Annotated in this window: 47 protein-coding genes and 1 other annotated feature (1 of these 48 running past the window's edge); of the genes, 19 read left to right on the top strand and 28 right to left on the bottom strand. The window is 59.9% G+C overall.

Features of this window, described 5'->3' with window-relative positions:
• From AACT07_RS10060 to apbC, 4 genes are all read right to left on the bottom strand, one after another.
• Positions 1-956, bottom strand: the 5' portion of a protein-coding gene (locus AACT07_RS10060) for an inorganic phosphate transporter (RefSeq protein ID WP_069527558.1). The gene continues 514 nt to the left of window position 1, outside the view; the window shows 956 of its 1,470 coding nt (coding positions 1-956); the start codon lies at positions 954-956; its stop codon lies beyond the left edge, outside the window.
• A 377-nt stretch (positions 957-1,333) separates the two neighbouring features.
• Positions 1,334-1,915 carry a dCTP deaminase gene (gene dcd / locus AACT07_RS10055; protein WP_005336719.1) on the bottom strand — a complete coding sequence of 194 codons (582 nt, stop codon included), beginning with the start codon at positions 1,913-1,915 and terminating at the stop codon, positions 1,334-1,336.
• A gap of 63 nt (positions 1,916-1,978) precedes the next feature.
• Entirely contained in the window at positions 1,979-2,623 is a 645-nt protein-coding gene (udk, locus tag AACT07_RS10050; protein WP_005345570.1) for a uridine kinase, read from the bottom strand.
• Between the two features lie 110 nt (positions 2,624-2,733).
• Positions 2,734-3,816, bottom strand: a complete 1,083-nt coding sequence (gene apbC / locus AACT07_RS10045) for an iron-sulfur cluster carrier protein ApbC (RefSeq protein ID WP_005345574.1) — start codon at positions 3,814-3,816, stop codon at positions 2,734-2,736.
• 186 nt (positions 3,817-4,002) lie between these two features.
• Between apbC and metG the strand changes: the two genes are divergently transcribed.
• Complete coding sequence (metG, locus tag AACT07_RS10040) at positions 4,003-6,036, top strand: methionine--tRNA ligase (protein WP_069527557.1); 2,034 nt, start codon at positions 4,003-4,005, stop codon at positions 6,034-6,036.
• Positions 6,037-6,172: 136 nt separating this feature from the next.
• On the opposite strand, the gene AACT07_RS10035 is transcribed toward metG, so the two are convergent.
• Both AACT07_RS10035 and AACT07_RS10030 read right to left on the bottom strand, forming a co-directional pair.
• Positions 6,173-7,039: a CHAD domain-containing protein gene (locus tag AACT07_RS10035; RefSeq protein WP_069527554.1), complete on the bottom strand. Its 867-nt coding sequence runs from the start codon at positions 7,037-7,039 to the stop codon at positions 6,173-6,175.
• A gap of 15 nt (positions 7,040-7,054) precedes the next feature.
• Positions 7,055-7,327, bottom strand: coding sequence for an acylphosphatase (locus AACT07_RS10030; protein WP_005345583.1), 273 nt, complete (start codon positions 7,325-7,327; stop codon positions 7,055-7,057).
• 82 nt (positions 7,328-7,409) lie between these two features.
• Between AACT07_RS10030 and AACT07_RS10025 the strand changes: the two genes are divergently transcribed.
• The 3 genes from AACT07_RS10025 to AACT07_RS10015 all read left to right on the top strand — a co-directional run bounded on the left by AACT07_RS10025 (position 7,410) and on the right by AACT07_RS10015 (position 11,680).
• On the top strand, positions 7,410-8,840 hold the full coding sequence (locus AACT07_RS10025; RefSeq protein ID WP_069527552.1) for a methyl-accepting chemotaxis protein: 1,431 nt from the start codon (positions 7,410-7,412) through the stop codon (positions 8,838-8,840).
• 114 nt (positions 8,841-8,954) lie between these two features.
• A complete protein-coding gene (locus tag AACT07_RS10020; RefSeq protein ID WP_005336736.1) occupies positions 8,955-10,148 on the top strand; it encodes a class I SAM-dependent methyltransferase in 1,194 nt (397 codons plus the stop codon).
• Between the two features lie 347 nt (positions 10,149-10,495).
• Positions 10,496-11,680, top strand: a complete 1,185-nt coding sequence (locus tag AACT07_RS10015; RefSeq protein ID WP_069527551.1) for an acyltransferase family protein — start codon at positions 10,496-10,498, stop codon at positions 11,678-11,680.
• Positions 11,681-11,714: 34 nt separating this feature from the next.
• On the opposite strand, the gene AACT07_RS10010 is transcribed toward AACT07_RS10015, so the two are convergent.
• On the bottom strand, positions 11,715-12,143 hold the full coding sequence (locus AACT07_RS10010) for a GNAT family N-acetyltransferase (RefSeq protein WP_069527549.1): 429 nt from the start codon (positions 12,141-12,143) through the stop codon (positions 11,715-11,717).
• A 405-nt stretch (positions 12,144-12,548) separates the two neighbouring features.
• Here AACT07_RS10010 and selD point away from each other — a divergent pair, with 405 nt between their 5' ends.
• From selD to AACT07_RS09995, 3 genes are read left to right on the top strand one after another with little or no spacing between them, the layout of a single operon-like run.
• Entirely contained in the window at positions 12,549-13,586 is a 1,038-nt protein-coding gene (gene selD / locus AACT07_RS10005) for a selenide, water dikinase SelD (RefSeq protein ID WP_069527548.1), read from the top strand.
• On the top strand, positions 13,583-14,698 hold the full coding sequence (gene mnmH, locus AACT07_RS10000) for a tRNA 2-selenouridine(34) synthase MnmH (RefSeq protein ID WP_069527546.1): 1,116 nt from the start codon (positions 13,583-13,585) through the stop codon (positions 14,696-14,698). Before selD ends, mnmH begins: the two co-directional genes overlap by 4 nt.
• A gap of 22 nt (positions 14,699-14,720) precedes the next feature.
• Positions 14,721-15,365, top strand: a complete 645-nt coding sequence (locus AACT07_RS09995) for an MBL fold metallo-hydrolase (RefSeq protein ID WP_069527544.1) — start codon at positions 14,721-14,723, stop codon at positions 15,363-15,365.
• Positions 15,366-15,554: 189 nt separating this feature from the next.
• Here AACT07_RS09995 and rnd read toward each other — a convergent pair whose 3' ends face one another.
• The 7 genes from rnd to AACT07_RS09960 form a co-directional block, all read right to left on the bottom strand.
• Positions 15,555-16,667, bottom strand: coding sequence for a ribonuclease D (gene rnd, locus AACT07_RS09990; RefSeq protein WP_058059758.1), 1,113 nt, complete (start codon positions 16,665-16,667; stop codon positions 15,555-15,557).
• 108 nt (positions 16,668-16,775) lie between these two features.
• Entirely contained in the window at positions 16,776-18,452 is a 1,677-nt protein-coding gene (fadD, locus tag AACT07_RS09985; protein WP_139123796.1) for a long-chain-fatty-acid--CoA ligase FadD, read from the bottom strand.
• Between the two features lie 198 nt (positions 18,453-18,650).
• A complete protein-coding gene (locus tag AACT07_RS09980; RefSeq protein ID WP_445206773.1) occupies positions 18,651-19,529 on the bottom strand; it encodes an alpha/beta fold hydrolase in 879 nt (292 codons plus the stop codon).
• A gap of 8 nt (positions 19,530-19,537) precedes the next feature.
• On the bottom strand, positions 19,538-20,053 hold the full coding sequence (locus AACT07_RS09975) for a Slp family lipoprotein (protein ID WP_069527598.1): 516 nt from the start codon (positions 20,051-20,053) through the stop codon (positions 19,538-19,540).
• A gap of 119 nt (positions 20,054-20,172) precedes the next feature.
• Entirely contained in the window at positions 20,173-20,874 is a 702-nt protein-coding gene (gene tsaB, locus AACT07_RS09970) for a tRNA (adenosine(37)-N6)-threonylcarbamoyltransferase complex dimerization subunit type 1 TsaB (protein WP_069527540.1), read from the bottom strand.
• Positions 20,875-20,964: 90 nt separating this feature from the next.
• Positions 20,965-22,875 (bottom strand): ATP-dependent DNA helicase, encoded by a 1,911-nt coding sequence (locus AACT07_RS09965; RefSeq protein WP_069527538.1) that lies wholly within the window; start codon positions 22,873-22,875, stop codon positions 20,965-20,967.
• Between the two features lie 67 nt (positions 22,876-22,942).
• Positions 22,943-23,188, bottom strand: a complete 246-nt coding sequence (locus AACT07_RS09960) for a hypothetical protein (RefSeq protein ID WP_005336755.1) — start codon at positions 23,186-23,188, stop codon at positions 22,943-22,945.
• A gap of 187 nt (positions 23,189-23,375) precedes the next feature.
• Positions 23,376-23,504, top strand: a sequence feature (His leader region).
• Between the two features lie 24 nt (positions 23,505-23,528).
• Between AACT07_RS09960 and hisG the strand changes: the two genes are divergently transcribed.
• The 8 genes from hisG to hisIE are packed head-to-tail and all read left to right on the top strand — an operon-like array spanning position 23,529 to position 30,774.
• Complete coding sequence (gene hisG / locus AACT07_RS09955) at positions 23,529-24,425, top strand: ATP phosphoribosyltransferase (protein WP_069527537.1); 897 nt, start codon at positions 23,529-23,531, stop codon at positions 24,423-24,425.
• A 12-nt stretch (positions 24,426-24,437) separates the two neighbouring features.
• On the top strand, positions 24,438-25,763 hold the full coding sequence (gene hisD / locus AACT07_RS09950; RefSeq protein WP_069527535.1) for a histidinol dehydrogenase: 1,326 nt from the start codon (positions 24,438-24,440) through the stop codon (positions 25,761-25,763).
• Positions 25,760-26,830, top strand: coding sequence for a histidinol-phosphate transaminase (gene hisC, locus AACT07_RS09945; protein ID WP_069527533.1), 1,071 nt, complete (start codon positions 25,760-25,762; stop codon positions 26,828-26,830). The genes hisD and hisC overlap by 4 nt, the downstream gene beginning before the upstream one ends.
• 15 nt (positions 26,831-26,845) lie before the next feature.
• Positions 26,846-27,955 (top strand): bifunctional histidinol-phosphatase/imidazoleglycerol-phosphate dehydratase HisB, encoded by a 1,110-nt coding sequence (gene hisB / locus AACT07_RS09940; RefSeq protein WP_069527531.1) that lies wholly within the window; start codon positions 26,846-26,848, stop codon positions 27,953-27,955.
• On the top strand, positions 27,955-28,596 hold the full coding sequence (hisH, locus tag AACT07_RS09935; RefSeq protein ID WP_069527530.1) for an imidazole glycerol phosphate synthase subunit HisH: 642 nt from the start codon (positions 27,955-27,957) through the stop codon (positions 28,594-28,596). The genes hisB and hisH overlap by 1 nt, the downstream gene beginning before the upstream one ends.
• Positions 28,597-29,358, top strand: a complete 762-nt coding sequence (gene hisA, locus AACT07_RS09930) for a 1-(5-phosphoribosyl)-5-[(5-phosphoribosylamino)methylideneamino]imidazole-4-carboxamide isomerase (protein WP_058056833.1) — start codon at positions 28,597-28,599, stop codon at positions 29,356-29,358.
• A complete protein-coding gene (gene hisF / locus AACT07_RS09925) occupies positions 29,358-30,131 on the top strand; it encodes an imidazole glycerol phosphate synthase subunit HisF (RefSeq protein WP_005345639.1) in 774 nt (257 codons plus the stop codon). Before hisA ends, hisF begins: the two co-directional genes overlap by 1 nt.
• Positions 30,124-30,774 carry a bifunctional phosphoribosyl-AMP cyclohydrolase/phosphoribosyl-ATP diphosphatase HisIE gene (gene hisIE / locus AACT07_RS09920; RefSeq protein WP_069527528.1) on the top strand — a complete coding sequence of 217 codons (651 nt, stop codon included), beginning with the start codon at positions 30,124-30,126 and terminating at the stop codon, positions 30,772-30,774. Before hisF ends, hisIE begins: the two co-directional genes overlap by 8 nt.
• Before the next feature lie 33 nt (positions 30,775-30,807).
• Here hisIE and AACT07_RS09915 read toward each other — a convergent pair whose 3' ends face one another.
• Positions 30,808-32,274, bottom strand: coding sequence for a KAP family P-loop NTPase fold protein (locus AACT07_RS09915; protein WP_083249954.1), 1,467 nt, complete (start codon positions 32,272-32,274; stop codon positions 30,808-30,810).
• Between the two features lie 363 nt (positions 32,275-32,637).
• On the opposite strand from AACT07_RS09915, the gene AACT07_RS09910 reads away from it, so the two are divergent.
• A complete protein-coding gene (locus AACT07_RS09910; RefSeq protein WP_005352201.1) occupies positions 32,638-33,927 on the top strand; it encodes a sensor domain-containing diguanylate cyclase in 1,290 nt (429 codons plus the stop codon).
• A gap of 86 nt (positions 33,928-34,013) precedes the next feature.
• Here AACT07_RS09910 and AACT07_RS09905 read toward each other — a convergent pair whose 3' ends face one another.
• Entirely contained in the window at positions 34,014-35,636 is a 1,623-nt protein-coding gene (locus tag AACT07_RS09905) for an acyl-CoA synthetase (RefSeq protein ID WP_069527526.1), read from the bottom strand.
• Between the two features lie 234 nt (positions 35,637-35,870).
• Complete coding sequence (locus AACT07_RS09900; protein WP_040069812.1) at positions 35,871-36,059, bottom strand: hypothetical protein; 189 nt, start codon at positions 36,057-36,059, stop codon at positions 35,871-35,873.
• Between the two features lie 501 nt (positions 36,060-36,560).
• Between AACT07_RS09900 and AACT07_RS09895 the strand changes: the two genes are divergently transcribed.
• Positions 36,561-37,100 carry a glycine zipper 2TM domain-containing protein gene (locus AACT07_RS09895; protein WP_069527596.1) on the top strand — a complete coding sequence of 180 codons (540 nt, stop codon included), beginning with the start codon at positions 36,561-36,563 and terminating at the stop codon, positions 37,098-37,100.
• Between the two features lie 104 nt (positions 37,101-37,204).
• Here the strand turns inward: AACT07_RS09895 and xdhC are convergent, their stop codons facing one another.
• From xdhC to mocA, 11 genes are all read right to left on the bottom strand, one after another.
• Positions 37,205-37,690 (bottom strand): xanthine dehydrogenase iron sulfur-binding subunit XdhC, encoded by a 486-nt coding sequence (gene xdhC, locus AACT07_RS09890; protein ID WP_069527525.1) that lies wholly within the window; start codon positions 37,688-37,690, stop codon positions 37,205-37,207.
• Entirely contained in the window at positions 37,687-38,565 is an 879-nt protein-coding gene (xdhB, locus tag AACT07_RS09885) for a xanthine dehydrogenase FAD-binding subunit XdhB (protein WP_069527523.1), read from the bottom strand. Before xdhB ends, xdhC begins: the two co-directional genes overlap by 4 nt.
• Positions 38,558-40,876 carry a xanthine dehydrogenase molybdenum-binding subunit XdhA gene (gene xdhA, locus AACT07_RS09880; protein ID WP_069527521.1) on the bottom strand — a complete coding sequence of 773 codons (2,319 nt, stop codon included), beginning with the start codon at positions 40,874-40,876 and terminating at the stop codon, positions 38,558-38,560. Before xdhA ends, xdhB begins: the two co-directional genes overlap by 8 nt.
• Positions 40,877-41,249: 373 nt before the next feature.
• Entirely contained in the window at positions 41,250-42,551 is a 1,302-nt protein-coding gene (locus AACT07_RS09875; protein WP_253182251.1) for an NCS2 family permease, read from the bottom strand.
• Between the two features lie 397 nt (positions 42,552-42,948).
• Positions 42,949-44,265: a guanine deaminase gene (guaD, locus tag AACT07_RS09870; protein ID WP_069527518.1), complete on the bottom strand. Its 1,317-nt coding sequence runs from the start codon at positions 44,263-44,265 to the stop codon at positions 42,949-42,951.
• Between the two features lie 52 nt (positions 44,266-44,317).
• Positions 44,318-45,841 carry a nucleobase:cation symporter-2 family protein gene (locus AACT07_RS09865; RefSeq protein WP_069527516.1) on the bottom strand — a complete coding sequence of 508 codons (1,524 nt, stop codon included), beginning with the start codon at positions 45,839-45,841 and terminating at the stop codon, positions 44,318-44,320.
• Between the two features lie 95 nt (positions 45,842-45,936).
• Complete coding sequence (locus AACT07_RS09860; RefSeq protein WP_216093288.1) at positions 45,937-48,834, bottom strand: molybdopterin-dependent oxidoreductase Mo/Fe-S-binding subunit; 2,898 nt, start codon at positions 48,832-48,834, stop codon at positions 45,937-45,939.
• The gene (gene ygfM, locus AACT07_RS09855) at positions 48,831-49,607 is read right to left on the bottom strand and encodes a molybdopterin-dependent oxidoreductase FAD-binding subunit (protein WP_069527514.1); all 777 of its coding nucleotides are present in this window, start codon (positions 49,605-49,607) and stop codon (positions 48,831-48,833) included. The genes AACT07_RS09860 and ygfM overlap by 4 nt, the downstream gene beginning before the upstream one ends.
• 80 nt (positions 49,608-49,687) lie before the next feature.
• Positions 49,688-51,016, bottom strand: coding sequence for a putative aminohydrolase SsnA (ssnA, locus tag AACT07_RS09850; protein ID WP_069527513.1), 1,329 nt, complete (start codon positions 51,014-51,016; stop codon positions 49,688-49,690).
• A 30-nt stretch (positions 51,017-51,046) separates the two neighbouring features.
• Entirely contained in the window at positions 51,047-54,157 is a 3,111-nt protein-coding gene (gene ygfK, locus AACT07_RS09845) for a putative selenate reductase subunit YgfK (RefSeq protein ID WP_069527512.1), read from the bottom strand.
• Between the two features lie 343 nt (positions 54,158-54,500).
• Complete coding sequence (mocA, locus tag AACT07_RS09840) at positions 54,501-55,136, bottom strand: molybdenum cofactor cytidylyltransferase (RefSeq protein WP_083249953.1); 636 nt, start codon at positions 55,134-55,136, stop codon at positions 54,501-54,503.
• Position 55,137: 1 nt separating this feature from the next.
• Here mocA and yqeC point away from each other — a divergent pair, with 1 nt between their 5' ends.
• Together yqeC and yqeB are read left to right on the top strand one after the other, a co-directional pair.
• Complete coding sequence (gene yqeC, locus AACT07_RS09835; RefSeq protein ID WP_069527510.1) at positions 55,138-55,986, top strand: selenium cofactor biosynthesis protein YqeC; 849 nt, start codon at positions 55,138-55,140, stop codon at positions 55,984-55,986.
• 27 nt (positions 55,987-56,013) lie between these two features.
• Positions 56,014-57,606, top strand: a complete 1,593-nt coding sequence (gene yqeB, locus AACT07_RS09830; RefSeq protein WP_069527509.1) for a selenium-dependent molybdenum cofactor biosynthesis protein YqeB — start codon at positions 56,014-56,016, stop codon at positions 57,604-57,606.
• The last annotated feature ends 65 nt before the right edge of the window (positions 57,607-57,671 follow it).

Here is a 57,671-nt window from a genome sequence, read left to right as displayed (position 1 = left end):
TAAGTACGCACGGCACCCAGACGGGCATCCAGGGTGGCCATCGCCTGCAGCACGCCATCTGCGGAGCAGTGGGTCATCAGCTCTTCCTGAGCCGTTGCCGGTGCAGAGAAGTTGATGACACTAGAGAGGGCGGACTGGTTGCGCTGGTAGATCTCCATGATGCGCTGGTTGGCATCCTGGGTCCGGTCCAGATCATAGGCGCGGCTGTTCATGTCCAGTGCGAAATAGGCAGGCGCCATACAGATCAGCACCAGCATCACCAGACCGATGCCCTTCTGGCCATCGTTGGAGCCGTGCACGAAGCTGACGCCCATGGCCGAGGCCACCAGGGTCAGACGCGCCCAGAACGGTGGGTGTTTCTTGCCATCCACCAGCTGGCGCTCTTCCGGCGTTTTGTGGATCTTGTTGCTGGTCCAGATGCGCTTCATCGCCAGCAGCAGCAGCGCCGCGATGATGAAGCCGATGGTGGGAGAGATGATGAGGGAAAGCATGATGTCGATCGCTTTGCCCACGTTAATCCCTTCTGTCACCGGTTTATGGGTGATCCAGGCATAGGCGCCGCCTACCCCCAGAATGGAACCGATCAAGGTATGTGAACTGGAGGCCGGGATCCCGAAGAACCAGGTGCCCAGGTTCCACACGATGGCGGAAAACAGCAAGGAGAAGACCATGATCAACCCTTGGGTGGAGTCCATCCCAAGCAGCAGGTCGATGGGCAGCAGATGGACAATGGCATAGGCCACACCCAGACCGCCGAACATGACGCCAAAAAAGTTGAAGATCCCCGATGCAACGACCGCCAGGTGAGCTGGCATCGCCTTGGTATAGATAACCGTTGCTACCGCGTTGGCGGTATCGTGAAAGCCGTTGATAAATTCATAGGCAAGCACAAAAAAAACGGCCAATACCAAACCGATTGACCACCACAAACCCAAACCACTAAACATTTCAAACATAAAAAAAAGCCTGTTTATGAGTTGCGGCGGATTATGCCAGATGGCGGCCAACACCATAGCCACCATTGAAATATTTCAGCCATAAAAAAAAAGAGCTTTTTGGAAAAAAATATCCTAGAGCCAGTCTTCATGCGGCTTGCCATCGATTAATTAAAGCCATCAATGATTGCGGGAAAGGGCAAAAATAGCTGACAATTAAGCCAATAATTTCATTTTTATGACGCTTTTATGACAGAAAAACGGGCAGAAGTGGTGATAAAACGTCCCGACCTCACCAATCTCATCCGACCAGCACCATCAACCCCATATCCGTTTGATTCCAGATGCAAAAAGGGAGCACCTTGTGCTCCCTTGCATCGTTGCCGTGTTGCCAGTTATCAGTCCTGATTGATACGACTGGCAACGGCGCCCTGCTGGCTCTTGTACTTGGCATTTTCCCGCTTGTTGTAGGGACGGGCCGCGACGCCGGAGAGCATCTCGAAGTTCAAGGCGCCAATTTTCATCTTCGGGCGCAGTGCCAGCGGCAGTTTGCCGCCGTTGTAGAACTCCAGCACGATGCGACCGGACCAACCCGGATCGATCCGGTGCGCCGTCACGTGCACCATCAGACCCAGGCGCGCCAATGAAGAACGGCCATCCAGCCAGCCGACGATATCGGCAGGCAGGGTGACGGATTCGTAGGTCACCGCCAGCGCCAGCTGACCCGGGTGCAGGTAGAAGGCTTCGCCATCGGGGATATGGATCTCGTCACTCATCACCCGATCGATGGCATCGGCCATCTCGCTGCTCGGGCCGCTCAGGTCGATATAGGGCGCGGTATGATCGCGAAACACCCGAAACTCGTTACCCAGCAGCACATCGACACTGACACCACTGATCCGCTCTACCCCGGGCCGTGGCTCAATGACGATCTTGCCTTCATCCAGATGGCGTTCAATATCGGTATCACACAGACGCATTGGGCGACTCTCCTGACAAATTGTGCTTTTAAAAAAGCCGGGCATCACCCGGCTTGTTTCATCTTAACCGATCAACATGTGGCGGATACGCGCCTTGAGCATGTCGATGGCGATGCGGTTCTTGCCACCACGGGGCACGATCACATCGGCATACTGTTTGGACGGCTCGATAAACTGCAGGAACATCGGACGCACTGTCTTCTGGTACTGCTTGAGCACGGAGTCCATGGTACGGCCACGCTCCTGCACATCACGCACCAGACGGCGCAGCAGGCAGATGTCGAGCGGGGTATCCATAAAGATGGAGGCATCCATCAGATCCCGCAGACGGCTGTCGGTCAGCAGCAGGATCCCTTCCAGAATGATCACCCGGCGCGGCGCAAACGGGGTCACTTCGCTCATCCGGGTGTGTTCGGTGTAGGAGTACTGGGGAATGGCAACCGCGTCACCTTTGACCAGCTGGCTCAGGTGCTGTACCAGCAAGTCGTGATCCAGCGCGTTGGGGTGGTCATAGTTGGTCTTGACCCGCTCTTCCATGGTCAGGTGGGTCTGATCACGGTAGTAGCAATCTTCGGTGATCACACCAATCTGACCTGCGCCCAGTTCGGCCACCAGCTCTTCATAAATGGTCTGGGCTATAAGACTTTTGCCAGACGCAGATGCGCCCGCAATACCGATGATCACACACGAATGTTGAGTATCAGACATGACAAATACCTAAAAGAGAAGAGCAGTGGGGATGGTTTAAACCGATCCATTATATAAAAAAGGGTGGGTCATGCCCACCCTCAATTCCCTTTCAAGTGACCGACCGCCGATTATTCATCCAGCGCCATGGCATAGAGGGGGGTCGCAATCGGTTTTGCGCTGAAAAAGAGTTCAGCCCCTACCCTGCGCGCCAGCTTCAAATAGGCCTGAGCCAGGCTCCCTTCCGGTGCGCCGAACACCGTCGGGCAGCCATCATCCATGTGCTGGCGGATGTCGATGTGTAGCGGCAACTGGCCAAGCAGCGCCACTTGATACTGCTCAGCCATCTTCTGGCCGCCACCGGTACCGAACAGCGGCTCATGGTGACCGCAGGCGCTGCAGACGTGATAACTCATGTTCTCGATGATGCCGAGCACCGGCACATTGACCTTGTTGAACATGGCGATCCCCTTGCGGGCATCGGCCAGCGCCACATCTTGCGGGGTTGTGACGATCACCGCCGCCGACGTCGGCACCTGCTGGGCCATGGTGAGCTGGATATCGCCAGTGCCCGGCGGCATGTCTACCACCAGATAATCCACCTCGCCCCAGCGGGTCTCATGAAGGATCTGCGCCAGCGCCTTGCTCGCCATCGGGCCACGCCAGATGGTGGCATCCTGCTCGGAGACCAGATAGCCGATACTGTTGCTCTTGAGGCCGCAGGCCATCACCGGCTCCATCAGCTTGCCGTCATGGCTGACCGGGCGCTCCTTGAGGGTGCCCATCATGGTGGGAATGGAAGGGCCATAGATATCGGCATCGAGAATGGCGACCCGCGCCCCCTCTTTTTGCAGGGCCAGCGCAAGATTGACCGCGGTGGTGGATTTGCCCACCCCCCCCTTGCCGGAAGCAACCACGATGATGTTGCGAATGCCCTGCACGGCATTGAGGCCCTGGGCCCTTGGCATGCTGGCGACGTCAATCTCCAGTGCCCAGTCGATACGGGCGGCACCGGTGGCGCTGCGCAGCCTGGCATCGTAGTTCTCTTTGAGCTGATCGAGCAGCGAGAGACCGGCAAACGGCAGTACCAGCCGGATAGTAAGCCCCTGACCCTGATTGATGATCTCGCGAACGAATCCGGCATCCACCAGATCCTTGTGCCAGCCTGCTGGCTTAAATTCGGCGAGGATCTGTTTTACTGAATCAATCACCATTAACTCCTCATTATCTTGTCATTATCTTGAGGTGAACGGTTACCGCACACAAATCAGTGGCTTGCCTGCCATCGTAACAGCAGGTGCTGCCAAGGTTGGCACAGCCACAACCCTAGGCAGGCTACCCCCAATTCGGGTAACATGCACGGCACTCTATCATCCCAACAAGCACATCAAGAACGTAATATGGCAACTGATCCTCGTAAAATGCTGGTAACCTGCGCTCTCCCCTATGCCAATGGCTCCATCCATCTTGGCCACATGCTGGAACATATCCAGGCCGATATCTGGGTTCGTTATCAGCGAATGCGCGGTCATCAGGTGCACTTCATCTGTGCCGATGATGCCCACGGCACCCCGATCATGCTCAAGGCTCAGCAAATGGGGATCACCCCGGAAGAGATGATTGCCGCTGTCTCCAAGGAGCACCAGGCCGATTTCGCCGGGTTCAACATCAGCTTTGACAACTATCACTCCACCCACAGCGATGAAAACCGCGAGCTGGCGGAGCTGATCTATGGCCGCCTGAAAAATGGTGGTTTTATCAAGAACCGCACCATCTCCCAGCTGTTCGATCCGGAAAAATCCATGTTCCTGCCGGACCGTTTCGTCAAGGGTACCTGCCCCAAGTGCAAGTCTCCGGAGCAGTATGGCGACAACTGTGACAGCTGCGGCGCCACCTACAGCCCGACTGAGCTGATCGATCCGAAATCTGCCGTCTCCGGCGCGACTCCGGTAATGAAGGACTCCGAGCACTTCTTCTTTGACCTGCCGCAGTTTGAAAAATGGCTCTCTGAGTGGGTGCGCGGCTCCGGCGCCATTCAGGAAGAGATGGCCAACAAGATGCAGGAGTGGTTCGAAAGCGGCTTGCAGCAGTGGGACATCACCCGTGACGCCCCCTACTTCGGTTTCGAAATTCCCGGCGCCCCGGGCAAGTACTTCTACGTCTGGCTCGATGCCCCCATCGGCTACATGGCTTCCTTCAAGAACCTGTGCAACAAGCGTGGCGATATCGACTTTGACAGCTACTGGAAAGCGGACTCCGACGCCGAGCTCTACCACTTCATCGGTAAAGATATTGCCTACTTCCACTGCCTGTTCTGGCCGTCCATGCTGGAAGGTGCCAACTTCCGCAAGCCGACCAAGGTCAATGTGCACGGTTATGTGACCGTCAACGGCGCCAAGATGTCCAAGTCCAAGGGCACCTTTATCAAGGCATCCACCTACCTGAACCACCTTGATCCGGAGTGCCTGCGTTACTACTACGCCGCCAAGCTCAACAGCCGCATCGACGATCTGGACTTGAACCTCGAAGATTTCGTGCAGCGCGTCAACGCTGACGTGGTCAACAAGCTGGTCAACCTTGCCTCCCGCAACGCCGGCTTTATTGCCAAGCGCTTTGGCGGCAAGCTGGCAGCAACCTGCGCCGAGCCCGAGCTCTACGCCGAATTCGCCAATGCTCGTACCGCCATTGCCGAGGCTTATGAGAGCCGCGAATTCAGCCGCGCCATCCGCGAAATCATGGCGCTGGCCGACAAGGCCAACCGCTACGTGGACGACAAGGCGCCCTGGGTTATCGCCAAGCAGGAAGGGGCTGACGCCGAGCTGCAGGCGGTCTGCTCCGTTGGCATCAACCTGTTCCGCGTGCTGATGGCCTACCTCAAGCCCGTCATGCCGCTGCTGGCCGAACGAGCCGAAGCCTTCCTGGCCGAAACCCTCAGCTGGGATGGCATCGAGATGCCGCTGGTCGATCACACCGTTGCCCCGTTCAAGGCCCTCTTCTCCCGCATCGAGCCGGCGAAGATTGAAGCCATGATCGAGGCATCCAAGGAAGACTTGGCCAAGGAGCAGGCACCGAAAGTGACCGGCCCGCTGGCTGATGACCCCATCAGCGAAACCATCACCTATGACGATTTTGCCAAGATTGACCTGCGCGTCGCGCTGATCAAGAAGGCCGAAGCGGTACCGGAAGCCGAGAAGCTGCTCAAGCTGCAACTGGATATCGGCGGCGAGACCCGTCAGGTGTTTGCCGGTATCAAGTCCGCCTACAACCCGGAAGATCTGGAAGGCAAGCTGACCGTGATGGTGGCCAACCTGGCGCCGCGCAAGATGCGTTTCGGCATGTCCGAAGGCATGGTGCTGGCCGCAGGCCCGGGCGGCAAGGATCTCTGGATCCTGGAGCCGCAGGAAGGCGCCCAGCCGGGTATGCGCGTCAAGTAAGCGTATCGCTGACTGCGACCACAGCCAGATAGAGAAGAGAGGCCAAACGGCCTCTCTTTTTTGTCTCACCTGTTTGGCCTGGATAGTTTTTGTAGATGCTGGTCGCGGATGACTTTCGCAGATTGCGGCCTTGGGGCTATCCACCGCTTGACTTGGCGGGCGATACATTTTGTTCTGAATACCTGACCAGCCGACTTGGCATGTCATTCATGTTGTGGCCTGCCAGCATCGCCAGTTTGAGCGCCACCAGCTCCGCCTGCTGACACTCCAGTTGACGCAAACGGGTGGTGATCTTCCCCTTCAACTGCTGCCGCAGTTTCGTCTGCTTGCGGGTGTGCCCCTGCACTGCTCGCAACCTCCGCCGCCATTGACGCCAATCCTGCAACTGGCCGAGTCGCTCCTGCCAGTGAGTCAGGGTGCTCAACCAACCGGGATCCCCACACCCCAGATCCAGCAAGAGTTCCACGCCATAACGGGCCTGCTTGATCTCGAGGCGCAGCCGATGCCAGCGGCGCAACTGTTGCTGACGGGAGCTGACCGATTTCCCAACGCAGGGAATAGGTTCATCGAGAGCGCTCTGTGCCTCATCAAGGCGCAGGGCAAGATGCTGCTGATAGAGGAACGCCAATGCCCGCGCATCCGGCACCTGCGCCACCGCTGCAAGCCAGCGGGCCAGTCGCCTCGACAACAGGGGCACGCGACAGGCCGATTTGTGGGTATTGCCCGTGCTGGCAGGCGGCTTGCCAAAACGCTCGGCGTAGACCTGAGCATCCCGCAGCGCCGAGAGCCGCCCGACCGAGCGCAGCAGACGCTGCTCCAGCTCGGGATGATAGGTGAGTGGCCGCCACAGGGTGAGCAGCGCCAGCAAGCGGCGCGCCGCGATACGGTAGCCATGCACGGCCGGTTCACTGGCCTCTTCGCGCACCGCTCGCGCCGCCTCCTGATAACGGGTGACCCAGCTTGTTGCCTGAGTCAGCAACAGACCTTCCTTGTCAGCGTCCATCTCGTTTCCGCCCCTTCAGTTGGTGTGAAAGCCCTGACCGGTGGGCGGCAGCGCCTCTTCATACTCCATCCGGGTCACCCTGGCGGTGCGCGGGCCATGCTCCAACCAACCCAGCATCATCTGCACCCCCTGCGCAGGGCCACTGATGAGGATCTCCACCGATCCATCCTCCAGGTTGTAGGCATGGCCCCGCAAACCCAGTTGCAGCGCCCGCTCACGGGTGAAATAGCGAAATCCCACCCCCTGCACCTGCCCCCACACCCGAATGACAAACGATTGCTCTCCCATTTCTCACACCTTCCGCTTAAGAAAAAAATTCCCGAGACGATAATGTGCCCGACACTCTATCTCTGCAGGATGCAGCTCCATTATGAAAGAAGTTAAATTCCGGTGGGTTGACCGCTATCTCATTCACCTCACCATCAGTGAAAAATTCCATATCGCGTTCTGGTTACCTCTCTTCATCATCGCCTTTCTCAGCTGGTATATGCTGGCGGCCAGCCATCAGCAGGAGGTCTCCCTGCGGGTAGCGCAGTTGCAGCAACGGGTTGAGACCACGGCGCAGCTGGTCAGCCAGCAGCCCACTCTGGTGTTGCCTGCCGATCTGCGTCTGACCCGGCAAGGCAGCAGCGGGTTGCAGCAGCAAGGAGATCACTACCTCTTTACCGCGCCAGCGGGTCAGGCGGGCTACGTCACCGGTGATCTCGATACCGGCAACCTCTCCATGTGGGAGGGTCAGGGCTCGACCCTGCTCCTCATCGGCGCGCTGGCCGCCCTGATGGCGCTGGTGATCCACTACATGATGACCTTTGTCTCCGGTGCGCTCTACTCCACCAACAAGGCGCTGCAAACCGTGGCGGACGGGGATCTCACTTTCCGTCTCAACTTCTTCCCGGTTCGGGACGAGTTCTCCACCCTGGCGGGCAGCATCGACCGCTTTACCGACCGCCAGCACCAGATCGTCAAACTGGTGGAGGAGTCTGCCGAAGCGCTGACCATGGCCGCCGACGAGTTTCGTGACCATGCCCGCGAAGGCGAGAGCATGGCGCGTTCCCAGCGCCAGCACATGGATTCACTGGCTACCGCCATGGAGCAGATGTCGGCGGCGATCCGCGAAGTGGCGCGCAATGCCAACGACACCCTGCAGCAGACCCGCCAGTCGAGCGAAGAGGCAGCCAATGGCGCCAACCGGGTAGCCCGCACCATCGAAGCGATCCGCACCCTGGCCGACGAAATTGGCAACGCCTCCGGCGCGGTCGAGCGGCTCACCCACAACGCCAACCGGATCAACGAAGTGGTCAACGTCATCAACGCCATCTCCCAGCAGACCAACTTGTTGGCCCTCAACGCCGCCATCGAAGCGGCCCGTGCCGGTGAGCAGGGTCGCGGCTTTGCAGTGGTGGCGGATGAAGTGCGTACTCTCGCCAGCCGTACCCAGCAGGCTACGGTGGAGATCCAGCAGATGATCGAAGAGCTGCAGACCGGTACCGGCGCGCTGAACGAGATCATGGAAAAGACTGTAGGGCGCGCCGCCAGCAGCCAGCAGCTAATCAGCGAAGTGGGGCTCGATATCGAAAAACTGAGCAACCACAGCGATGCGGTGCTGGAGATGAGCACCCAGATCGCCACCTCCAGCGAGGAGCAGAGCTCGGTCGCCGCCGAGATCACCCACAATCTCGATCAGGTGCGCCATGAAGCGGCGCAGGTGGAAGAGTCCGCCAGCGCCTCGGTAGCTGGCACGCAGGGGCTGAAAGCCACCGCCAGCGAGCTTACCCAGGCACTCAAGGGGATTAAGCTCTGACCGTATGGGGTGTCAGATCAGGGCAACCCCATCCATTACACAGGGTTGTTTGAGTTTTACCTGCGGGCCACATAGAATGTGGCCCCCTTTTCTTTCTACCATCGGCAAACATCCATGAGCGCTTCCATCTATCTCGTCAAAGGCCGCGAAAAATCCCTGCTGCGTCGCCACCCCTGGATCTTCTCCAAGGGGATTGAGCGGGTTCAGGGCAACCCCATTGACGGCGATACCGTCGAGATCTATGCCAACGATGGCAAGTGGCTCGCCCGTGGCGCCTGGTCAGGCAGTTCCCAAATCCGTGCCCGGGTCTGGACCTTCGACAAGGATGAGACCGTCGATCTCGACTTCTTTATCCGTCGTCTCAAATATGCGCAGGAGTCTCGCGATCCGCTGATCAAGCGTCAGGGCCTCACTGGTTATCGCCTGTGCGCCGCCGAATCCGACGGCCTGCCGGGTCTGACCATCGACCGTTATGCCGATTTTCTGGTGTGCCAGATCCTCTCTGCCGGTGCCGAGTTCCAGCGTGAGCTGATAACGCAAGCACTGCGTACCCTCTACCCAGAGTGCAGCATCTATGAACGCTCCGATGTGGCAGTGCGGAAGAAGGAAGGGCTGAAAGAGCGCACCGGCGTCATCTATGGCGAGACCCCGAACGAGCCGGTGGTCATCGAAGAGAATGGCGGCGTCAAGATCCTGGTGGATATTCGCAACGGCCACAAAACCGGTTTCTATCTGGATCAGCGGGATAACCGTCAGGCTGCCGCCAAGTACACCGAAGGCAAGCGGGTCCTAAACTGCTTCTGCTACACCGGCGGTTTTGGCGTTTATGCCCTCAAGGGCGGCGCCAAGGAAGTGGTCAACGTCGATCTCTCCCAGAATGCGCTGGATATCGCCCGCCAGAATGCCGAGCTGAACGGGCTGGATACCAGCAACACCCAGTTTGTCCGTCACGACGTGTTCAAGCTGCTGCGGGAATATCGTGAGAAGGGTGAGAAGTTCGATGTCATCGTGCTGGATCCGCCCAAGTTCGCCGAGAGCAAGGCCCAGCTGCTGGGTGCCTGCCGTGGCTACAAGGACATCAACATGCTGGCGTTCCAGCTGCTGGCGCCGGGTGGCGTGCTCTTGACCTACTCCTGCTCCGGCCTGATGGAGCAGAGCCTGTTCCAGAAGATCGTTGCCGATGCGGCGCTCGATGCCGGTCGCGATGCCCAGATCCTGGAGCTGCTCTCCCAGGCCTCCGATCACCCTATCGGTACCGCCTATCCGGAAGGCTTCTACCTCAAGGGTCTGGTGGTACGCGCCCGCTGATCGGCAACCACCCTCCCCTTGTGATCAATCAGGCCCCTTGCGGGCCTGATTGTTTTGCATCGCGCCGTATAAACCTGAGCCTGACGCTCGCCCCGATGACCACCCTCTCTGCTTTATTCGCGTTCCTTCTCCTCTTTTGCTGCCAGCGCCCCACTTCTTCTCTGTTTAAATTACTTTGCACAATAACTGCACATTTATGATTCAAGTCACATCCGTATGACTCTCTTTTCCGTAGTGTGATCCCGCCTGCGGCAGCCGAGCCGGGGAAACCGTCCCGTCAGGATTGATGGGCGGCACAACAACAAGATAGATGTCAGGCCAAGCTGAACATCACAAGGGATCCCGTTATGAATCAATCATTGCCGCTGTTAACGCCGCTACGGGGCATCGCTGCCCTGATGGTGGTGCTGTTCCATGCCCGCTTGTTACTCTTTCCCCAGTGGATGGAGTCAATCGCAGGCCACACCCAACTCATCGAGAATGGCTACCTCTGGGTCGACCTGTTCTTTATTTTGAGCGGCGTGGTACTGGCCCATGTCTATGGCGAGGCCTTCACCCGCACGCCCCGCACCGTGAGCTATGGCCGTTTTCTCTGGCTGCGGCTGACCCGCGTCTACCCCCTCTACCTGGTAACCCTGCTGTTGCTGGTCGGCTGGGAACTTTACAAGGCGCAACACGGGGTGGGCTTCTATGCTGGCCCCCTGTTCAAGATGTGGGAGTGGGAAGGGATGCCGCCTTTCGGTTCACCCTTCACGCCGGCCGAGGCGCTGCCGAGCGCCTTCCTGCTGCTGCAAGTGGTAACCGATCACGGGTTGACCTGGAACTTCGCCGCCTGGTCCCTGAGCGTGGAGTGGATAAGCTACCTGCTGTTCCCGCTGCTGATCCCGCTGGCGGTGACCCGCAGTCGCTGGAGCCATCTCGCCCCCCTGCTGGCGCTGACGGTGCTGGCCTTTATCGTGCACAGTCGCGGCACCCTGGATGTCACCAGCGGCGCGCTGGCGGTGGGGCGCGGGGTAAGTGAATTTGTGCTCGGCCTCTGGCTGCTGCCGAGGGTCAAGGCTGCGAAAAACTTCCCCATGATGAAGCGGGATCTGCCGCTCTTGATCGCCTTTGTGCTGCCCTTCGTGCTGATGCAGTTCACCATGACGCCACAGCTGACTCTGTTGCTGATCGGCTCCTACATACTGCTGATCTGGATTGCCGCCGCACAGGGGGAGCGCCAGAGCCCGCTGCTGCACCTCCTGGATAACCGCTTCACCAACTGGCTGGGGGATCTCTCCTACTCCATCTACCTGCTCCATGCGCTGGTGCTGCTCACCGGCTGCGAGCTCATCCACTATCTGGCGCCGGGGATCACCGAGTGGTGGTATGGCCAGACCAACCCGCTGCTGGGGGTAGTGGCAACCTTGCTGATGCTGGCGGTGCTGATCGGCCTCTCTGCCTTGAGCTACAACCTGCTGGAGCGACCACTGCAACGGCGCCTGCGCCGCTGGGGCAAGTCACGGCAACCGGCGCTGGAGCGGGCCGGATAAGCTAATCTCGCCCTGTCTGGATGAGTTGACGGTTTTATGCCAACTCATCCAGTACCAGTTCATCCAGACTGCTCATCACCCAGGCACTCGGGTGCTGGCTAAATCCGAGCTTGGGGTAGTATGCCACCGCCTGCGGCGCGGCCAGCAGGATCAGCTTGCAGCCAGGCTGCAATTGCAAAAACGTCTCGCGAATAAGGGCTTTGCCAATCCCCTGCCCCTGCACCGACTCGGCCACCGCCAGATCCGAGAGGTAACAACAAAAATGAAAATCGGTCACCGAGCGGGCCACCCCGACCAGGGTCTCACCCTGCCAGGCGGTGATCAGCAGATTGGCGTGATCCAGCATGCCCTGCAGGGTGGCCGGATGGTCCAACGGCCGTCTCGCCCCCAACGAGGTCTGCGCCAACAACGCCGCAAACTGTGCCGTGGTGATGGGGTGGTTAACCAAAAATGTGGTGGTCACTAAGCTCTCCTGTTGTAGATCGGCAGTTGCGTGCTGTTGGTCTCTTTGACGTTCTCTTTGTTGCATCTGTACTGCAATCAATCAGCCAGCGCCGGATCCAGACCGATGACAGGCAAGCGCGGGCAATTCCCTGCTGTTTATGTGAATTCCTGTTCGAACCCCAAGGGGCAAATATGGCATAATGCCCCGTCCTGTGGCCCTTGGCGGGGCTGCGCTGGCGCACCTTGTCGCCCTTTTCTTCCCCGTCCGGCCTGGCGGTCCTTCATAACTGCCAGTCATCGCTGCCCCTGTTGGCACCGAGGCCACCCATATTTGCGGCTTCTTGTCTTCCTTTCTACAAGGCCGCCCATTGACCAAGACGGCTCCACAGAGCCTCTGCTCTGTTTGCAAATAAAAGGGGTAAGTATGTCTTCCATTCGTCTGACCCAATACAGCCACGGCGCTGGCTGCGGCTGCAAAATCTCTCCCAAGGTACTCGACACCATCCTCAAGAGCCAGATCCCGGGCTTCAACGACCCGACCCTGATCGTTGGCAACAGCAGCAAAGATGACGCGGCCGTGGTCGATATCGGCAACGGTCGGGGCATTGTCTCCACCACCGACTTCTTCATGCCCATCGTCGATGACCCCTTCACCTTTGGCCGCATCGCCGCCACCAACGCCATCAGTGATATCTACGCCATGGGCGGCAAGCCTATCGTTGCCATCGCCATCCTCGGCTGGCCCATCAATACCCTGCCCGCCGAAGTGGCCCAGCAGGTGATCGACGGCGGCCGTCAGGTGTGCCATGAAGCGGGGATTTCGCTGGCCGGTGGCCACAGCATCGATGCCCCCGAGCCCATCTTCGGCCTCGCGGTCACCGGTATCGTGCCCCTGGACGCCATCAAGCAGAACGACACCGCCAAGGTGGGTGATACCCTCTATCTGACCAAGCCCCTTGGTATCGGTATCCTCACCACCGCCCAGAAGAAGGGCAAGCTCAAGCCCGAACACGAGCAGCTGGCCCCCAACGCCATGTGCACCCTCAACAAGATTGGTCAACGCTTTGCCGAGCTGCCGGGTGTGCACGCCATGACCGACGTCACCGGTTTTGGTCTGGCGGGCCATCTGCTGGAGATGTGCGAAGGATCCAATGTCAGCGCCCGCCTCGACTTCAAGGCGCTGCCGCTACTGGACGAGGTGGATTACTACCTGAGTGAGGGCTGCGTACCGGGCGGTACCCTGCGCAACCACGACTCCTACGGCCACAAGCTAGATGCCATAGACGATCGCACCCGCAACATCATGTGCGACCCGCAAACCAGCGGCGGCCTGCTGGTCGCCGTGGGTAAAGAGAGCGAAGCCGAGCTGCTCGCCATCGCGCAAGAAGCTGGGCTAGAACTCTCGCCCATCGGTCAGATCAAGCCCCTTGAGGGCTCCCGCTTTATCGAGATTGTCCAATGAGTGAATTGCCACTGGCCACGGACTACGCCCAGATTTTTTTAGGCGATGTGCCGTTGATTGATGTGCGCGCCCCCATCGAGTTCAAGGAGGGGGCCTTCCCCTGCTCGACCAGCCTGCCTTTGATGACAGACGATGAGCGCGCCCAGGTGGGGACCTGCTTCAAGAAGCAGGGTCAGGCCGCCGCCATTGAGCTTGGACACAAGCTGGTGGGGGGAGCTGTGCGTGCCGAACGTATCGAAGGCTGGCTGGCGCAGTTGCGCAAGCAGCCCGATGCCCTGCTCTACTGCTTTCGCGGCGGCCTGCGCTCGCAAACCGTACAACAGTGGCTGGCTGATGCCGGGGTGACTCGCCCCCGCGTCGCCGGTGGCTACAAGGAGCTGCGCCGCTTCCTGATCGACACCCAGGACAAGGCCTCTGCCGAGTGTCACTGGAGCGTGCTGACCGGCATGACCGGCTCCGGCAAGACCCATATGCTGGACCACGTGGCCCAGGCGCTCGATCTGGAAGGACACGCCCATCACAGGGGCTCGTCGTTTGGTCAGCTGCCCGGCGGCCAGCCCAGCAACATCAATTTTGAAAACAACATGGCCATCGAGCTGCTCAAGCGCCGCCATCAGGGCGAGCATGCCTTCGTGGTCGAAGATGAGAGTCGCTTGATCGGCCGCTGCTGCCTGCCCCTATCCCTCCATGAGGCCATGAGTCAGGCACCGCTGGTGGTGGTGGATGTTCCGCAAATCGATCGGGCCGAGCAGATCCGCGAAGATTACGTGCACGATCTCTGGCTGCGCTATCAAGCCATGTATGGCCAGGAAGCCGGCTGGCCGCTGTTTGCCGCCTATCTCACCGATGCGTTGGCCCGCCTCAAGCGCCGCCTCGGCGATCTGGCCCACCGCGAGCTGGATGCCCTGATGCAGACCGCTCTCACCGAGCAGGAAAAGAGCGGCGATACCGGGCTGCATCTGGCCTGGATCACGTTGCTGCTGACCCGCTACTACGACCCCATGTATCTCTATCAGCTTGGCAACAAGCAGGAGCGCATCGTATTCCGCGGTGACAAACAGGCCTGTCTCGACTATTTCGCCGAGCAGCATGCCAACGCGCTGCGCGGCTGACCCATCCCAAGAGAGGAACTCTATGTTGAAATTCGAGGTGATCCCGGTCACCCAGTTCGCCCAGAACTGCTCCCTCATCTGGTGTGACGAGACCCATCAGGCCGCCCTGATCGATCCGGGCGGCGAAGCGGACAAACTGCTGGCGGCCATCGCCAAGCGCGGCCTGACCCTGACCCACATCCTGCTGACGCACGGTCATCTGGATCATGTGGGTGCCGCCGCCGCTCTGCGGGAAAAGACCGGCGTCGCCATCACCGGCCCCCATAAGGAGGACGCCTTCTGGCTCGACATGCTGCCCCAGCAGAGCCAGATGTTCGGCTTCGCCCATACCCCCGCCTTCACGCCGGATCGCTGGCTTGAGCAGGGTGACAAGGTGCAGGTTGGCCAGTGCGAGCTGGATGTCTACTTCTGCCCCGGCCACACCCCGGGCCATATCGTGCTGCTCTCCCAAGCCGAGCAGCTCGCCTGGGTGGGCGACGTGCTGTTTGCCGGCAGCATCGGCCGCACCGACTTCCCCCGTGGCGATCACGGCACGCTGATCAAGTCGATCACCGAGACCCTGCTGCCGCTTGGTGACGAGATCGTCTTTATCCCTGGCCACGGCCCCAGCTCCACCTTCGGTCGCGAGAAGGTGAGCAACCCCTACCTGACCCAGCCTATCTGGTGATCAAAAAAGGCAGCGGTGTTAGCCGCTGCCTTTTCTTCTCTGCTCTCTTTTTCATTCTCGACTCCCGCCATCCGGCCAGCCATGTCCCACCTGCGTACCCCATTTCAGCATGCCCATTTGTCTCTTTCGCCCAATAAAAATCCCCACCCGAGGGTGAGGATTGATTTATAGGTGCAACCGTCTGGTGGCTTATTGTGCCAGCAGGTGACCGACCAGCTCATGACGCCACCCTTGCAGCAGCATCGGTTTGTCGCTGCGGGCCCGTTCTTCGTCGTTCATCCGCCAGCTCCAGGTGAAATACTGGTGAATGATCTTCTTGCTGGCAATCAGCTCGGGCGGAATATTGCTCGCCTTGGCCTTCTCTTCCACCATGGCCTTGATGCGCTTGAGCTCGGCCTTGTACTGGGGGAAGTCCACCAGCCGGCGAATGGGCTCCGGCCAACTGTCAGGATCGCTCTGCTGCGCCTTGGCGACGATATCGAGCATCCGCTTGCCGTGGATCTTGATCTCGATGGGCGAGAGGCCGAGCTCGTTGAGATCCCGCAGAGAGGCAGGACGGCGCTCTGCCACCTTGAACAGGTGCAGCTCTTTGACCACAAAGTTGAGGGCCAGATCGCGGCGCACCGCCTCTTGTTGGCGCCAGGCGGCCAGCTCGCGCAGAATGGCGAGCTCGCGGCGACCCAGTTGCCAGGCGTTGACGATGTCAAGATAAGCCTGACGGGGATCGCTACCCTGGGTCTTGCGGGCAGAGTGGTTCTGACACTCCTGCTCGAACCAGGCAAACTTGCCGCTTTCCCGCAGTTTGGCCATCACCTTCTCGTAGAGCGGCATCAGGTAGAAGACATCCGCTGCCGCGTATTCGAGCTGACGCGGTGTAAGCGGGCGGGCCAGCCAGTCGGTGCGCGCTTGATCTTTTTCCAGCTCGACCCCGAGGAATTCATTCACCAGCGCCCCAAAGCCGACCGAGACGCCGTAACCGAGAAAGGCGGTAGCCAGCTGGGTGTCGTGCATCTGGTTGGGCAGGTGGCCCGCCTGATGCTGGATAAGCTCCAGATCTTCGCCAGAGGCGTGCAGGATGGCGATCTGCCCTTCCCTGCCCAGTCGCTGCCAGAGGGCGGAGAGATCCAGGGTGAGCGGATCCAGCAGCGCCAGATGCTCTCCGTCATAGATCTGGAACAGACCAAGCTGGGGGTAGTAGGTACGGGTGCGAACGAATTCAGTATCGATAGCCAGGGGAACGTCGGCCAGAGAAGCGAGATACTGCTCAAGTTCGTCTTGCTGAGTGATAAGTTGATAGTGCATCTGTGCCTGCGCGGTTGATCAGGGCCAAAAAGAAAAAACCGTGGGATGACCCACGGTTTTGCATAACGACGGTGCTGGTTTGCAGAGGCTTCTGCAGCCGCAGTCCGGTTATTGCTTGGCAATCTCCTCGTCGCGCAGTACGCGGCGCAGGATCTTGCCCACATTGGTCTTGGGAAGTTCGTCACGAAATTCTACCAGTTTCGGCACCTTATAGGCAGTCAGATGTTTGCGGCAGTGGGCAATAATCTCGTCCTCCTGCAATTTTGCATCTTTCTTGACCACAAAGATCTTCACCAACTCGCCGGAGACCTTGTGTGGCACACCGACAGCGGCCACTTCCAGCACTTTCGGGTGCAGGGCAACGACATCTTCGATCTCGTTCGGATAGACGTTGAAACCGGAGACCAGGATCATGTCCTTCTTGCGGTCAACGATCTTGAAGAAGCCCTGCTCGTCGCACACCGCGATATCACCGGTACAAAGCCAGCCATCCTGCATCACTTCGGCGGTCGCCTCGGGACGCTGCCAGTAGCCCACCATCACCTGCGGGCCGCGCACCTGCATCTCGCCCGGGGTGCCGAGAGTGTGGATCACCTGACCGTTGTCATCTACCAGACGGATCTCGGTAGAGCAGACCGGCAAACCGATAGAGCCGTTGTAATCAGTGAGGTCGTAGGGACAGACGCTCACCAGCGGCGAGCACTCGGTCAGGCCATAGCCTTCCAGCAGCGGAGTGTCGGTCAGTGTCTTCCACTTCTCCGCAACCGCGCGCTGCACTGCCATGCCGCCGCCGATGGTGAGCTTGAGCTTGTCAAAGGCGATCCCCTGAAACTCTTCGTTGTTGACCAGCGCATTGAACAGGGTGTTAACCCCGGTAATGCAGGTGAAGGGATACTTCTTGATCTCTTTGACAAAACCCGGGATGTCGCGCGGGTTGCTGATCAGCAGGTTGTAACCGCCGATACGCATAAAGAGCAGACAGTTAACGGTCAGGGCGAAGACGTGATAGAGCGGCAATGCGGTGACCACGAACTCCTTGCCGCGTTCCAGCATGGGGCCGTAGACGCCGAGGCACTGCTCGACGTTGGCAATCATGTTGCGATGGGTCAGCATGGCCCCTTTGGAGAGGCCGGTGGTGCCACCGGTGTACTGCAGGAAGGCGAGATCGTCGTTAGTGATCTCCGGCTTGATGTACTGCAGGAAACGACCCTTGGAGAGGGCCTGACGCATGGTGGTAGCGTGGGGCAGATTGTATTTCGGCACCAGCTTCTTGACGTACTTGACCACGAAGTTGACCAAGGTGCCCTTGGCCAGCCCCAGGTTGTCCCCCATCCGGGTCAGGATAACGTGCTTGATCGGGGTGTCATAGACCACCTTTTCCAGGGTATGGGCGAAGTTGGAGACGATGACGATGGCCTTGGCACCGGAATCTTTGAGCTGATGCTCCAGCTCGCGCGGGGTATAGAGCGGGTTGACGTTGACCACGATCATGCCGGCGCGCAGGATGCCAAACACGGCGATGGGGTATTGCAGCAGGTTAGGCATCATCACCGCAACCCGATCCCCTTTCTCCAGCTTCAGCTCGTTTTGCAGGTAGGCAGCAAAGGCGCGGGACTGCTCTTCCAGCCGGCGGTAGGTGATGGTTTGGCCCATGTTGACGAAGGCGGGCTGATCGGCAAACTGGGTCACCGAGGATTCGAACATCTCGACCAGGGAGCTGTATTGGTCTGGATTGATCTCGGCGGGGACCCCTTCCGGATAACGTGTCAGCCAGACTTTTTCCACAAACTTCTCCTGCATAACTAGCACCTGTGCGCTCACTGTGTTGCCTCCGTCCCGGTTCACATCCATTTTAATCGGTTGTTTTAAGCTGATGCTCTAATGCCGCACATATTTACACAGCGCAACATCAATTAACAGCAAATTAACAACAGAAAAATGTGAGGGAGAAAACAAACCTGGAATTATTGAAAGCTGGCGATTCTACCGAACTTGACAAAACTTTACGATACAAACGGCCGTATCAACCGAATTTTCCATATGAAAATGGTGGTTTCCACCCAATATGACCCGCTCGATCTGCTGGAAGGCATCCTGACGGGCCTGCCATTGGGCTTCAAGCGCAGCAAAGCCCTGCTCCCCCTGAATCAACAGCACAGGACAACGGATAGCCGCCATCAGTGCCCGGGCTTGCCCTTCGCTCATTCTCAGGGGCGACAGATCCCGCAAACGGGGATCGCTGCGCCAGTGCCAGCGCCCTGCCCGCTCTTCAAGCTGCCGCTCACAGATAAGACGCGCCGCCTGCGGCGTGATATCCGCTACTTTGCAACGGGCGGCGACAGCGTCATCGATGGAGGCAAAGCCGTTGGCACTGCGCTCCCGGGTGCGGCTGCGGTTTAAAATCGCACGTCGCAGCTGGGCTGGTACCTCCTCATCGGGCTGGCTGAGCGGCCCCAGCCCCTCCAGCATGATCAACCGCTCCACCTGTTCGGGAAACACCCCGGCATAGGCCGAGGCGATCAACGCCCCGAGGGAGTGACCGAGCAGAGTGAAGCGCGACCAGCCCGCTGCCTGAACGATCTGGTAGAGATCGTCCAGCCAGTCGACAAAGACATAGGGGGTGGCTTTGTGATCTGAGTGACCGTGCCCCGGCAGATCGACACAGATGAGGTGAAAATCCCCCAGATGCGGCGCCAGCGGCAAGAAGCTGGCACTGTTGTCGAGCCAGCCATGCAGAGCGATCAACAGGGGTTTGCCCTGCTGATCATGCTCAGCGGAGTGGTTATCCAGCAGGGCTACCCGCCGACCATCCGCCAGCGTAAGCAGCCGCTCGTGCATGGTGCTCATCATAGCGTTGATCATGGCAAGCCTTAGCGACGCAGCGGCCGTCTCGGCCAGAAGGGATCATAGAAGGGATCGTAGAAGTAGGGGTCCATATAGCGCACCTCCACCTCCTTGACTGGCGGCCACAGCTTGCTGCCCGTCACATTGAGCACAGAGAAGCGGTACTTGTGCTCGCCAATCTGGCTATCCACCGGTTTGCCTATGGTGCCAAGCACCGTCAGGCTACGCCCCTTGGCGTAGAGGGTCGGGTCGACAAAACCCTTCATGATGGCCAGAAAACGGCCCGGGCTCTGCTCGGTCTGCTCCGGCACACCGTTGGACTTGAGCGGCAGATAGACCACTTCAATAACGCTCTGATCTGCCTTGTTGTGCACCGCCGAGATAACGCCGCTCCAGCGGGCCGGTTTGCCCTCCATCCCGCCAAGGGCAGCTTGATAGGCCACCAGCTGGTTTTCGGGCTCATAAGCCAGCTCCCTGGGGACCGAGCTGCAGGCCCCGAGCAGCAGGGCCAGCGCCCCGACCACCATCCCGCGTTTCATCATGTCGCTTCTGGTATTACGCATCATGTCACTCTCCTGTTGCCAGCGTGGCCCGTAGGGGCCATCCGCTTGTGTTGCAGCTGATGAGCGGCAAGAGCGACATGAAATCAGCGCTCCTGCCCTTATTCGCGACCCGGCAGTTTTTTCCAGGTCACCTTGTCACGCAAATAGACCGGCGTCGCCTGCTCAACCGGCACCGCCTCCCCCGCCAACCAGGCGGCGCGGGCCAACGGCAGCATGTCTTCTGCCGCCGGGAAGCGCACCTGACTCACCGCCAGCTCATCGGCCAGGCCACTCAGGGTCTCGCCATAGGTTTCAAAACCGGTGCCGACGCAGGTCACAGGGCCCGCCAGCTTGCCACGGGCCTCAACCAGCGCCGCGGGATCGCTCACCACCTCGTCCCCCACCAGCTGCATGCGGCCATCAATGAGCTCATAGCGGCCGAAATAGACCTCGTTCATCCGCGCATCGATGGCGGTCAGCACCTGCTGGGCACCATCCAGTCGATAGGCCCCTTGCGCCATGGCGGCCAGGGTCGAGATGCCAATCAGCGGCACACCCGCACCAAACGCCAGACCTTGCGCCACACTGATGCCGATCCGCACGCCGGTAAAGGAGCCCGGGCCGCGGCCGAACGCGATGGCATCGAGGTCACTCAAACTTATCCCGGCATCCTCTAACACAGCCTGAACCATGGGCAGGATTTTTCGGGTGTGATCCCGGGGCGCCTCCTCCCAGCGGGAGAACAGCTTGTCACCCACCAGCAAGGCGGCGGAGCAGGCTTCGGTGGCGGTATCTACGGCCAGGATCTTCAACTCGTTCATGCTTTCCAATCTCTATAAAATCAGTCAATTACATAACCGGCAAGCGAGATATGCTCACCCGTTGTTCAAATCTGTTAGCTGGCGGCAAACTTATTCACCGCGATCGAAAAAGCTCCCCAGCGTTCCCAACTCCCGGGTACGGGGGATGGCCGGCAGACTCTTGATAAAGGTGGCGCCATAAGGCTTGTTGACCATTCGTGGATCACAGATCACCAGCACCCCGTGATCACTGCGATCACGAATAAGCCGTCCCACCCCCTGTTTGAGGGCAATCACCGCCTTGGGCAACTGCAGCTCGGCGAAGGGATCCCCCCCCTTGAGCTTGCAATCATCCACCCGTGCCTTGAGCAGCGGATCATCGGGGCTGGCAAACGGCAATTTGTCGATGATAACACACGACAACGCAGCCCCCCGCACGTCTATCCCCTCCCAGAAGCTGCTGGTCGCCACCAACACGGCGCGGCCATTCTCGACAAACTCCTTGAGTAGCCGCTGCTTATTGTCCTCACCCTGTAGCAGCACAGTACGGCCAATCTCCCGGCGCAGCACCTCGGCCACCTGACGCATCACCTGATGGCTGGTGCAGAGGAAGAAACAGCCCCCCGGCGTCTTGTTGATGAGCGGGATCATCAGATTGGCCAGCTGCTCGCCGCGACCAAAGGCGTTGGGCTCCGGTAGATAACGGGGCACACAGAGCCGCGCCTGCTCGCCATAGTCGAACGGACTGTCGAGAATAAGCTCGGCGCTACCCGCCAGCCCCAGCTCGGCTTTGAAGTGATCAAACCGCATATCCACCGTCAGGGTGGCGGAGGTGAAGACCCAGGCCACTTCCGGTCTTTGCACCTCGGCACTGAATCGCTCGGCCACCGATAGCGGCGTCAGATTGAGGGTGAAATGAAGCCGTGAGCAGTCGTACCAGTAGGAGAAACCGGTCTGGTTGACCGCCAGCACCTCGCCAAGACGGGTGCGCAGTTCACTGATCCGTTCGAAGGCGTGATCCAGCTGCTCGCCACGGCCGAGAGCCAGTTTCAGCACCTCGTAGCAGAGCCCGATGGCGTCGTTGAGACGAGCCAAGGCCTGACCCCAGAGCGGCTGGCGCAGCATGTCGCGGGTATTGCCGCGACCGCCATCCACCCCGAAGGCCAGACGCAAGTCCTGACTGGCGATAGCGAGCCGGTCTGCCGCCTTGCCAAGCTGGGCCATGTCGTGGGCTTCGGCCCGATAGGCAAGCTGGATATCCTGCGCAAGATCCTGAATCGTTCGGCTGCCTACCGACTTGCCGAAGTAGTTGGTGGCGATCTCCGGCAGCTGGTGCGCCTCGTCAAAGACATAGACTTGCGCTTCGGGCACCAACTCGCCAAATCCGGTGTCTTTCACCGCCATATCGGCGAAAAAGAGGTGATGATTGATCACCACCACTTGGGCATCCATGGCGCGGCGTCGGGCCACCACCAGATGGCAGTCGTCGTAATAGGGGCAGTCGCGACCGAGGCAGTTGTCGTTGGTGCTGGTGACGTGGGCGAGGATCTCGGCGTTCTCCTGCAATCCCGGAATATCCCCCACATCGCCGTTATCGGTGGCGGTGGACCAGGATTTGACCTTCACCAGATCGTTCAGGATCTCAGGCTTTTGCAGATGGGATTCGCTCAAGAGCCGGTTCATCCGCTCGATGCAGAGATAGTTGCTGCGCCCCTTGAGCAGGGCCACCGGCGGGGTGTAGGAGAGCGCGCCTGTGATGGTCGGGAGATCCCGATAGAAGAGCTGCTCCTGCAGGTTCTTGGAGCCGGTGCTGATCACCACCCGTTTGCCGGATTCCAGCGCTGGCACCAGATAGGCGTAAGTCTTGCCGGTACCGGTCCCCGCCTCCACCAGCAGACGGCCACCACTCTTGATGGCGCACGCGACCGCCTCGGCCATCTCCAGTTGGGGAGCGCGGGCTTTGAAACCGTCGATATGGCTGGCCAGAGGGCCATCTGGCTTGAACAGGGTCTGGATGGTCAAAAGGGCGTCCCGCAGCAAAAGCGGCCATTATGCCAAAAGCGCGGCAAAAGCGGGACAGATAATCTGCCTAGACGAACAGATCGATCTGATGCTCGGGGTCCGGCTTGTGATCACCCTCCTCCGCCTTGGGCTGATCACGCTTGGCGGGCGTGCTATACGCCTGCTGGCGCTGCTGGGAGTCACTGTTGTCAGTGCTGGTCTTGCGCAGCTGGTGCTTTTTGCTGATCTGGTTCACTTCCCGCTTGATCTCTTCACTGCCGGGCGCAGCGGGCGCCCGGGGCAAAATGGGGAACAACAGGTCCTGGCTGGGCATGATGGCGACTCCTGCTGGGGTTATTGTCTAGTTATCGACCAGAAAACCGTTTTCGCCACTTTAATCGATCAAATCACAATTTCGGGTTGCATTTTCTGTCAAGGCAGGTAGTTTAAATCAGGCGTCAATTACGACATCTTATTTTGTAAAGGATTGATTACATGAAGTTCACCACCCTGAAGACTCATCACCACCATCATCATCCCGACTAGTCTTTCAGGAGGTTGACTGCTGGAAGACACTTAACTGGTGACTTCCAAAAGGACCGCAAGATTCATAAACCCTCGGAAGCACACACTTCCGAGGGTTTTTTCGTTTTTGACTAGAAGGAAATCGAGCAATGGAAACACAACGTCTGCGTATCGCCATGCAAAAGTCCGGTCGTCTGAGCCAGGACTCCCAAGCCCTGTTCAAGAGCTGTGGCCTCAAGATCAACCTGCGCGAGCAGCGCCTTATCGCCCATGTCGAGAACATGCCCATCGATATCCTGCGGGTGCGTGATGACGACATCCCGGGTCTGGTGATGGAAGGGGTGGTCGACCTTGGCATCATCGGCGAGAACGTGCTGGAAGAGGTGCAGCTTATTCGTGCCTCACAGGGACTACCCTTCGAGGTCAAAACCCTCAAGCAGCTCGACTTTGGTGGCTGCCGCCTCTCGCTGGCGGTGCCGGAAGATGTGACCTACACAGGGCCAGAGAGCCTGGCCGGCAAGCGCATCGCCACCTCCTACCCTGGGCTGCTCAAGCGCTTCTTTGACGAAAAGGGGCTCGGCTTCAAGAGCGTGATGCTGGGCGGCTCGGTGGAAGTGGCACCCCGAGCGGGCTTGGCTGATGCCATCTGCGATCTGGTCTCCACCGGTGCGACCCTGGAAGCCAATGGCCTCAAAGAGGTGGAGGTGATCTACCGCTCCAAGGCGGTACTGGTCCAGGCCCCCAGCCCCTTGTCTGATGCCAAGCAGAAACTCATCGACAAATTGCTGCCCCGCATTCAGGGGATGCAACAGGCCCGCGAGAGCAAGTACATCATGCTGCACGCCCCCAAAGAGAAGCTCGATGCCATCACCGATCTGCTGCCGGGTGCCGAGCGTCCCACCATCATGCAGCTGGCCGGTGACACCAATCAGGTGGCGCTGCACGTCGTATCCAGCGAGACCCTGTTCTGGGAGACCATGGAGCAGCTCAAGGCCCTCGGTGCCAGCTCCATTCTGGTGCTGCCCATCGAAAAAATGATGGAATAAGGAAGGGACATCATGCAGACCCTGATCTGGAAGACCCTCTCCCCTGCCCAGCAGGCCGACGTGCTGACCCGACCGGCCTTGAGTGACGAGGCCGATATTGGCGCCGTGGTCAAAGAGATCATCGCCGCGGTGCGTAGCCGTGGCGATGAGGCCCTGCGCGAGCTGAGCCTGCGCTTCGAGCGTGCCCCCCGTGAGCAGTTGCGCGTCAGCGAAGATGAGATTGAAGCTGCCTGCGCGCGGCTGGATGACGACATCAAAAATGCCATCGAAGCGGCCATTGCCAATATTCGCACCTTCCACGCCGCGCAAGTGCAGCCGGTGGTACGGGTAGAAACCCAGCCCGGGGTGGTGTGCGAGCTGCGCACCCAACCCATCAGTCGAGTCGGCCTCTATGTGCCGGGGGGCAGCGCGCCGCTCCCCTCCACCGTGATGATGCTGGCCATTCCGGCTGCTATCGCAGGTTGCCGTGAAGTGGTGCTCTGCACTCCGTCCCCCGCCAGCGACGAGATCCTGTTTGCCGCCCGCGCTTGCGGGGTCGAGAAGGTGTTCGCCATTGGCGGAGCCCAGGCCATCGCGGCGATGGCTTACGGCACCGAGAGCATCCCCAAGGTGGACAAGATCTTCGGCCCGGGCAACGCCTATGTGACCGAAGCCAAAGGGCAGGTATCCCGCGACTGGCGCGGTGCCGCCATCGATATGCCCGCTGGCCCCTCCGAGGTGCTGGTGATTGCCGACGAGAGCGCCAACCCCGCCTTCGTGGCAGCGGATCTGCTCTCCCAGGCCGAGCACGGCCCCGACAGCCAGGTGGTGCTGGTGACCACCTCGCCGCTGCTGGCCGATGCCATCGCAGGGGAAATCAAGAGCCAGCTGGCCAAGTTGAGCCGCCGCGATATCGCCGCCCAGGCGCTCGGCAGCAGTCTGGTGATCCTCTGTGACGATCTGGCCGAGGCGTGCGCCATCTCCAACGCCTATGCGCCGGAGCACCTGATTGTGCAGACCCGAGCCCCGCGCGAGCTGCTGGACCAGCTTGAGAATGCCGGTTCCATCTTCCTCGGAGCATGGACACCGGAATCGGTCGGCGATTACGCCAGCGGCACCAACCACACCCTGCCTACCTACGGCTATGCCCGCACTTGCTCCAGCCTGGGCCTTGCCGATTATCAGCGCCGCTACACAGTGCAAGAGCTGAACGCCGAAGGTATTCGCGGCCTTGGCCCCATTGTCGAGCGCATCGCTGAGGCCGAAGGGCTCGATGGCCACAAAAATGCCGTCACCCTCAGGTTGAACGCCCTGGCCGCCGCGCCCCAACCAACAGCACAGCAGAAGGATTTGTCATGAGCATTGCCAATCTGGCGCGCCGCGTGGTGCGGGCCCTCACCCCTTATCAATCCGCCCGCCGCATCGGCGGCAAGGGCCACGTCTGGCTCAACGCCAACGAGGCGCCGCAGGCCTATCCCTTCACCATCGAGGGGAGCCGCCTCAACCGCTACCCCGAGTGCCAACCGGCCGAGGTGGTGAACAGCTATGCCGCCTATGCCGGGGTCAATCCCGATCAGGTGCTGGTGAGCCGCGGCGCCGACGAGGCCATTGAGCTCTTGATCCGCACCTTCTGCGAAGCAGGTGAAGATCAGATCCTCATCTGCCCACCCACCTATGGCATGTACGCCATCAGCGCCGAGACCTGTGGCGTCGGCATCGTCGAGCAGCCGCTAACCGCCAGCCGCCAGCCGGACTGGCCCGCCATCGCGGACCGTCTGTCTGATGTGAAACTGGTATTTCTCTGCTCCCCCAACAACCCCACCGGGGATCTGGTGGGTCGCGACGGCCTTATCGCCCTGCTGGAAAAAGCTCGGGATCGCGCCATCGTGGTGGTGGACGAAGCCTATATCGAGTTCTGCCCGGAAGCGTCCGTGGTGGACCTACTGGCCCGCTTCCCCAATCTGGTGGTGACCCGCACCCTCTCCAAAGCCTTTGCCCTGGCGGGGATCCGCTGCGGCTTTACGCTGGCAAGCCCCGAGGTGATCGCCGTGCTGGCCAAGGTGATCGCCCCCTATCCCATCCCCGAGCCCATCGCCCAGATCGCGGCGCAGGCCCTCTCCCCCATGGGGCTGGAGCTGATGCGCGAGCGAGTAATAGAGCTCAACAAGCAAAAAGCTGCCTTCAAGGCAGAGCTGACAACGCTTGCCTGCGTGAAGGAAGTATTCGAGGACAAGGGCAACTTCGTGCTGGTGCGCTTTGTGGATGGCGCCGCCGTCTTTGCTGCCATGAAGGCCGCCGGTATCATTCTGCGGGATTTCTCGACCAAACCCGGCTTGGATAACAGCATTCGCGTCACCATCGGCTATCAGGGCGAGATGGATGCCGTGCTGGCGGTACTGCGTGATATGCCCTCTCCCACTTTGTAAAACAAGGATGTAGCGATGAAGACCCCGTTTTTGTTTATCGACCGCGACGGCACCCTGATTGAAGAGCCGGTGACCGACAAGCAGGTGGATAGCCTCGCCAAGCTTCGCTTCGAGCCCATGGTCATTCCGGTACTGCGCGAGTTGCAGGCCGCCGGCTACGTGCTGGTGATGGTGACCAATCAGGATGGGCTGGGCACCGCCAGCCTGCCGCTGGAGAACTTCCAGCCACCCCACGACCTGATGATGCACCTGTTCGAATCGCAAGGGGTGAAGTGGGAACAGGTGCTGATCTGCCCGCACTTCCCCACCGACGGCTGCAGCTGCCGCAAGCCCCACCTCGGGTTGGTGAAGGAGTATCTCGCCTCCGGTCGCATCGACTTTGCCAACTCCTTCGTGATTGGCGATCGCCAGACCGATCTGCAGCTGGCCGAGAACATGGGCATTGGCGGTATTCGCTACCACCCGCAGGGTCACGACTGGCTCGCCATCCGTGATCAGCTGTTGTCCAAGGGGCGCGTAGCCTCGGTGGAGCGCTATACCAAGGAGACCCGCATCCAGGCGGCAGTGGATTTAGACAAGAGCGGCGGCAACCAGATCGCCACCGGTATCGGCTTCTTTGATCACATGCTGGATCAAATTGCCACCCACGCCGGTTTCCAGCTCAAGCTGAACGTCAGCGGTGATCTGCATATCGACGATCACCACACGGTGGAAGATGTGGGGCTGGCGCTGGGTCAGGCGCTGCGTCAAGCCCTTGGCAACAAGCGCGGTATCGGCCGCTTCGGCTTTGTGCTGGCGATGGACGAGGTACAGGCGGTGATCGATGCGCGTCCGCTGACCGAGCAGGAGGTAAGCACAGCGCTGGACTTGAGCGGTCGCCCCTACTTCGTGTTCGACTGCCCGAGCGGCTTTGGCCGCGACAACGTGGGCGAGATGGCCACCGAGATGGTGCCCCACTTCTTCCGCTCGCTGTCGGACGCCATGGCCATCACATTGCAGATGAAGGTGGGCAGCGGCAACACCCACCATCAGGTGGAGGCGCTGTTCAAAGGCTTTGGCCGCGCCCTGCGTCAGGCTATTCGGGTGGAAGGGAGCGAGCTTCCCTCCAGCAAGGGAGTGCTGTAATGGATGTGAGCAAGCAGAAGCTGGTCATTATCGATACTGGCTGCGCCAATCTGGCCTCGGTCAGAATGGCGTTCGAACGCCTCGGCGTGCAGCCGCTGGTCTCCAGCCTGGCAGCCGATATCGAGCAGGCGGACAAGCTGATCCTGCCCGGCGTCGGCACCGCGGTGGCCGCCATGAAGAACCTCAACGAGCGGGGGCTGGTACCGCTCATTCGCGCCGCCAAACAGCCGCTGCTGGGCTTTTGCCTCGGCATGCAGATGCTGGCGGAGGCCTCCGAAGAGAGCATGAGTGCCGATGGCAGTGAAGGCGCTCTCATCGACTGCCTTAGCATAGTGCCGGGCAAGATCCGGCTGATGGAGGTCAGTAATCTGCGGCTGCCCCATATGGGCTGGAACCAGATTGAGCATGACGAGACCCATCCTCTGCTCAAGGGGATCCCGAGCGGCAGCTACTTCTACTTCGTGCACTCCTATGCGCTGGAGGTGACCGACGCCACCATCGCCACCTGCGACTATGGCCAGCCGTTTACCGCCATCGTCGGTGGGGTTGCAGAGCACAGCAACTTCTTCGGCGCCCAATTCCACCCGGAGCGCTCAGGCGCAGCCGGAGCCCGTTTGCTGCAAAATTTTCTGGAGCTTTGAATGATCATTCCCGCAATTGACCTTATCAATGGTCAGGTGGTTCGCCTCTATCAGGGGGACTACGACCAGAAGACCGAATACAGCAGCAGCCCGCAGGCCCGCTTTGATGAATATGTCTCCCAGGGAGCGGTGCAGCTCCATCTGGTGGATCTGGACGGTGCCAAGGATGCCAAGGCGCGCCAGTTGCCCCTGCTGACCCAACTGCTGTCAGCCACCGAAGCACCGGTGCAGGTGGGTGGCGGCGTGCGCACCGAACAGGATGTGGCGGATCTGCTGGCCGCCGGTGCCAGCCGGGTGGTGATTGGCTCCACCGCCGTCAAATCCCCGGATCTGGTGGCGAGCTGGATGGAGAAATATGGCCCCGAGCAGATCGTGCTGGCGCTGGACGTCAATATTGATGAGCAGGGCAATCGCCATATCGCGGTGGCGGGCTGGCAGGAAAACAGCGGAGTGACCATCGAGGCACTGATCGAGCGCTTCCTCCCCGCCGGTCTCAAGCATGTGCTCTGCACCGACATCAGCCGTGACGGCACCCTGGCTGGCACCAACGTCGAGCTCTATCGGGATCTCTGCGCCCGCTACCCGAGCGTTGCCTTTCAAGCCTCCGGCGGCATTGGCGGCATCGCGGATATCGAGGCGCTCAAGGGCTCCGGCGTCAAAGGGATCATCCTTGGCCGCGCCCTGCTGGAGGGCAAATTCTCGGTTGGTGACGCCATCGCCTGCTGGCAAGCCCCCGCTGCTGATACCACAGGAGGCAACTGATGCTGGCAAGACGCATTATCCCCTGCCTCGACGTGAAAGATGGCGTGGTGGTCAAGGGGGTACAGTTTCGCAATCACGAGGTGATGGGGGGCATTGTCGAGCTGGCGCGCCGCTACGCCGAAGAGGGCGCTGACGAGCTGGTGTTCTATGACATCACCGCCTCCAGCGATGCCCGGGTGGTAGACAAGAGCTGGGTGAGCCGGGTGGCGGAGGTGATCGATATCCCCTTCTGCGTCGCCGGTGGCATTAAAAGCGTGGAAGATGCCCGCCAGATCCTCGAATTTGGTGCCGACAAGGTCTCCATCAACTCTCCGGCCCTTGCCGACCCAACCCTGATCAGCCGACTGGCCGAGCGCTTTGGCGTGCAGTGCGTGGTGGTGGGCATTGACTCCTACTTCGACGCCGACACGGGCCACTATCAGGTCAAACAGTTTACCGGTGACGAGAGCCGCACCCGCACCACCGCCTGGCACACCCTCGACTGGGTGCAGGAGGTGCAAAAGCGCGGCGCGGGCGAAATCGTGCTGAACGTGATGAATCAGGACGGCATGCGTCAGGGTTATGACCTCGACCAACTCAAGCTGGTGCGCAGCGTCTGCAAGGTGCCGCTGATTGCCTCCGGCGGCGCCGGTGCCATGGCACACTTTCGCGATGCCTTTACCCTCGCCGACGTGGACGGGGCGCTGGCCGCCTCTGTGTTCCACAAGGGCCTTATCCCCATTCCCGAATTGAAACGCTGGCTGAAAACCGAAGGAGTCGCCATCCGTGAATAACTTCTCAGATAACACACAAACCACCGCCAGCGCGCGCCCCCTTGCCGAGCAGCTCGATTGGGCTAAATGTAACGGCATGATCCCCGCCATCGTCCAGCATGCCGCCAGTGGCGAGGTGCTGATGCAGGGCTTTATGACCCGTGAGGCACTGGAAAAGACCCAGACCACCGGTCAGGTCACCTTCTTTAGCCGCAGCAAACAGCGGCTCTGGACCAAGGGTGAAAGCTCGGGCAATGTGCTCCAACTCGTGGCCATCAGCACCGACTGCGATCAGGACTCTCTGCTGATCGCCGCCAACCCCGTCGGCCCTACCTGCCACAAGGGCACAACCTCCTGCTTCCATGGTCACCCGGTGCCACCCCTCGGTTTTCTGGCAGAGCTGGAACAGGTGCTGGCCGCCCGCAAAGGGGCCGATCCGGCCACCAGCTACACCGCCAGCCTCTACGGCAAAGGGACCAAGCGCATCGCCCAGAAAGTGGGTGAGGAAGGTGTTGAAGTGGCGCTGGCCGCCATGGCCAAGGATCGGGAAGAGCTCATCAACGAATCCGCCGATCTGCTCTATCACCTGACCGTACTGCTGCAAAACGAAGGGCTGGGATTACAGGATGTCGTTCAACGGCTTTATGAGCGGCATCAAAAATAATATTCATGTTTAGAAATGGGCTTATGCCCATTTCTATTTAAAATTGCATGCTAGCTCAACAATATCTTGATAATCATCAATATTGACATTTTGATTTGCCAAATAATATGCCAGTAGCGCTTCTTCATGTCTAGCCTCGGAAAATGAATCTATTGAATATTTACCCAATACTCCCCCTATCGAAATGGCTTCCTTTGCGGCAACTAATTGAGCTTTGTTTTTGATGGAGAAAAAGAAACAACCTATGTATTTTGATATACATACTTCAGCTTTTAAAAGCTCTGAGCTATTGTTCTCCCAAGGCAAATAAAAACCTAACTCTTTATTAGATTTGAATCGCTCGTAGAACCCAATGTTGGAGACTGATTTTTTACTATCATTTCTAAGTGATAATTCTAAACTAACTATTTGTCTATATAGCTCAGGCTCACGTTCTTTGGCTAAAAGAAGTATGGAAAAAATTACTAAATCAAAACTACCACTAAAGTTTGATATTGCAGCCTTTACTTTGTCTATGTATTGTTCAATATCTCTAAGCTGAAGACTAAAGGCATCTGCGAGCACAGATAGCAACAATGAAAATTCGCCTATTGTTTTAAATCTTGGAAAAAGGTACTCAAATAATACATCATCAAGATTCATGTAGCTTTCAATAAATGACGCTTTTGATATTTTCTTTAAGGCAAATTGCCGCCTGAAAAAACGTCTTAGATAAGCAGATGCATGGAATCCTTCACCATAAATGACCTTGATAGAATGCTGTAACTGCTCAGTATCCGTGGCCAGTACAAAAACCACTTCGGGAATATCGAAAATATGTTTGATGGTCTCAAGCATCTCTACTGCATAAGAGGGGCGACAGCGATCCAGTTCATCAATTAAGATAAAGGCGGGATAATCAAGCTCTCCATTACCTAATCCAACAGCACCTTCCACCCATTGCCGGATCTCTTGTTTAAGATACTGGATAGATTCATAACGCTCTTTCTGATTACTGCATAAGACATCGACCAGCAGATTGGCATCATCCCCTTCCAGAGAAAAATCATCTTCTTCCAATCCAGCCTTCTTGATTGCCGCTTTCAATGCCAGTTTGCCGCCCACTTTAAATAATCCAAGCAGCCGCTGACGCATCCCTTCTGGAATCGGGTTTTCTTTTCCCGCAATCATTTTTAACTGGTCGATAATCGACGAAATCACCGTCAATAAAGGATCATCGGAAAAGTCCTGCTGCCAGGCATCGATATAGACGGTGGGATAGTGCGCTTTCAGCTCCATATACCAGCGCTTGATAAACCAGGTTTTCCCTGCCCCCCATTCGGCATTGAGGTTGAGCACATAGTTGCGTTGCTTGCCTTCGGCGGCGAGGTAGTTGGTCAGAAATTCGGCATAGCGGGCGCGATCCAGCCGGTCGGCACTCAAGATCTCTTCGCTACCCGCAATGGCCCCCGGCCCGTCCCACTGAACTGCGTCATCCCAATTAAACGGTGCCACTGCCATCTCGTATCTCTCCATATTGCGTTGCTGAGGATGATATCAGGGGCACAGTGAAAATAGTTTGATTAAAGACCTGTTTGTTGCCCTTTCTGCCGCTCGGGGTGGCGTATTTGATTGCTGATTAATTTCTCTGCTGCTAACCAATAATGCCGGGCCGATAAAGGGGGGAACAGGGTGATCTGCACAACCACAGACTCGGTTGATTGCCTTTGAGCTCGCCAACGATGACAACCGTGTGACATGGCGCAGAACTTGCGGAAATAAACGCGAAACCTGACCTGTTCGGTGCTTTATTTAAAGCTGTTGATCTCTGTTGCGCGTCTTGTTCAACCGACCCATCGTAGCGACCCAAGGATGGCTAGCCCCATGAAGGATGAACCCTTCTCTATCCAGTTACAGCATGAGCTGGATCACCTCAAAGCCATCTTCAACGAGACGGACGCCTACATGTTTACCAAGGATCTGGCGGGCCGTTACACCTATGCCAATCAGGCGGTGCTGGATCTCTTTGGCTGCACCCTCGCCGAGTTGCAGGGGCAGGATGATCGGGCCTTTTTTGATCTCGAATTCTCCGACACCATTCAACGCAACGACCGGTTGGTACTGGAGCAGCAACTCGCCATCGCCCAGGAAGAGATCAACTACCTCAAATCCACCGGGGAAAAGCGCTGCTACTGGACCGTTAAAAAGCCCATCCATGACAAGGATGGCAACCTGATCGGCCTGTGCGGCATCTCCACCGATATCACCGAACACAAGCTGATTGAGGCCCGCATGGCGGAGCAGCATCAGCTGCTGGAAATCATCCTCGCCAACGTGGATGCCCATATCTATATGAAGGACAGCCTGCACCGCTTTCTCTACGTCAACCAAAAGGTCGCCGATCTGCTGGGCCTTCCTGCCGAGCAGATCATCAACCGGCGCGATGATGAGGTGATACCCGCGGCCAGCGCCTGCCAGCTGTGGCGACTGGACAACCGGGTATTCGAAACCGGCGAGCTGCAAGCCGGGGAAGAGATGCTGACCGATCCCGAAGGCAATCAGCACTACTACTGGTCGGTCAAGGTGCCCTTTCTGCTGGGGGATGGCACCCCCACCCTGATCGGTATCTCCTCCGACATTACCGAACTGCACCAGCTCAAGGAGCAGCTGCACCAGCAGTCGGTGCGTGATGGCCTCACCGGTCTCTACAACCGCCGTTTCTTTTTCGAGATGTGCGAGAAGAACCTCAGTCTGGACATGCGCCACCACCTCACCTCGGTGCTGATGGTGCTGGATGTGGATCAGTTCAAGTGCATCAACGATCGCTTCGGTCATCCCCTTGGGGATAGCGCGCTGGTGCATCTGGGCAGGGTGATGCAGTCGGTGCTGCGCAGCGAAGATGTGCTGGCCCGCATCGGCGGTGACGAGTTTGCCATCTTGCTGCCCAACACCACCCTCTCGGCCGCCGCATCACTGGCCGAGCGACTGCGCCTGCAGGTGATGCAAAGCCCGCTGCCCCTGCCCGATGGAGATAAGCTGGTCATCACCATCAGCGCAGGACTGGTGGAAAATGGCGAAGGGGAGCTGATGGAGAGCCTCTACGCCCGCGCCGATCAGATGCTCTATCAGGCTAAACAGAGCGGCCGCAACTGCGTCGCCTGCAAGGCACCCTAGCCATACAACGGGAGGGCCAGCAGCCCTCCAGCTCCCTCGTATCTCCCTCCTATGAATGGCTGTGCTGGCTCCTTATGAACAGACTGCTAACCCAGCTGTTTGCGCAGCACGAATTTTTGCACCTTGCCGGTCGAGGTTTTCGGCAGCGGGGTGAAGATGATGCGTTTAGGGGCCTTGAAGTGGGCCATCTGCTCCCGGCAAAAGGCGATCAGCTCCGCCTGGGTGGTCTCTCGCCCCTCTTTCAGTTTCACGAAGGCGCAGGGCACCTCCCCCCACTTCTCATCGGGCATGGCGATCACCGCCGCTTCGTCTACATCGGGATGGCGATAGAGCACATCTTCCACCTCCAGACTGGAGATATTCTCCCCGCCGGAGATGATGATGTCCTTGGATCTGTCCTTGATCTCCACATAACCATCCGGGTGCCATACCGCCAGATCGCCACTGCGAAACCACCCCTCCGCCATCGCCTCGGCGCTGGCCGCCGGATTTTTCAGATAGCCTTTCATCACCACATTGCCCCGCAGCACTATCTCCCCCATGGTCTTGCCATCCCGGGGAACCGGCTCGCCGCTGACCGGGTTGATGACCCGCATCTCCCCCTGCAGGGGTGACGCAACACCCTGCCGTGCCTTTAGGCGCGACAGCGTGGTGGCATCCTGCCCTTGCCAGCTCTGCTGCGGTTCGCACAACACGCAGGGGCCATAGGTTTCGGTGAGGCCATAGACGTGGGTCACGTTTATCCCCATCGCCTCCATACCGGCGATCACGGTGGCGGGGGGCGCAGCGCCAGCGGTCATCACCTTGATGGGGTGATCCAGCCCGCGCTTGAGGGCCGGATCGGCGTTGTTGAGCATATTGAGCACGATGGGCGCCGCGCAGAAATGGCTCACCTTGTGCTCGTGCAGCGCCTCATAAATGGCGGCCGCCTGCACATGACGCAAGCAGACGCTCACCCCGGCGGTAGCCGCCAGCGTCCAGGGGAAGCACCAGCCGTTACAGTGAAACATCGGCAAGGTCCAGAGATAGACGGGATGTTTGGGCAGCTCCCAGGAGAGCACGTTGTTGATGGCGTTGAGGTGGGCGCCGCGATGGTGATAGACCACCCCCTTGGGGTTACCGGTAGTGCCGGAGGTGTAGTTAAGGGAGATGGCCTGCCACTCATCCTCTGGCAACCAGCCGGGTTCATCGCCGTTACCAGTGGCAATAAAGGCCTCATAGGTCAGTTCACTGACAAGCGCCCCTTCCCGGTAGAGGGGATCGTCGATGGCGATGACCAGCGGTTGGCTCTTCAGCAGATCCAGCGCCTTGCGCACCACAGGGCCAAACTCCCTGTCCACCAGCACCACCTTGCTCTGGGCATGCTGAAAGATAAAAGCCATCGACTCGGCATCGAGCCGGGTATTAATGGTGTTCAGCACGGCGCCGCTCATGGGCACCCCGAAGTGTGCTTCAAACATCGCCGGGATATTGGGCGCGACGATGGAGACGGTATCCCCCTCCCCGATACCGCGCAGCCGCAGGGCCGAGGCCAGCTGGCGGCAACGGCGGGCGGTCTCGCCCCAGCTCTGGCGCAGCGGGCCGTGGATCAGCGCCGGATAGTCGGGATAGACCCGCTCCGCCCGCCCCAGAAAGCTGATGGGGGTCAGGGCCTCGAAATTGGCGGTGGTTTTGGCAAGGTCGCGCTCATAGATGTTCTGCACTGTCATCGGGTTCCTTCCTCACAGGTGGCACAAAACGGGCAGTTTCGGGATGATTCAGAGATCAGACAGCGACATAGGCATCCTGCCCGTCACTGGTCTCTTATGGGGATGACAGCCTAACAGCGAGCCTGCAGCGGCAGGTATTAGCAAAACGTCTTAGAGGAAGAGCGGAAGAGGTATTCGGTGCGAGGACAGGCAAGCGAGCCCCCGACAATGGCGAAGGCTTTACCTCAATCATCGTTAGTGGCGTACCCGCCCCTGCTGGCGAAAGCAGTAGAGTTTAAGGCTGATGTCGGCGATATCGGCGGGAAGCTCCTCTCCCTGCTCGGCCAGGGGCCGGTAGAGGGATGAGAGTAGACGTTCGGCCTGCTGCGCCGTGATGATGTTGGCCTGGATGGCCGGGGTGATCCAGCTGGGTAACATTGACATATCTCCCCCTCGTTGATCCGGTGATCTCGGGTGAACATCTTCATTTCAGGTCTTACGCAGTTGTCTGCCGACCCGCTCACCCTCTGCTTCACCCAATCAAAGCAAAATGCTTGCCGTGATCTCTTATCGGCCAACATCCGATGGGTCAGGAGCCATTTATCAACCACTTGCGTGGCCGTCTCAACGAACAGAGCCCTTGCTCAAGGCCTCCCTTGACCTGCCCCCGTCAGCACTTTGCCACTCTGGCATTCTGCTCACCGCCCGCCTTGCAAATTGCGACTCGAATTGCCCCTTATCACAAAAGCAAAGCCCGCCATGCGTCGGAAACTGGTCACTTTTAGTCCGTTGTCGCCAAAGCCAGACACTTTTGCATGGTGGCTGTTTTTTGACCTTGCCAGCGCCTGTCGCAAGCCCATCCCCCTCGCCTTGTCCGGCCAACCGGTTGTGACAAGATGGCGCCAGATTGGAACAGCCCGTATGGGTATGCAGGAGAAGAACAAGATGAACAGATCCATGATGGCAGGTATCGGTATTGGCATCGCCTCGGCCCTGGCGCTCTCGGCGGCGGCCAGCGGCTCTCTCTTTACACCCCAGCCCACCTTTGCCGAGGTGATCGCCAGCAAGCCGATCACCGAGACCATCAGGACTCCCCGACAGGAGTGTCGCAACGTCACCGTGACCCACCGCAAGCCGGTACAGGATGAGCACAAGATCCTCGGCACAGTGGTTGGCGCGGCGCTGGGTGGCGTGGTTGGCCACCAGTTTGGCGGCGGCAGCGGCAAGAAGGTGGCCACTGCTGCAGGGGCCGTCGCGGGGGGTTATGCCGGTAATCAGGTGCAGGGCAATATGCAGGCGGGCGATACCTACACCACCACCGAGCAACGCTGCAAGACCGTGCAGGATACGAGCGTCAACACCATTGGTTATGACGTGACCTATCGCCTCGCAGGTCAGGAGGGGGTGATCCGCATGAAGCAAGCACCCGGCGCCACCATTCCGGTCAAGGAGGGCAAATTGGTGATCGAACCGCAAAAAGGGTAATCACCTCGGTTACTGACAAAGAGTGAAGGCCCGCCTCTTGCGAGACGGGCCTTTGGTTTATCGCTTGTTACGCGGCTTTCGTCACCTCAGGGGCAAACGGCGGCTCAACCCTTGCAGCACTTTTTCACCGCCCGCACCACGTTCTGATACCCGGTACAGCGGCAGAGGTTGCCCGACAGCCCGCGGCGGATCTCCGCCTCAGTCAGCGGACGGCGTTCGGTCTTGTCGAGCAGGGCGGCGCTCGCCATCACCAGCCCGGGAGTGCAAAAACCGCACTGCACCGCCCCCTCGTCGATAAAGGCCTGTTGTACATCGGAGAGCTCATTGCCTTTGCGCTCCCCCTCCACGGTGCGAATGGATTTGCCATCGGCCCAGACCGCCAGATAGAGGCAGCTGTCGATAGCGGTGCCATCCACCCGCACGGTACAGGCGCCGCACTCACCGACACTGCACCCCTCTTTCACGCTGATAAGCCCCTGCCCGCGCAGAAAGTGGAGCAGCGACATGGTGGGCGGCACTGCATAGGAGTAAGGCTTGCCGTTGATCTCGCACTGGATCTCCACGGCGGGACAGCTTTGCGGTTGCATCATAGGATCTTGCCTCCGGCACGTTCGACTGCGCAGGCGACCACCCGCTGCGCCAGGGTTTTGATAAGGTGCAGGCGAAACTCCTTCTCTGCCCGCCAGGAGGATCGTGGCGCCACATCGGCCACCACCGCCTCGGCAATCGCGGCCAGTGTGGCACGAGTCAGCGGTTGCCCTTCGGCCGCCGCTTCTGCGTGCGGGGTACGCACCGGGGTCGGGGCCGCCACCCCATAGGCCAGCCGCAGACTCTTGAAGTGACCATCCTCAATCTGGCAGTAGGCGGCGCAGCCGATGGTGGCGATATCCATGGCATCGCGCATGGCGTATTTGAAGTAGTGGGAGCCCACATGGGGGTGAGAATCCGGCGCAAAGTGGAATGCCACCAGAATTTCCGCCGGTTGTAGCGCCACCTTGCCGGGGCCGGTATGAAATCCGGCGATGGGAATCCGGCGCGTACCATTGGGCCCAGCAATCTCAAGCTCGGCCTCGAGCGCGACGGTAGGCGCTGCCGAGTCGGCACTGGTGGCGCCGTTGCAGATGTTGCCGCCATAGGTGGCGACGTTGCGGATCTGCGGGCCGGCGATGGTCGCGGCCGCCTCGGCCAGCATCGGCAGGCGGCGCTGCACCAGTTCGTTTTCGATGAGCTCGGTAAAGGTGGTGCCAGAGCCGATGCGGATCGCCCCATCAGGCAACTCGCTCACCCCTTTGAGTTCGGGCAAGTCGTGAATATCGACGATATGACGATAGGCGGCGTTGAGGTGATGCAGCTGGATCATCACATCGGTGCCACCAGCCAGCAATCGCGCCTCGGGATCGGCCTGACGCAGGGCGACCGCCTCGGCCACACTGTGCGCCTTGTAGTAACGGGCAATATCAAACATGGTGTTGCTCCTCCCCTGCTCCCTCGCCAATCAAACCCGCGGCGACAAACTCCCGGAACAGGGTTTTGGGGGTGATGGGCAGCTCGTTGATGGCGACCCCGGTCGCCATGCGGATGGCGTTACGGATCGCCGGGCCCGGCGAGATGATGGGCGGTTCCCCCAGGGATTTGTGGCCATAGACCGACTGGGGCTCGTAGGTCTGCACGAAGTCGCATTCAAGCTCCGGCAAATCCAGCATGGTGGGGAACTTGTAGTCGAGCAGGTTGGGATTGCGCACCACACCTGTCTTGGCGTCGATGATCATCTCCTCGAACAGCGACCAGCCGATCCCCATCCCCATGCCGCCATGCACCTGTCCCTCCGCCAGTTGCGGGTTGAGGATTTTGCCTGCATCGTGCAGGTTGATGATGCGATTGATGGTCACCTTGCAGAGATCGATATCGACGCTGAGATCGACAAAGGTACAGCCGAAACTGGGCGGGTTGGTGGTGGTCTTGTGGGAGACCTCGGAGGTGATCTGACCGCCGATAGTGAGGTGGTAGTAGGCGTTGACCGACACTTCGGCCACGCTGATCAGCACCTTGTCCGGCGCACCGGCCAGCACCACATAGCCATCGATCAGGGTGAGGGATCCCACATCCTGATGGCAGAGCTGGGCCGCCAGTGAGAGGATGCGCGCCCGCAACTGCAGCGCCGCCTGATGGATGGCGGGGGCCGCCACATAGCTCTGGCGCGAGGCGAACGAGCCCGGATCGTAGGCGGTGATGTCGGTATCCTGAGTCGAGATGACCCGGATCTGCTCAAACGGAATGCCTAACGTCTGGGCCGCCATCTGGGCAAAGACAGTATCCGATCCCTGCCCTATCTCGGTGGCGCCGATCTGCAGATTGACGGTGCCATCCTGATTGAGCAGCATGCGGGCGCCGGCAATTTCGACCCCCACCGGATAGGTGTTGGAGCCGTAGCTGAAACAGGCCACCCCGATGCCACGCCGCACCCGGCTTGCAGGATCCTGCCCCAGACACTCGGCCTTGAGCCGATCCCACTCGAACATCTCGCGCCCACGCAGCAGGCAGTCCGGCAACCCGGCGCTGTAGATGGTCTTCTGGTTGACCTGATTGACATCCCCTTCCCGCGCCACGTTGGCGATCCGCACATCGAGCGGATCCAGCCCCAACTCGGCGCAGGCGTCATCCAGCATGCACTCGAGGGCAAAGATCACCTGCGGCGCACCGTAACCGCGCATGGCACCGGCGGTGGGCAGGTTGCTGTAGAAGGTCTTGGCATCATAGCCGAAGGCGCTGCGCGGATAGAGGTAACTGATCTTGTTGCCCCCGGCGCTGGCGATGGAGTGGCCGTGGGAGGCATAACCGCCGGTGTTGGAGAGCACGTCGAGCTGATAGCCCTTGAGGGTGCCGTCGCGGTTGAGGCCCATCTTGCCATCGATGGCAAAGCCGTGGCGGGTGCGGGAGGCAAAAAAGCACTCCTCCCGGCTCAAGGTCACCTTGACCGGCACACCGCCCAGCTTGTAGCTCAAAAACGCCGCCATCGGCTCTTCCAGCACATCCTGCTTGTTGCCAAAACCGCCACCCATATAGGGCTTGATCACCCGCACGCTCGACCAGGGCAGGCCGAGGGACTTGGCCACCCGGCTGCGCACTATCTGGGGGATCTGGGTACTGCTGACCACGATGATGTGGTCCGGCTGATCCATATAGGCGTAGCAGGTCACCGTCTCCAGATGGCAGTGCTGCACCACCGGCGTCCGGTAGTGCCCCTGAAACTGCAGATCTGCCGCCGCAATGGCCTGCGCCGGGTCATTGGCGCGAAGCTGACTTTGGCGCAGCAGATTGCCGCTCGGGTGGATGGGATAGGCTCCGTCGGCCAACGCGCTCCCGGCATCCGTCATCACCGGTAGCGGCTCGTAGGTCACCTTGACTAGCGCAGCCGCTTTTTCGGCCACCAGCGGATCGCGCGCCACCACGATGGCGACCCCATCGCCAAAGTGGCGTACATGGTCGGTGAGCAGACGGCGGTCTTTCACATCCCGTTTCGCCTCATCGAGGGACCAGGCGTGACCGGCGGTGCGAAAACAGGTGGTGGGCACATCCTCATGGGTAAACACGGCTTCGACCCCGTGCAGGGACAGCGCCTCGGTCGCATCGATGGCAAGCACCTTGCCGTGGGCAATATTGCTTCGCACGTACTTGGCGTGGCGCATCCCGAGCATGATGTTGTCATCGGTATAGCGGGCGCTGCCGGTCACCTTGGCCTCGGCATCCACCCGCTTGAGCGGTAATCCTATGGACATATGCAAGTCCTTTTTCGAATGGAAAAATCTGGAACCGGCATAAAAAACAGCAAGATATGCGCCTGTTTCCCGCCATCGTCAGAAGAATGGGGAGAAGTGTGAAGGGGATCCCATCTAGCCTGCTTTTGTTGGCTCGCAGCGACAAGCCAGGGGCAGCCTCTGAGCAAACGGGGCACATCAGCGGTGAAAAAAGCGGCAGAGCGAGGACAACAAGGGCTAGAGCCTATCAATCTGGTAGGAGGATTTATCAAAATGGTATCGCGATGCCCCCCAACTGCGGAGACAGCCTAGGCATAATGCCTGCATGGGCGGGCTAAAAATAACAGGCATAAAAATGGGGCCGCCAGTGCGGCCCCAAACGGGCGGGTTATCCCTAAATAGCCCACCCCCCAGCATAAAAGAGCACCAGCGCCAGGGCGATGACCACGGTGCCGACGTTGAGCTTGTGCCACTCCTTCGAACAGATGCGGCCGATCACCAGCGAGCTGAAGCCAAGCATGATGCCGGTGACAATATTGCAGGTGAGCACGATAAAGACGGCGCATACCAGCCCGGACATGGCCCCGACAAAGTCATCGAAATCGAGCTTGGTGACATTGCTCAGCATCAAGAGCCCCACATACATCAGGGCCGGTGCGGTGGCATAGGCGGGCACCAGATAGGAGAGCGGCGAGAGGAACAGCATCAGCAGGAACAGGCCGCCGACCACGGTCGCGGTCAGGCCGGTTTTGCCCCCCGCCGCCGTGCCCGCCGCCGATTCGATATAGACGGCAGCCGGCGCCGCCCCCACCAGACTGGAGAAGATGCTGCTGACCGAGTCGGCACTGAGCGCCTTGCCGCTGTTGATGATATGACCATCCTTATCGAGCAGGTTGGCCTGCCCCGCCACGGCGCGGATGGTGCCGGTGGCATCGAATACCGCTGTCATCACCAACGCCAGCACACTGGGTAGCACCAGCGGCGAGAGGGCCCCCATGATATCCAGACTGAAGATGAGGGACTTGCCCTGCTCGTCCGACAGGCTCGGCAGGGCGAACAGTCCCTGATACTTCACCGCCGGATCGAAAATCAGGCCGAAGATGGAGATGGCGATGATCACCAGCAGGATCCCCCCCGGTACTCTCAGCTTCTCCAGCCCGAAGATCACCGCAAGGCCGATCAGGGACATGATGACCGGCATGGAGGTGAAGGCCCCCAGCGCCACCGGCAGCCCCTCCAGCGGGTTCTTGATCACCAGCCCCACCCCGTTGGCGGCGATAAGCAGCAAGAAGAGACCAATCCCGATGCCGGTACCGTGGGCAATTCCCATCGGCAGGTTGTCGAGGATCCAGCTACGCACCCCGGTCACCGAGATGGCGGTAAACAGCACCCCCATCAGGAAGACGGCCCCCAACGCCACCGGAATGGGGATCTGCTGCCCCAGCACCAGACTGAATGCAGTAAACGCCGTGAGGGAAATAGCGCAACCGATGGCCATCGGCAGCTTGGCCCAGAGCCCCATCAAGAGCGAACCGAACCCCGCCACCAGACAGGTGGCGACAAACACGGCGCCAGGAGGAAAGCCCGCCTTGCCGAGCATGCTCGGCACCACGATCACCGAGTAGACCATGGCAAGGAAGGTGGTGAGGCCCGCCAGCACCTCCTGTCTGACGTTGCTGCCCCGCTCGCTGATCATAAAGTAGCGATCAAGAGCCGTGAGCGGCTGTTGCTTTGCTGCGCTCTGGCTGGCGTCATCATTGGCCAGCTGTTCCACGCTGTTTGTCCTGCTGTTTGCTTGGGTCATACCCAACTCCTTCACACGCGCCTGAATGTTCCATGACGAAATGGCGACAGGATCTGCGGGTCTGCCGAGCGCCAGTCTGATGAGAAACAGGCGATGGCGGCAGAGGATGCGACAGACAGACCAGGGCTGGCGGCCTTGACTCAAACGTTTGCCTTGCTGGTCAAAAAAACCGGGCCATTTCACGTTCTATGCGGGGAGATCCCCTGTGGTGCGGCAAGACTGGCGCCCCTGTGGAGCACGCCAGCCGCCGTATTCGTTGGGGCTGCACCGCGGCAGCCCACTACAAGCCCTACCCCCGTTCATGCACCAGTTGGCCATCCACATAGGTGCGGTAGATGGATCTGTCATCCCCCAGGGTCAACAGTACAAAGAGCTTGTCCCGCAGGGTGGTGGAGTTGTCATAACGCAGTTGCTGCAGCGGGGTGGCGACCGGGTCGAGCACCACGAAGTCCGCCTCCTTGCCCACCGCAAAGCTGCCGATCTTCTCGTCCAGCCCCAGCGAATGGGCGCCGCCCAGGGTCGCCAGATAGAAGGCCTGATAGGCCGAGAGCCGTTCGCCCTGCAGTTGCATCACCTTGTAGGCCTCGTTGAGGGTCTGCAGCATGTTGAAGGTGGTGCCGGCGCCGATGTCGGTGCCCATCCCCACCTTCACCTGCTTGCGCCACGCCTTGTGCAACTTGAACAGACCACTGCCGAGATAAAGATTCGAGGTGGGACAAAACGCGATGGTGGAGCCGGTCTCCTTCAGGCAATCCCACTCCTGCTCTTCCAGATGGACGCAGTGGGCAAACACGCAGTTGTGGCCGGTGAGGCCGTGCTGGTGATAGACATCGAGATAACCCTTGTGCGCCGGGAAGAGGGATTTGACCCAGGCGATCTCGTCCTTGTTCTCGCACAGATGGGTGTGCAGATAGGTGGTGGGAAACTCTTCGCGCAGTCTCCGCGCCATCGCCAGCTGCTCGGGTGTCGAGGTGGGTGCAAATCGTGGTGTGATGGCATAGAGCAGTCGACCGTTGCCGTGCCAGCGCTCGATAAGCTGCTTGCTCTGCACATAGCTGCTCTCGGCGGTATCGAGCAGATAATCGGGTGCATTGCGATTCATCATCACTTTGCCGGCGATCATCCGCATATTGATGCGGCTGGCCGCCTCGAACAGGGCGTCTACCGACTCGGGGTGCACTGTGCCGAACACCAGCGCCGTGGTAGTGCCGTTACGCAGCAACTGCTTGATAAAGAAGGTGGACATCTCGCGGGCATATTCGAGATCGTTGTAGCGCCGCTCAGCCGGGAAGGTGTGGCGGTTGAGCCACTCCAGCAGTTGCTCGCCATAGGCCCCTACCATCTCGCTCTGGGGATAGTGAATGTGGGTATCGACAAAGCCCGGCACTATCATCTTGCCGCGGTAATCCCGCACCCGCACTTCGGTCGGAATGCGATCCTTGCCCTCCTCCCACTCACCGAACCAATCGATGCAACCGTTGCGAATGATCAGCAGACCATCCTCGATAAGGCGGGCGTTGGACTCAATCTCCTCGGGCTGATCCACCACCCGGGTGATATCGAAGAAGCTGCCGCGTACCGCTTTGACAGAGTTGTCGTTTTTCATAACCGTTTCCCTGTTTTTCTTGTTCTGTTGACGTTTTTTGCCGGTTTAACCGTCAGATCCGTTCCGCCTGTGGCGCCACCGCCTGCCCGGGCACTGGCTCTGGTGAACCCTCACCCTTGCTGGCCGATGGCTGGCCCGCACTGCGGGCGGTAAAGCTCACATCCGGCTTGTCGCTCAGCTGGATCACTTCCACCGCCTCTGCATCCCTGACGGCTACCTTGCGCTTGCGGCTCTGTGGCAACACCAGATTCATGATGATGGCGGTGATGCCACCGGCACAGATGGGGTTCTCCACCAGCATGTAGATACCCGCCGGCAGCACCTTGAAGACGTTCGGGTCATAGGAGACACCAAGCCCAAGACCCAGGGAGGTGGCGACAATCAGGGTCTCCCGCCGATCGAAGCCGTGGCTGATGATGATGCGACCACCGGCGATGGCGATCATCGAGAACATGATGACCATGGCGCCCCCCATCACAGGTGACGGTATGGTGGTAAAGAAGCGCCCCACCACCGGGAAGAGCCCCAGCAGCACCAGAATGACGGCAATAAACTTGCCCACATGGCGTGAGGCCACCCCGGTCATCTGGATAACGCCGTTGTTCTGGGCAAAGGTGGTGAGCGGCAAAGAGCCGAGGGCCGAGGCGATCACCGATACCAACCCATCAGCCAGCACGCCGCCGGAGAGCCGTTTTTGAAACTCGGGGCCCTGAATATCCCGGTGGGAGACCATGGCGGTGGCGGTGATGTCCCCCACCGCCTCCAGCACGCTCAACAGATAGATGGTGCCCGCCAACATAAAGGCGTGAAAGTCGAAGGAGAAACCGTACTTGAACGGGATCGGCACCGTAATAAGCGGCAGGTTCTCAAGGGCGGAAAAATCCACCATGCCGAGCATCAGGGCCACCGCATAACCCACCATCAGACCGATGGCAATGCCGCTCATCCGCAGCAGCGGGCTTCGGCTGCAGTTGAAGGCGACGATGACGCAGAGCACCAAGAGCCCCAGCCCGATGTTCTCATATTTGCCAAAGGTACCGCTGCTCATGGCGGAGAAGCCGCCGCCAAAGTCGATGATCCCCACCTTGATAAGGCTCAGGCCAATCATCAGCACCACTACCCCGCTCACGGTCGGGGTGATCACCCGCTTGAGGTAGGGCAGCACGAAGGAGGAGCCCATCACCAGAAAGGCGCCGACAAAAGAGACCCCGAGCAGGGTCGAGACGATCAGCTCCTCGTGGATGCCATCTTTTTTCATGGCGCCGCCGAGCGCGATCATCACGGTCACGAAGGAGAAGTTGACCGACTGGATGGAGAGCAGCCCCGAACCTATGGGGCCATAGCGGTTTACCTGCAGCCAGGTGCCGATACCGGAGGCGATCATCGCCATGGAAACCAGATAGGCGGTGATCTCGGTGGAGAGGCCCAGGGCGCCGCCGACGATCAGCGCCGGGGTTACCATGGGAACAAAAATGGCCAGCAGATGGGTCACTGCACCCATCAGGGTTTGATAAAACGGGGGTTTGTCTTCCAGCTCGTAAATGAGATCCGAGTGCTTGCGTGTTGTTTTAGACATCGTGTTTGTCCCATCACACAGAATGTAGGCGGAGTACTCATTCCGCCGTCAGGCGCTGGGGGCGAGCTGGCGCCCGCCCCTCACCTTTTCTTTTGTTATGCCGACACTTTTTGCTCCAGCTTGCCCAGTTCGCGCAGGATCTGCTCCGGCGTGAAGTGCCACTTGCGCAGCCAGACACCACAGGCGTCATGGATGGCGGTGGCGATGGCGGGCGCGGCGCCGTTGACTCCGATCTCCGAGATGGACTTGGCGCCGTAAGGGCCTACCTTGTCGTCACTCGGTACCAGGAAGGCCCGGAAGTCGCGCGGAATGTCGCCAATCTTGGGCGCGCCATAGCTCTTCAGATCCCGGGTGAGCGGAATGCCCTTGCCGTCGTAGCAGATCTCCTCGGTCAATGAGTGGCCGATGGCCCGCATGGTCGCCCCGTAGATCTGGCCGAGCGCCAGTTCCGGGTTGATGGGGGTGCCGCAGTCGAGCAGGGCGTAGAACTTGTCGAGCCGGATCTCGCCGGTTCTGACGTTGACCGCCACCTCGGCGAAGTTGGCCCCATACGGGAAGGCAAGCTCCGAAGTGATGTAGCTGGCAGTGCCCACCAGAATGCCGAAGCCGGTACCTGTCTCCGCCTTGTGGGCCAGCTTGGCGAGGGTCACCTCCCCCTGCTTGCCGCGCACGATCCCCGGGTGAACCAGCTCTACGTCTTCGACCGGCTCGCCCAGCATGGCGGCGCCGTGGAACAGGATCTTAGCCTTGAGGTTCTCGGCCGCCATCTTGGCCGCGTTGCCGGAGAAGCAGGTACCGGACGAGGCGTAAGCCCCCTTGTCGAATAGCGCATGGTCGGTATCGCCAGAGATGACGTGCACATCGCTGAGCGGGCAACCGAGCACCTCGGCGGTCAGCTTGGCGACCACGGTATCGAGGCCGGTGCCGATATCGGCGCCACCGGAGTGGACGATAAAGGTGCCGTCCGATTCCAGCTTGACCATGCAGTTGGCCTGATCGATATCGGGGATCCCCGATTTTTGCATGATGATGGCGACGCCGCGGCCGATGCGCCAATCCCCGTCGGCGGGTTTGGGACTGTCCCAAGCGATAAGCTCTCGACCCTGTTGGAGGATGGGTTCGAGGGCACAGCTGGCCGCATGGGGCACAGAAGTCGGCATCTTGCCCTCGCCGATGGCACCCAGCACCTTGAGGATGTCCCCTTCGTGCACCCGGTTGTGCTCCACCATGTCGAGCTGGTCGATACCCAACTGCTCCGCCAGCTCGGCAATCGCCATGGTCAGCGCGAAGTTGCCCTTGGGCGCGCCGTAGCCCTGATAGGCCCCGGTCGGGCAGATGTTGCTGTAGTAGGTGTTGACGGTAAAGCGCACGTTGTCGCACGGATAGAGCGGCAAAGAGAGCGCCGGGCCGTTGCTCGGTACCGTCAGAGAGTGGTTGCCGTAAGGGCCGGTGTTGGCGCGAAAATCCATATCGATGGCGGTGATGGTGCCATCTTTTTTGGCCCCCACTTTCACCTTCACCTTGGCCACGTGGCGAGAGGTGTTGCTGATGAACTCCTCTTCACGGGTGTAGCGGAAGGTGACCGGACGGCCGGTGACCTTGGTCGCCCAGGCGCACACCTCTTCCAGCAGGATGTCCTGCTTGGAGCCAAAACCGCCCCCTACCCGCTCCTTGATCACGTGCACCTGATGTTGCTTGAGGCCGACGATACGCGCCACCTGACGGCGCACGTGCCACGGCACCTGAGTAGAGGCGTGAATGACCAGACGATCCCCATCCATATAGGTGAAGCAGATGTGCGGCTCGGTCGGGCACTGCTGGGCCTGGGTCGATTCGTAGGTGCGCTCGACAATCTCGTCCGCCTCGGCAAAGCCCTTGGCCACATCGCCGATCTGGCCATGGACGCTGGCGGCCAGGTTCTCGTGGGGGCGGGAGCCGATGGGGAAGTTGATGATCATGTGCTCATCGCCGCGGCGCACCGAGCAGGCGTTCTGCTGCTCGAGATCCGCAGGCGCACCGGCCATGTAGACGATGGGCTCGTCGTGAACCAGGGGTGCGTTGGGAGCCATCGCCTCATCGATGGTCATGACCGCAGGCAGCACCTGATACTCAACCTCGATGAGTTTCAGCGCTGCCAATGCGATGGCTTCGCTCTCGGCCACCACAGCGGCAACACGATCACCGACATGGCGCACCTTGCGGCTGAACATGCGGCGATCGAGCGGTGACGGCTCAGGGGCACTCTGACCACCCGGGGTGTAAAACACATCCGGGCAGTTGAGGTGGGTGATGACATGCACGACGCCCGGCAGCGCCTCGGCGCGGCTCACATCGAGTTTGGTGATCACCGCATGGGGATGGGGACTGCGCAGCATCTTGATGATCAGCGCATCCTCGGTGACCCGATCCTCCACGTAGCAGGGCTTGGCCTGCACCATCTTGGCGGCGTCCACTTTTGGGCAGCTCTTGCCGATATGGCGCAGATCGTCGCGAAACTCCGGGGCGATCTGGCACAGGTAATCGGGATCCTTCATCCGTGAACAGGCAAGCTCGATGGCCTGATAAAACTGCTGATAACCGCCATCGCGGTGAAACAGGCCCGAGAGGGCATCGTCGATTTGATCACGGGTAGGCTCGGGGTGGCGATCAAGCAGGTCGGTGACGATGAGCGCGGCGGCCGGATCGTTGTAGCCCGACTGCACCACGCCCACATCTACCATCGCCTGCTGCACCAGACTAAGCTGGTTCCAGCTGCCCAGCGACTCGGCGGTGCGCACCTCTGATCCATCCAGCTGCGCGGCGATCAGCAGGGAGGCGTTGATCACCTTGCCATTGAAGAGAATGGCGTCGGAGCCGGCAAAACCGAAGCCGTCGTCGCTGTTGCGCACCGAGTGCATCCGGCACTGGTTGAACAGCACCCGCTGGGCATTGTCACCGGCCTTGCAGATGACGGTACGCAGGGCACCGTTCAGGGTAAAGTTGAGTTCCATCATGCTTGCACCTCCTGCTGCTGGCAATCCACCAGCAGATCCGCCACTACCACGCCGGTGATATACCGCTTGTAACTTATGCTGCCCGCCAGATCTTCTCTGGGCGCAATCAGCTCGCTCACGGCGGCCTCCAGCGCGGCATCGTGCAGTTCGCGGCGCTCCAGATCCCGCAGACGCATCGGCTGCGGAGTGACGCCAGCGACGGCTACCCGCATCTCGCCAATGCTGTCGAGGGCCACGGCGGCGGTCATCACCGCCAAGCCATCGGCGTTGCGGCTGATGTGGCGAGTGGCGCAGCGCAGCGCGGGCTCCGGCAGCACAACACCGAGCACCAGGGCATTGCGCTGCCCCGCCAGGTAGGCGTCGATGGGTTGCAGCAGGTTGTTCTCCAGCACCACCACGGCTTCGAGTACCAGCAGTACCGGCAACAGCGGGGAGTCCTGCTGCTGGCAGGCAATTTCGCCGCCGAGGGTGGCCTGATTGCGCAGATGGCGGGAGTAGACAAACCCCAGCGCGTCGCACAGGGCGGCCGGAGTACGGGGATCATCTTTCAGGGTCTGCAGGGTGACGGTAGCGCCGATATGGAGCTGGCCGTGCTGTTGCTCAATCTGGTCAAGCCCCAACCTCTCCAGCGAGATGGCGACCTTCTTGTCGGTGCGGGTCGGGGCGGCGTTAAGCTTGCTGCCGCCTCCCATGTAGACGGCGTCGTTGCCGAAACTAGCCTTGAGTTCCAAAGCCTGACCCAGTTGCTCGGGTCGGAAGAATTGCTCAATCATGTGTCGTCCTTACTCTTGCAGCCCGCCGCCGGGGAGATCCACAGGGCGGGCAATCCGGTCCAAAACTGTGGAAGGTGGCGTTAGGCCAGCTGATCCATCCGTTGCCACAGGCGGCTCGCCACCTTGCGGGCCTGCTCATAAATGGGCGCGACATCGAACGGGAACTCGCGGTCCTGATAGACCATGCGCCCCTCCACCATCACGCTGTTGACGCTGTTCGATCCCATGCCGAAGGCGAGATGGCCACCGAGGTTGCGCGGCGCCAGCGGGGTCGGTGCGTCGTAGTCGCAAATGGTGAGGTCGGCCTTGTATCCCGGCTCCAGGCGGCCAAATTTGGCGCCGAAGTTGCGTTCCAGCAGGGTGTTGCCGTTCCAGAGGAAGCGGGCAAAGCTGTCGGGCCACAGGGCGCCACCGGCATCCTTGTGCTTGAAGTAGGCGAACTTGAGCTCTTCGAGCATGTCGGAGCCGATGCCATCGGTACCGAGCGCCAGATTGCGATACTCCGGCAGGTGCATGTTGTAGCCCACGTGGTTGTTCATGTTGGAGCGGGCGTTATGCACCAGGAAGGCATCGCGGCTGTTGAGCAGCTCGATGTCGGTCGGGCTCAGGTAGATACCGTGGGCGACAAGCGACTTGCTGTCGATAAGGCCAAACTCGTCCAGCCGGGCGATGGGCTCCTTGCCATAGTGGTGGTGGCCGTGGGCCATGTCGTAGCGGTCTTCCGCCACATGGATATGCAGGCCGCGACCGGTGACCTGCACCGCTTCGCGCAGCATGGCCAGCCCCTCGTCAGGTACGGTAAAGGGGGCGTGGGCGCCGATATGGGCCTCAACCAGATAGGGTTCGTTCCCTTTGCCCTTGGCGGCATCAATGGCCTGTGCAAACAGGATGTTCTCCTCCACCCCGGCCTGCAGCTCGGCGAGACCGCCGTTGCGATCCGTGGTCTCGAAGCAGGTCATGCCGCGCAGACCCGCTTCCACAAACCCTTTGCGCAATACATTCAGGGAACCCTTGATGAAGTTGGGCGAAGCGTGGTGGTCGATCACCGTACTGCAGCCGCTCTTGATCGCCTCCAGCGAGCAGATGAGGCCGCTGTAGTAGAGGGACTCCTCATCAAGCGCCCGATCGAGCCGCCACCAGAGGTTTTTCAGGGTGGAGATAAAGTCCGGGCAGGGGGCGATGTTGGCCATGATCCCCCGCGACAGGCCGGAGTAGAAGTGGTTGTGGGCACAGACGATGCCCGGCATCACCAGCTTGCCCCCCATCTCCCGATAGTTGGCCTCCGGGTAGAGGGCCCGCAGATTGGGCCCCACCGCTTTGATAAGGGTGCCTTCGATGGCGATATCCACCCCTTCCAGCACCCGGGTCGGCTCCAGCTGGACGGCGGTGACGTTTTTCAGAATAAACATGGTGTGCTCCTTCGCTTATTCGTGGTTCGCTCAGGCCTCGACGGCCCCCAGCAGGTAGTGGTGATGAGCGTGGACATGGCTGATGATCCGGCACATGTCGCCAAGGGCCGCTGGCGCATCCTTGATCCGGCTCTGGGCGTCTATGGTCAGGCGATAGGTCTCGCCATCCTGACGCACCCGCAGCTCACCGCCATCCGCCAGATAGAAACCGGGGTTGCGGCTGTTGTTGAAGTCCTCGGGCAGGCTGAAGATGGTGACCTTGTCCTGATAGGGCTTGCCCTGCCACGGGCAGAACTGGGCGCAGTTGCCGCACTCGTTGCAGTAGGCATCCAGGTGCAGGGTCTGGAACTGATCCTTGAAGCCCGGCACCGCGATGGCGACGTTGGCCCGGTTGGGGCAGACATCCACGCACTTGCTGCAGAGGTAGTTGCACTCGAGGCAACGGTGCGCCTCTTGCGCCACGAAGGCATCGCGCTCGCTCTTGTCAACCATGGTGACGGCGATGCTCCCCTTGCGGCGGTAGATCTCATCCTTGCCCGACGGCTGAATGGTCACTTCACTCTGCTGGCTGGCGATATGCTCGCGAGAGAGCACCAGATCCGCGGCGCGGCGGGCACCACCGATGGCACCGACGATGGAGGACGGGCCGCTCTGCACATCACCGATAAGGAAGACGTTGCGACGGCTGGTTTCGCCGGTCTGGCCATCCACTTCGGGCCAGCCATCGTTGCCAAGAGGAATGCCCATCGCTTTGAGCACCTCGCAGTCAGGCTGCTCGCCGATGGCGGTGATCAGGGCATCCATCTGCATCACTTCGGTCTGCTCGGTGGGCACAGGACGGCGGCGGCCCTGCTCGTCAGGATCCCCCAGCGCCATCATCCGCACGGTGAGCTTGCCATCTTTGTCAAAGCGCTCCGGATTGGTGAGGAAGCAGAAACGCACCCCATCCTCCACCGCTTCCAGAACCTCCTCGCGATAGGCGGGCATCTCTTTTTCGCTGCGGCGGTAGATCACGGTCACATCGCTGACACCCGGCACCTTGAGGGCGGCACGGGCGCAGTCCATGGCGGTGTTACCGGCGCCGATCACCGCCACATGGCGGCCCAGCGGCAGCGGTTTGCCCTGATTGAAGCTGCGCAGGAAGTTGAAGGACTTGTAGACCCGATCATGTCCCCCTTCGAGACGCATGCCGCCATTCTTGTCGGCACCGATGCCGACGAAGACATAGGTAAAGCCCTGGGCGTGCAGCTTGTCGACGGTGAGCGCCGGATCGCAGCCAAACTCGAACTTGACCCCGTGAGCGGCGACAAAGTCGATATCGTGCTGGATAAGCTCGGCCGGAATGCGGAACTCAGGGATGATGTGCTTGACCACGCCACCGGCATCCGCTTCGCGCTCGAACACGGTGACCGGATGGCCGGCACGGGCCAGAAAGTAACCGGCGGAGAGACCAGCCGGACCTGCACCAATGACAGCAACCGGATGCTTGTCACCGCTACCTGCCGGTTTGTGCCAGCGAGCCTTGTACCCTTCCCAGCCGCGCTCCAGCGCCACTTTTTTCAGCTCGCGGATATTGAGCGCGCTGTCGTAGTCGAGACGGGTGCAGTTGTACTGGCACTGGTGATCGCAGATATGGCCGGTGATGGCGGGCAAGGCGTTGCGCTGATAAATCAGCTCAAGGGCCGCCACATACTCCCCCTCGCCCATCAGGCGAATGTACTCGGGGATATCCTGATGCACGGCGCAGGCGGTGACGCAGGGTGCTACATAGCAGTCGGTCAGCGGCAGACCGCCACCCACTTCGATGCGATCCTCGGACTTCCACTCCTTCTGGGTGTAATCCATGGTGAGGGCCTTGGCGGCAAGCGCCTCCAGCTTGGCCACATCCACCTGACTCATGCCCCAGCTGTCGGAGGCATCTATCTCTTTGAGGCACTCAATCTGGCGCAGGTAACCACCCGGTTTCAGCAGATCAGTGGCCATGGTGATGGGACGAATGCCGGTTTCGAAGATCTCCGCGATGTTGAACTTGCTGGCGCCGCCCGAGTAGGAGATGGGCAGCTTGCCATCGAAGGCGCGGGACAGCACGGCCGCCACGTTGATGGAGAGCGGGAACAGCGCCCGGCCGGACATATACATCTCATCCCCCGGCAGCGCCCCCTTGCGGTTGATGGTGCCAAGGGTATTGGTGAGCTTGACCCCGAAGGTGAGCCCCTTCTCGGCCCCGAGCGCCATCAGACGGGTCAGCATCGCCTTGGCCTGATCCAGCTTGAGGTCGTGATCGAACGACGCTTCGCTCAGGCCAATGTAATCAAAGCCGCAGGTATCGAGGATCTCGCGCACCCGCGGGTAACCCAGCAGGGTCGGGTTCAGCTTGACGAAGGTGTTGAGCCCCTTCTCTTCCAGCATGTAGCGGCAGATGGCCTCGATCTCGTTGGGCGGGCAGCCATGCATGGTAGAGAGGGTAACGCCGTGAACCAGATTGGCCGGGATGCGATCCACCAGCTGTTGCAGACGATCACGCCGCGCCCCCAGTCCCAGCTCGGCGATAAACTGCTCGTCGACCACCAGCTCGCGCAGCACCTGCTGGTACTCGGCAAACTTCGGACTTTGGCTTGCATCCATCAGGCTGTGGATAAACTGCTGCATCGGCGGCTGTTTGATGCCATCGAGGTTGTAACCCACGCTCATGTTGAAAATGAAGGACTTGGCCTCTCCGTCGAGCCGCGGGTCGAACACCTCTTCTAACAGGTAGAGGGCAAACCAGGCTTTAAGATACTCGTCAAATGCCTTGGGCAGGGTGAACTCGGTAGACCACTCGGTGTTGAAGCACTCGTCTTCGGCATCGATGCAGGGCTTTTCCAGTTCGAGACGGTCCAGGATCTGCACCGTCTTGAGCTCGATAAAGCGCCCGCCGGTCAGCCAGGAGGTGACGATGTTCTGGGCCAACTGGGTATGGGGGCCGGCTGCCGGGCCAATGGGGGTCTCGCAGGTTTCACCGAACACCTTGATCTTGCGCTCGTCCTGTTTGCGATAGAATTGCGCGGCGGGAATACCGAAAATGCTCTGACTCTCTTTATATTCCGCGAAAATACGGGTCAGCAGGTTCTTGAACGGAACGGGTCGCATAATATCGCCCATGGCTATCTCCTTGCAGCTGTTCTGCCCATTGGCAGCATGAATAAATGGGGTATCCCGCACGGGTGTTCCCCCTTGGCAAGGAGAGGAGCAACTATCAGGCCACTACAGTTACAAAACGAGCTACAAAACTATTTTTAGGGTGAAAGCGTGAGGCAGCTCCAATTAATGATGAGAATTTACGATGTCACCATTATGGGTATTGCGAGTAGTTATCAATCACTCTGAAATTTACTTAATGAGCAGTTCAAAAAGAACTCGCCCTATCAGATCAAGTGCGAGAAATATCACTTTGATACGCCATTTATCTCCCCGTTATCTTTTTAAAACAGGGTTATTTCATGGGCTAACTCTCATTTTCAAGAATGCCACCCAGCAGCGCCTGATAGCGCTCCGGGGTATCCACATCAAACAGGATGGCGGGGCTGTCGACTGGCACCATACGGTGCGGATGCTCTTGCAACCAGCGGCGCACCGACTGCTGTGCCGGCGCGGTAGCCAGCTCCCTTGCGATGGTTTTTGGCAGCAACACCGGATGGCCCGTCTCCCCCAGCCAGGTGGGAAAGAGTGTCTCACAGCCCCGTGCCTGCCAGAGCTGTTGATAGACATCGCGCGGGATACAGGGGAGATCCCCGTGGCTGATAAAGAGGTAGTCAGCGTCACTGGCCGCCAGGGCGCAGCGAATGGAGCTGCCCAGCCCCTGCCGATAGTCGGGGTTGTGGACGACAGCAATATCCGGCCGAGATCCGTAGCGCGCTTGAAGTTCCTCGCCACGATGGCCCACCACCAGAATAACGCGCTGACAAAAAGCCAGGGCATTTTTGAGACTTGCATCAAGCATTGTCCCCTGGCAATAAGGTAGCATCATTTTCCAGGTACCCATTCGGGAAGATAAACCCGCCGCCGTTATTATACAGTCACACTGCACTTGTTCCTGGCAACGTTGTTTCCCACTCCCTTCGATATTTATTTTGGTCGTCATTATGTCGCACCCACACGCTGTTGCTGTCGCATTTCCAGATATAGAACCGCTATTAAACTCGCTCACCCAAAATATTGATAGCCATACCACCTTAATTAGCCTCTGCGGGGCCGGTGGAAAAACCAGCACCCTGTTCTGGCTGGCGGAATATTTTTATCAACAGGGTAAAAGGGTGCTAATTACCACCACCACCCGGATGTTTCTGCCTGCCCCGTCACACTATCGGGAATTGATCCTGGAAGCCGATCCCGTCCGCCAGCTGACCCGCTGTCAGCAACTGCCCGATGAGCCGACCCTGGTCGCCCTGTTCAGCCATATCGATCAGGCCAGCGGCAAGGTGGCGGGCCCCACGCCCCAGCAGATTGATCTCATCAAGGGGCAGCAGCGCTTCGATCTCATCCTGGTCGAAGCGGATGGCGCCCATCACAAGCTATTGAAAGTGCCCGCTTTGCACGAACCTTGCATTCCCCAGAGCAGTGATTGGGTGATCGCCCTGACAGGCGGCGCCATGGTGGGAGCCAAGGCCGACCCGCAGCAGATCCACCGCTGGGCAGAGCTTCAGGCCCTGTGCGGGATAGAGGCCGGTGACCCCCTCGACTGGGCCCTGTTTCACCAGCTGCTCTCCCACCCCGAGGGGCTGTTCAAGGGCACCCCGGCCAGGGCGCGCCGGATCTGGTTTATCAATGGGGATTATCAAAATGAGGCGTCGTGGCTCGATGAATTGATAAAGCTGCATAGCCGCCACCCCGAGCTCCATGCCATCTGGCAGGGGGCGGTTCGCAAGCCACAGCCCATTCGCCTCGCACTCGGTTACTTCGCTCAGGATGAGGCACAGCCGCCTCGCCCATGATGGTTTAAGGATAAGAAGAGGTACCTTATGAATCTTTTTGCACACGCAGCCCGACTGGAACAGGAGAACACGCCGTTTGCCATTGCCCAGATCATCGAGAGCCGTGGCTCCACCCCCCGCCATCAGGCCCAGATGCTGGTGATGGCCGATGGCCAGATCCTCGGTACCATCGGCGGCGGCATGATCGAGCGGCTGGTGATCGAAGAGGCCGTGGCCGCCATTGCCGAGCGCAAGCCGCGCATCTTCCACGGCCGGATGGCACGCAACGGTGAGCATGCGGTCGGATCGGATTGCGGTGGTGCCATGTCGGTCTATATCGATGTCTATGGTCTGCGACCACGGCTGGTGCTCATTGGTGCCGGCCACGTCAACCGGGCTGTGGCCCATGCTGCGGCGCCGCTCGGCTTTGATGTCCATATAGGGGATTGCTTCGAGGGGAGCCTCAACCCTGACCTCTTCCCCGCCGGTACCCATCTGGTGCAGGCCGATACCATCAGCACGGTGATCGATAAACTGGCCATCGAGCCCGCCAACTTCGTCATCATCGCCACCAACCATCAGGACAAGGAGGCGCTGGATCGCCTCATCAGCCGTCCCCTCGCCTATCTGGGGCTGCTCGCCAGCAAGCGCAAGGTGCAGACCTTCACCCAGGCGCTGCGCCAGCAAGGGGTGAGCCAGGAGCAACTGCAGCAGCTGCACGCCCCCATCGGCTACAACATCGGCGCCGAGACCCCCGAGGAGATCGCCATCAGCATTCTCGCCGAGTTATTGCAGGTGAAAAACGGCAAGGCAGGCGGTCTGATGCAGGATGATGTGCGCCTCAAGCGGGATCAGCTGGTGGTGATGCGCGGCTCCGGCGATATCGCCACCGGGGTGGCGCTGCGCCTGCACAATGCCGGCTTCAAGGTGGTGATGCTGGATCTCGACAAGCCCACGGTGATCCGCCGCTCTGTCGCTTTCGCTCAGGGGATGTTCGACGGTGAAACAAGGGTCGAGGGAGTACGTGCCAAGCGGGTCGAGAGCGTCGAACAGGCGTTCGAGCAGCTGGATCGGGGCGTCATTCCGCTACTGGTTGACCCCGATTGTGCCACCCTCGCCGAGCTCAAGCCCCGCTATCTGGTGGATGCCATCCTCGCAAAGCAGAATCTCGGCACTCACAAAGAGATGGCCCCCATTACGGTGGCCCTTGGCCCGGGGTTTGAGGCGGGGCGCGACTGCGATGCGGTCATTGAGACCAACCGCGGTCATCATCTGGGCCGGGTCATCTATCAGGGCCCTGCCCAGCCCAATACCGGCATTCCCGGGGTGATTGAGGGGCACTCCGCCCGCCGGGTGGTGCGCGCCCCCGCCCCTGGGGTGATGAAGAGCCTGATCAAGCTCGGCGATCTGGTGCAGGAGGGGGATGTGATTGCCCATGTAGGGGATACTCCCATTATCGCGCCGCTCTCCGGCATGGTGCGGGGGCTGCTCAGCGATGGCATCGAAGTGCCGGTCGGCTTCAAGATTGGTGATATCGACCCGCGCGGCGAGCGCGCCGATGCCACCACCGTCTCTGACAAGGCCCGCGCCATCGGCGGCGCCGTGCTGGAAGCCATGATGCATCTGGCCCAGCGCAGATAAGAGAGTGTTCTTAAAACCAGAAGGGCCCGCCATGATGGCGGGCCCTTTTATTTCGTTGTGTCCCG

It is taken from the genome of Aeromonas sp. ANP5 (genome assembly GCF_963870295.1).
Lineage (GTDB): Bacteria > Pseudomonadota > Gammaproteobacteria > Enterobacterales > Aeromonadaceae > Aeromonas > Aeromonas veronii.
Note: the sequence above shows the minus strand (reverse complement) of the source record. Positions and strands in the feature narration are given on the sequence as shown.

Excerpts from the sequence above, each read along its gene's own strand:
- dcd (WP_005336719.1), bottom strand. The coding sequence starts at position 1,915 with ATGCGTCTGTGTGATACCGATATTGAACGCCATCTGGATGAAGGCAAG.
- udk (WP_005345570.1), bottom strand. The coding sequence starts at position 2,623 with ATGTCTGATACTCAACATTCGTGTGTGATCATCGGTATTGCGGGCGCA.
- apbC (WP_005345574.1), bottom strand. The coding sequence starts at position 3,816 with ATGGTGATTGATTCAGTAAAACAGATCCTCGCCGAATTTAAGCCAGCA.
- metG (WP_069527557.1), top strand. The coding sequence starts at position 4,003 with ATGGCAACTGATCCTCGTAAAATGCTGGTAACCTGCGCTCTCCCCTAT.
- AACT07_RS10035 (WP_069527554.1), bottom strand. The coding sequence starts at position 7,039 with ATGGACGCTGACAAGGAAGGTCTGTTGCTGACTCAGGCAACAAGCTGG.
- AACT07_RS10030 (WP_005345583.1), bottom strand. The coding sequence starts at position 7,327 with ATGGGAGAGCAATCGTTTGTCATTCGGGTGTGGGGGCAGGTGCAGGGG.
- AACT07_RS10025 (WP_069527552.1), top strand. The coding sequence starts at position 7,410 with ATGAAAGAAGTTAAATTCCGGTGGGTTGACCGCTATCTCATTCACCTC.
- AACT07_RS10020 (WP_005336736.1), top strand. The coding sequence starts at position 8,955 with ATGAGCGCTTCCATCTATCTCGTCAAAGGCCGCGAAAAATCCCTGCTG.
- AACT07_RS10015 (WP_069527551.1), top strand. The coding sequence starts at position 10,496 with ATGAATCAATCATTGCCGCTGTTAACGCCGCTACGGGGCATCGCTGCC.
- selD (WP_069527548.1), top strand. The coding sequence starts at position 12,549 with ATGTCTTCCATTCGTCTGACCCAATACAGCCACGGCGCTGGCTGCGGC.
- mnmH (WP_069527546.1), top strand. The coding sequence starts at position 13,583 with ATGAGTGAATTGCCACTGGCCACGGACTACGCCCAGATTTTTTTAGGC.
- AACT07_RS09995 (WP_069527544.1), top strand. The coding sequence starts at position 14,721 with ATGTTGAAATTCGAGGTGATCCCGGTCACCCAGTTCGCCCAGAACTGC.
- rnd (WP_058059758.1), bottom strand. The coding sequence starts at position 16,667 with ATGCACTATCAACTTATCACTCAGCAAGACGAACTTGAGCAGTATCTC.
- AACT07_RS09980 (WP_445206773.1), bottom strand. The coding sequence starts at position 19,529 with ATGATCAACGCTATGATGAGCACCATGCACGAGCGGCTGCTTACGCTG.
- AACT07_RS09975 (WP_069527598.1), bottom strand. The coding sequence starts at position 20,053 with ATGATGAAACGCGGGATGGTGGTCGGGGCGCTGGCCCTGCTGCTCGGG.
- tsaB (WP_069527540.1), bottom strand. The coding sequence starts at position 20,874 with ATGAACGAGTTGAAGATCCTGGCCGTAGATACCGCCACCGAAGCCTGC.
- AACT07_RS09960 (WP_005336755.1), bottom strand. The coding sequence starts at position 23,188 with ATGCCCAGCCAGGACCTGTTGTTCCCCATTTTGCCCCGGGCGCCCGCT.
- hisG (WP_069527537.1), top strand. The coding sequence starts at position 23,529 with ATGGAAACACAACGTCTGCGTATCGCCATGCAAAAGTCCGGTCGTCTG.
- hisD (WP_069527535.1), top strand. The coding sequence starts at position 24,438 with ATGCAGACCCTGATCTGGAAGACCCTCTCCCCTGCCCAGCAGGCCGAC.
- hisC (WP_069527533.1), top strand. The coding sequence starts at position 25,760 with ATGAGCATTGCCAATCTGGCGCGCCGCGTGGTGCGGGCCCTCACCCCT.
- hisB (WP_069527531.1), top strand. The coding sequence starts at position 26,846 with ATGAAGACCCCGTTTTTGTTTATCGACCGCGACGGCACCCTGATTGAA.
- hisH (WP_069527530.1), top strand. The coding sequence starts at position 27,955 with ATGGATGTGAGCAAGCAGAAGCTGGTCATTATCGATACTGGCTGCGCC.
- hisA (WP_058056833.1), top strand. The coding sequence starts at position 28,597 with ATGATCATTCCCGCAATTGACCTTATCAATGGTCAGGTGGTTCGCCTC.
- hisF (WP_005345639.1), top strand. The coding sequence starts at position 29,358 with ATGCTGGCAAGACGCATTATCCCCTGCCTCGACGTGAAAGATGGCGTG.
- AACT07_RS09915 (WP_083249954.1), bottom strand. The coding sequence starts at position 32,274 with ATGGCAGTGGCACCGTTTAATTGGGATGACGCAGTTCAGTGGGACGGG.
- AACT07_RS09910 (WP_005352201.1), top strand. The coding sequence starts at position 32,638 with ATGAAGGATGAACCCTTCTCTATCCAGTTACAGCATGAGCTGGATCAC.
- AACT07_RS09905 (WP_069527526.1), bottom strand. The coding sequence starts at position 35,636 with ATGACAGTGCAGAACATCTATGAGCGCGACCTTGCCAAAACCACCGCC.
- AACT07_RS09900 (WP_040069812.1), bottom strand. The coding sequence starts at position 36,059 with ATGTCAATGTTACCCAGCTGGATCACCCCGGCCATCCAGGCCAACATC.
- AACT07_RS09895 (WP_069527596.1), top strand. The coding sequence starts at position 36,561 with ATGAACAGATCCATGATGGCAGGTATCGGTATTGGCATCGCCTCGGCC.
- xdhC (WP_069527525.1), bottom strand. The coding sequence starts at position 37,690 with ATGATGCAACCGCAAAGCTGTCCCGCCGTGGAGATCCAGTGCGAGATC.
- xdhB (WP_069527523.1), bottom strand. The coding sequence starts at position 38,565 with ATGTTTGATATTGCCCGTTACTACAAGGCGCACAGTGTGGCCGAGGCG.
- xdhA (WP_069527521.1), bottom strand. The coding sequence starts at position 40,876 with ATGTCCATAGGATTACCGCTCAAGCGGGTGGATGCCGAGGCCAAGGTG.
- AACT07_RS09875 (WP_253182251.1), bottom strand. The coding sequence starts at position 42,551 with ATGATCAGCGAGCGGGGCAGCAACGTCAGACAGGAGGTGCTGGCGGGC.
- guaD (WP_069527518.1), bottom strand. The coding sequence starts at position 44,265 with ATGAAAAACGACAACTCTGTCAAAGCGGTACGCGGCAGCTTCTTCGAT.
- AACT07_RS09865 (WP_069527516.1), bottom strand. The coding sequence starts at position 45,841 with ATGTCTAAAACAACACGCAAGCACTCGGATCTCATTTACGAGCTGGAA.
- AACT07_RS09860 (WP_216093288.1), bottom strand. The coding sequence starts at position 48,834 with ATGATGGAACTCAACTTTACCCTGAACGGTGCCCTGCGTACCGTCATC.
- ygfM (WP_069527514.1), bottom strand. The coding sequence starts at position 49,607 with ATGATTGAGCAATTCTTCCGACCCGAGCAACTGGGTCAGGCTTTGGAA.
- ssnA (WP_069527513.1), bottom strand. The coding sequence starts at position 51,016 with ATGTTTATTCTGAAAAACGTCACCGCCGTCCAGCTGGAGCCGACCCGG.
- ygfK (WP_069527512.1), bottom strand. The coding sequence starts at position 54,157 with ATGGGCGATATTATGCGACCCGTTCCGTTCAAGAACCTGCTGACCCGT.
- mocA (WP_083249953.1), bottom strand. The coding sequence starts at position 55,136 with ATGACGACCAAAATAAATATCGAAGGGAGTGGGAAACAACGTTGCCAG.
- yqeC (WP_069527510.1), top strand. The coding sequence starts at position 55,138 with ATGTCGCACCCACACGCTGTTGCTGTCGCATTTCCAGATATAGAACCG.
- yqeB (WP_069527509.1), top strand. The coding sequence starts at position 56,014 with ATGAATCTTTTTGCACACGCAGCCCGACTGGAACAGGAGAACACGCCG.